Source organism: Halovivax cerinus, from assembly GCF_024498195.1.
In the GTDB taxonomy this organism is placed as follows: Archaea; Halobacteriota; Halobacteria; order Halobacteriales; family Natrialbaceae; genus Halovivax; species Halovivax cerinus.
The window spans coordinates 1,770,170-1,827,840 of record NZ_CP101824.1; the positions used below are offsets into that span (position 1 = coordinate 1,770,170).

A 57,671-nucleotide genomic window follows, 5' to 3' on the forward strand; every position below is an offset into this window, starting at 1 on the left:
AGCCACAGCAGGACGGTGTCCGCTCTAGTGCTGCTTGGGCGACCAACCCATCGGGATAGTCCGCTTCGCACCACTCGACGTAGTAGTACACGTCGTTCTCCCCACAGCAGGTGTAGTCCCGAAGTAGCGCTTCCGTGCCGGCCGGAATGGTCGTCCCGCCGTCGTCGCCGCAGCCCTCGAGCAGTAGTGTGTCCTCGACGGTGACGGCGCACGCTTCGGGCTGCCAGCGCGGCTCACAGGCCGCGTTAGCGGAGGCGGTCGCTCCCGTGAGCCCCGTCGCTCCGACGCCAGCGGCGCCGACACGTCCGAGGACGTGCCGGCGGGAGACCTCTCCCCGTTCACTATCGGCGGTGCCTGTTGGTAACATCACGAAATCTAGGCTCCACAATCAACACTATAAAACCTCGGATCATATGTCTCTCCTACGACGCGGGTGACACCAATTGCGACTCAGACGGTCGCCGAATCGGTTCGCTCGACGAATCATCGAAGGTGACGTCTAAATTGAGAGTAGCGTCGATATCGTGCTTCTAGATCACCGCGATGGGACAGGCGTCGGTACAATGGTGTGTGACCGTCCGACCGTCTCCGGCCGTTTTTCAGCCTGAAGCTCTTCGAGTCGGGATTCCGTCTCGTCCGGTACCCTGACCGAGGCGCTCACATCTCTAGTTGGACTCTCTACTGCGTAAACTACTCTCCTCAGGATGGGTCGGCCTGGGCGTCACCACGATTAATGGTGTGCCCGGCAAAGGTCGCTCATGGAACGTGAGTACAGTCCCACCGAGTTGATGGATCGCGACTCGCGGTCGAACCGGTACTACCGGAACGCGGTCGAGCGCCACTGGGACCCCGCCGAGATCGGTCTGGAGACCGATCTCGAGAACCTGTGCGCCTACGCCGACGACGGCGACGACTTCGACCGGGCTGACCTGGACGCGCTCGTCACCGGCATCGCCAAGTTCGGGGCGGGCGAGGACGCCGTGACTGAGGATCTGGCGCCGCTCGGCGTCGTCCTCGACGATATCGACGACCAGCTGTTCCTCACCACGCAGCTCTACGAAGAGGCGAAGCACGCCGACTTCTTCGATCGGTACTGGCGGACGGTCGTCTGGGGCGTCGAGGACCACCTCGGCTGGGAGCGGACGAGTCCGCGGGCCGAGCGGTGGTTCGACGACGCCTACCTCGAACTGTTCGAGCGGAATCGACGGGCCATGGACCGGCTCCTCGAGGACGATACGCCCGAGAACCGCGCGTTCGCGTACTGTCACTATCACCTCACGGTCGAGGGCATCCTGGCCCAGACCGGCTACTACGGCATGAGTCGCTCCTTCGGCGGCGAGTTCGACGACCTGCCACAGCTTCCCGGCCTCGTAGAGGGGTTCGACCGTATTCGAAGCGACGAGGGGCGTCACGTCGGCTTCGGGATGAATCAGCTCAAGTCGCTCGTCGACGCTGGCCAGATCGCGCCGTCTCTGATCGAGGAGGTCGTCGCCGACCTCCTTCCGCTGGTCCAGAGAATCACCGAAGACGATCGCTTCGCCCCAGAGGGGGACCCCGTCGGGCTCCAGCCGGGCGAACTCGCCACGTACGCGATGGAGAAACACGGACACCGTCTCACGCAGATCGCCGACGCGTCAGCGGACGTTCCCGAGGTCGACGACCTCGTCTCGATCGACAGACCCGATTGATCGGGCGCGTCGCCGGTCGCCGAACGGACGAATCCCTGCGCCTGATTCCGTCCGGTCTCCCGTCGAGTTCGTGCCCAATCGTCACTCGCGTGCCCACCAGTGTCTCAAATCGTACATAAATCGAAATAATTTTGGTAAATTACTCCTATAGCTGGTGAAAATGAATAGACGAACCGTTTTGCAGGTAGTCGGTGCGGCGACGCTCGCGCTCCTCGGGAGTTGCCTCGACCGGGCGGATCGGGGTCGGCAGTATCAGTCGCTGCTCGATCTCGCGACGGGGAACTCGCGCACCGACGGCCCTCGAACGCCGAACGGCGGGTCGCTCGCACCGACCGATTCGGCGGGGGCCGCTGACTCGCCCGACGGCGGGAGTGGCTCGCCCGACGACTCTTCGGACGGTTCCGGCGGTTCGAACGATCGACCGTCGGCTGGCGACCTCGGATTCGACGCGGAGGCGTTCAAGCGGTCGGTACGCAGTGACGACATCGAACGCGGCGACGCGACGGCCGACGGCGGAACGCTCGTCGTCTCGTTCCGCTCGACGGCCGACCACGGCGGGGAACCGACCGATGAGTTGACGCTCGTCCTCGAAGCGCTGAGCGCAGCCGTCGACGATCCCGATGGGTTCGCCCGCTCCGTCGACCGGATCGAACTCGTCGTTTCGTCTCCCGACGGTGCGAGGCGGCGAACGATCGATCTGGATCCCACGTGGGTCCTCGCCCACCGCAGGGGCGATCTCACGATGGCGGCGTACCTCGACCGTCTTCGGGGGAAAGGCGGCCGCTAGGTGGCAATTGTTGCCAGTAGCGAGAAACGGGCGTGTCCCGTCCGTTTCCGGGCGCGTGTCAGTAGTATTTTCACCTAGAACCCGAACGGTTCGATATGGTATTCGACTCGCTCGTCGACGGGGGACACGAGCAGGTATCGTACTTCTCGGACCCGGAGACGGGATTGCAGGCGATCGTCGCGGTCCACAACACGACGCTCGGACCGGGTCTGGGTGGCACGCGGATCCTCGATTACGAGACCGAAGCCGACGCCCTGACCGATGTGTTGCGACTCTCGGGGGCGATGACGAAGAAGGCCGCCGCCGCCGATCTCGACCTCGGCGGGGCGAAGGCGGTCGTCGTCGGCGACCCGGAGGAGATCAAGACCAGGGAGTTGCTGAAAGCCTACGGCCGCGCCGTCGACTGCATGGGCGGGCGCTACATCACGTCGGTCGACGTCAACTCCTCCGTCGCGGACATGGAGGTCGTCGCGACGGAGACCGACCACGTCGTCGGCCGCGAGGACGGCCTCGGCGATCCGTCGCCGATCACGGCGACCGGTGTCCTGTCCGGCCTGAAGGCTGCAGTCACGTACGAGTACGGGACCGATTCGCTCGATGGGGTCGATGTCGTCGTCCAGGGGCTCGGAAAGGTCGGCTCGGCACTCGCGAGCGATCTCGTCGACCGCGGTGCGTCCGTCACCGTCTCCGACGTGGATCAGGACAACGTCGAGCGGTTCGTCGCCGACCACGACGTCGAGGTGGTCGCCCCGGACGACGTCTACGACGAACCCTGCGACGTCTTCGCGCCGTGTGCGATCGGCGGCGTCATCAACGACGAGACGATTCCGCGCCTCGACTGCGATATCGTCGCCGGCGCGGCGAACAACCCGCTCGCTGACCGTCGACACACCGCCGAACTGGCGGACCGCGGCATCTGGTACGCGCCCGACTACGTCATCAACGCCGGCGGACTCATCACCGTCGCCGAGGAGTACCGCGGCGGGACGCGCGACGCCGCGTTCGAGAAGGCTACCGCCATCGGTGACCGCCTCGCCCGGATGATGGAACGGGCAGATGACGAGGGAACGACGGTGCTGGACGCCGCAGACGCGTTCGCCCGCGAGCGAATCGAGAACGCCGACCGGACGACGCCCGCCCGGTTCGACTGATCGACGGTCGGCGGTGCCGAGTGCGTTCCCGGACCGCAAATTGGCGGACTCATTGCTCCCTGGGCGTGCTGTTCGGTAGTGCTGCGGTGACGGCACGCCGAAGTCGACTGCTGGTATTTCGTGCGCCGAGCCGTCGATACTCCCTCTGAGTGACGTACGAGCGGACGTAGTTCCGGCCGAGCGTCGGTCGGTCTTCCTCGTGAAGAGAGAGAGCCCGACGTCAGGATGAAAAACGGGACGGCGAACCGGTCGACTGCGTTCGTCGCGACGTAACCGGCGTTGCCGGCCACGCCCTCGCCGCGAAACACTTCGGCGTGGAGGACGATGAAGCCGATCGCGACGGCCCGGACGACGCCGATACGCGCGATCCGCTCGCTCATTGCCGTGTCACGGTCACAGAAATCCGATACGACGTTCCAGTTCGACCGTCCGTTCCACCGATCGAACCAGCCAGATCGGTCGGGGACCGTTCGTTCTACGAGTGTCCCCGGGACCCGTCACTCACGTCTGTTCTCACGACTACCGGCACCGATCAGTCGTTCGATGAACGTCCGTTCGGAGGGGCGCTCGGCGAGGAGCATCGACCCCTCGACGTCGTCCAGGATCGAGAGGTGCAACGAATCGGTGACGAGGCGGGAGAGCAACCCGCGCTCGCTGGCCCCGATGATGACCATCGCTCGATCGTGAGCCGCATCGCAGATCGCTCGTTCGATGTCACCGGACGCGTCGACGACGAGATTCGGCTCTTCGAGGTCGTAGTCGTCGGCCAGTTTGTGGAGGAATCGCTCGCCTGCCTCGCGTTCTGCCGGCCCGTCGACGACGTGTAGCAGGGTAACCTCGATGTCTGCGGTGGTCTGCAGTATTCCGGCGATCTCGGCGCCGAGATCCGCGTTCGGTCCGCCTGCCGTCGGGAGGAGGATCTCGTCGGGTTCGAGCCCACGATCTCTGACGATCAGGAAGTCGGTCGGCAACTGGTTGGTGAGTTCGTCGAGCGGCCGTTCGGCTCGTGCCGACGACCAGACCGTATCACGGCCCCAGCCCATGAGAACGAGGTCGGGACTCAGCCGGTTTGCCGTGTCGAACACGTCTTCGAAGGACCGGGGCGTGACGACGGTCGACGTCTGGAACTCGACGTCGTGGTGTTCACCCATCGGTTCGAAGGTCTCTAGTTGGCGCTCGGACGCGTCGACGATTCGGTCGTGCTGCTCGGGGTCGCCGTGGAAGGAACCTCGTTCGGGTGCCTGCACGAAGTGGACCACGTGGACGGCACCGGTCTTTCGTGACCCGGCGAGGGTACACGCCAGTTTGACCAGGTCCCGTTCGGTTCGGGGGTTCGAAATCGGGACGAGTACGCGGTAGGAATCCGTGTCCCTGACGATCTCTTCGATCGTGTCCACGACCGGGACGTACGTCCGACCGGCGAGGCCACCGGCGAGCCACTCTCGCACCGAGAGCTTTCTCGCGTCCTCGAACCGACCGGATTCGAGGCGGTGCTCGCTCGTTTGATAATAATTGACGACCGTGAGAAGTACGACGCCGCCGATGGTGTTCCCGAGCAACACCGGGAGTACGAAGTCGGTCATTCCCGGGATGAACGCGATCTGGTCGGTGACTAACATCGCGAAAATGACCTCCGTGAAGGAGACGACGACGTGGAAGAGATTCCCGAGGGGGATCGTCAGGAAGGCGATGTAGATGAGGACGACGCGAGAGATCGTATCGCGGGCCGCGAAGTCGACCCAGACGAGGCCGGCGACGACGAGGCCGGCGAACGCACCCTTGAAGAACAGGTCCCACCGGGCGGTTGCGACCCCGTCTTGGGCGAACGTGACCGCTGCGTCGACCGCTGCCCCCTCGAAGACGCCGCCGTAGGCGAGTACGATGGCGCCGATCGCCCCGCCCGCGAAGTTACCGAGGAGGACGATCAGCCAGTGGCGAAGGAGCGAGGGGACGGATGCCAGCCGCTCCAGCGTCAGCAGGACCGGTGGAAGGGTGTTCTCCGTGTAGAGCTGGTAGCCGCCGATGATGATGTAGATGAATCCGAGCGGGTACAGCAGGACGCGTGCGATCCCGCCGTCGGCCTGTGGGTAGAGCGACGCGTAGACGAGAAACGTAATCGAGATCGCGAGTCCGCCGGCTACGGCGCTGAAGAAGAGTTCGCGCGTTCCAGAGGTGATCTCGTGGTCCGCGTCGGCGATGATCCGCTGGAACAGTTCGTCGGAGGAGAACCGCTCGGGGACGACTTCCCCACTCGTCGGGACGTCTGTCTCCGAGCGCTCGCTGGATTCGCGCGTGTCCGCCGAGCCGTCGGACGCAGGCATTGGCGACCCTTTCGTACCGTGTCCTAAAACCGTTTAGTCTTCGAACCGGTGTGCCACGTACCGCCGGCGACGACGGCCCGTCCTATCGGGTCGCCGACCGATACTGGACGCGAGCGCCGGATCGCGGACGACGGGTGGTCCGGCCTAGCGACGCGACGAATCGGGACTCGATTCGGCGTCACCGTCGTATCGATCGTCGCTCCGCCGGGGCTCGACGTCGATCGTGTCCGCGTACGCCTCTAGATCAGCGTTCGTTCGACGCTGTGATTCGTCGTACGACGCGCCCAGCGCCACGATGAACCCGACGATCGACGTAACGACAGCGATCGAGCCGATAGCCACGACACCGCCCGCGAAGACCGCTCCGGAGAGGACTTGCGCCGAAGTCAGCAGCGAGATGGCGGTGACGGCGGCGACGAGGGCGAGGATGCGACCGAATCGGTACATCCGCCGGTTCGCCCGCTCTGCCCCGTCGACGTCGATCAGTTCGTTCAGGACGCCGTCGTAGTCGGTGGTCGACGCCGACCCCAGCGAGTGTATCGATTGTGAGACCCAGAGGCCGGCGGTGAAGCCGAGCAGTGCGACGAACGCGGCGGCGCCGAACTGGCCGTCGACGAGCAATCCGAGCAACACTGCGTTGGCGAAGGCGATGACCATGAGTCCGTGGACCAGCAGTGATCGGTTGCCGAAATCCTCGAGAACGGACACGTGAGCGAGCTTCATGGGACGCGTTCACGTTTTCGGGCAATACAACTGTCCCAGGCCTGTGCCACTCCGTGATGCGGCCCCGTCGATCGATCGGGTCTGGTGGGGTTCTACTGTAGCTCCGCGTGCCAATTCTCACACCACTCGCACGCGTCCCACGTGGGTTCCGACGGTGGTTCGAGCGAACGTGGTGGTCGGCCATGGGAACCGTCGGGCGAGTCACCACTCAGATGCGATATCGTCGTGCGTCGTCTGCGATACGATATCGCCGGACGTTCGTCACCCTGATCCGCTGCCGTCTGGCGTGTCCATCACTTGACTGTGCCGCGGGACTGCCGACCGAATCCGTGCGTCGGAACTCGGATTCACTCCGTCGACCGTCCGGCGTCTGTCGGGATCGGTCCGTTCTCGGCGGAGCACCGGTGGACGCTCGCACAGCGCCGCGCCACGGGATCGGACGATGCGTCGAGTACAGCGACCATCGGCACCGTGGACCGTCACGGTACGGACACGGTCTCGCGGTCGTGACGTCGTCGAACACCCGAACAGATGTATTTCCGTCTCGCCTGCGTACGTCCATGCCATGGTTTCATCGACCCGCCGACGGTTCCTGGAGGGTGCGACCGTCGGCACGTCGGCCGGTCTCGTCGGTTGCCTGGGATGGTCGGCTCCGGGCCCGGCGGCAGGTGACGCGACGACTTCTCACCTCCCGGCGTCGGTCGGCCTTCGGACGGTCGTCTCCGGTCTGGACGCGCCGATCGCCGTCTCGTTTCTCCCTGATTCGGACCGACGGTACGTCGCAGAGCGCGACGGTCGAGTGCTCCTCCACGGACCGGAGGGGGTCAGGGACGATCCCGTCCTCGACCTCCGCGAGACGACCGATACCGATGGAGAGAAAGGGGTACTCGGCCTCGCGTTGGCTCCCTCGTTCGCGGAGTCGCGACGGTTGTTCGTCCGCTACAGCGGTCCGCTACGGGACGGGATGCCCGACGACTACAGCCACACGTTCGTCCTGTCGGAGTTCCCGGTGACCGACGACGGGACGCGGGCGCGTCGCGACGAGGAGCGGCGTCTTCTGGAGATTCCTGAACCGCGCGACCTCCACAACGGGGGTGACATCGCGTTCGGTCCGGACGGCTATCTCTACGTCACCGTCGGGGATAGCGGTGCGTCCACCGATGCGAGCTGGCACGACCGACGCGGAGGCGCCCCTGGACAGGCGGTTACGGACGACCTGCTCGGGAGCGTCCTTCGCATCGACGTAGACGGGGCGACGGCCGGCGATGTCTCGTCTGACGCCGGAGGTGGATCGGGCGCAGACGGAGCCAGCGACTTCGACGGAAGGGGTGACCGTCACGGTGGAGGCGACCACGCTGATCGGTCGCATGGCCACCGCAGCGGGGACTACGCCATTCCGGAGGACAACCCGCTCGTCGGTCGGGAGGGGTTCGACGAACACTACGCCTGGGGCTTTCGGAATCCGTGGCGCCTCTCGTTCGACGGCGAGGACCTGTACGTCGCCGACGTCGGCCAGGCGAGCTACGAGGAGGTCAACCTCGTCGAGAAGGGTGGCAACTACGGCTGGAACGTGACGGAAGGAACGCACTGTTTCAAGGCGGACGACTACCCGGACGCGACGCCCGAGCGCGTTCGCGGCGGTGAACCCCTCCTCGACCCGATCATCGAGTACCCACACGAAGGCGGGCCGGTGAGCGGCGTCGCGGTCGTGGGCGGCTACGTCTATCGCGGATCCACGATTCCGGAACTGGACGGACACTTCGTCTTCGGCGATTTCATCCCGAAGGGTCGGGTATTCGTCGCCACTCGCCCGGAGGACGGCGAGGGCCTCTGGGAGACCACTGCGATCGACCTCGCGACGCCGGAGAAACTGACGCGAGCCCTCTCGTTCGGCCGTGACGGGGAGGGCGCGGTGTACGTCCTCGGTACCGGTTCCGAGGGCGGCGGCCTCTTTCGTCTGGAGCCAGACGAGTAATCTCGGTCCCGACGGCCGCTCCTGGTAGTTCCGGACGACGTAGATGAGTGCCCCCGGAATCGAGAGCAGGGCGACCACCCAGAACAGCGTCACGCGGTGGCCGAAAACGGTGTATAACTCGTTCAGTGATCCCGTTTCCAGCCCGTACGTGGTGAGCACGACGCCTCCCGCGCCGACGCCGGGCACGCCGCCGAGGGCGCGCTTTAGGTGCTGGAGTCGCGTCTCACCGAGACCCAGCACGCTACCGATCGTCGACGAAAAACGGGTAGCGAGGCCGCCAGCGTGATAGCGACGGCACGCCACTCCCCACGGTGGCGACGACCGGCGCGGCGACCGGGATCGCCGGGAGCGCGATACTCAGCCCGACGATACCGACGCCCATCAGGAGGCTATGCCGGAGCGTGCGGGCGACGACGAGCAGCAATCGCGTCAGCGCGAACCCGAGGACGACGATTCCGGCTTCCAGTACCGATACCTCGATTGGTCCAGCACCGATTCTGATGCCGAGGGTCTCCGTGAACATGCCGGCGACGAGAACGCTCAACCCCGTCGTGACGAGGTACGTACCGCACTTTCCCTTGGGACGGCGCCGTCGTCCGATCACGGCGCCCAGCCCGATACCGAGGCGTGACGGCACTGGGAAAACGGTATCGAGCGGGCGACGTCCCTGAACGGGCACCGACAGCGGGTCACCGGATCGGCGAACACCGGTCGGCCCGTTCGGGCCTCGACGATCGAAGCCGATCGAACGCGATCGGAACCCGGGCCGTATTCCGTGGTGAATCCCTGTCCAGTGCTTTTCGTTTCACGCCCCGTATTCGAGCGGCGTTGAATCGATCGACGCGGACTATTCCACCCTCGAAATCACTTCTGAACGCCTCGAAATCGGTTCTGAACGTCGGCGTCGCTCGTGATCGGCCTCTCTGGGTGCTCGAGACGTCTGCCCATGCACCTGCGCCAGCGCTAATTATTGAAATTCAGGATACAAAAAGATTAATTGAGGATAGAATACACCGTACTAATTGTGATACACGTGAGCGACTCAGCGCGACGACGGGGATACTGCACTGCGGTCGAGAGTGGAATCGACGCCGCCCGGGGGTGGGCGTGATGGGACGATTTTCCAGGCGCCAGTTGCTGCAGCTCGGTGCCGGCGCGTCCATCGCCGGTGCCGTCCCGTCCGCTGCGCTCGGTCGGGGCCCTGACGATGGATCCGTTCAGGATCACGAGGGGCCGGAACTGGACAAGTGGGTCCAGCCGATGCCGCGGCTGGATATTCGTGAACCCGACGGCTGGCTGAACGGTGCTCCCTATCACGAGGTCACACAGCAGCAGTTCACGACGTCCCTTCACCCCGATCTGCCGGAGACGACGCTGTGGGGATACGACGGCCAGTTCCCCGGTCCCATCATCGCCGGCCGCCGCGGCCGCCCGCTCGCGTTCGAGATGGACAACAGCGAGTTGCCCGACGAGCACCTCTTCACGATCGACGAGCGGATCAAGGGGACGACGACCGAGAACTACCCGACGCACGACGGTCCCGTCCCGTCGGTCAGAAACTCGGTCCACTTCCACGGACTAAACGTCCCGTCGTCGGACGACGGGCAGGCCGACATGTGGATCTCGCCCGACGGCGTGACCGGGCCCCGTCGTACCACGGACGTCCAGGTCATGCCGAACGAACAACCGCGTCTGACGACGACGTATCACGATCACACTCGCGGCATCTCGCGGCTCAACAACTACGCGGGGCTCGTCGGGCCGTACTACATCCGCGAGCGAAACGACGCCGAACGCCAGCTCCCACAGGGCGAGTACGACGTCACCCTCGTTCTCGTCGATCGCTCGTTCAACGAGGACGGCTCACTCTACTACCCCAACGAGTTCGTCGCGATGCACGGCGGCGAGAAGGCGCTCGTCAACGGGGCCGTCTGGCCGTACATGGAGGTCGAACCGCGCCGGTACCGGTTCCGACTCCTCAACCCGTCGAACGGCCGCACCTGGGGGTTGCGCCTGCGAAACGACACCGAGGGCGAGAGCGAACTCCCCGAGATGAAACAGTACTCGGCCGGCCACGGCTACCTCGAGGACGTCGTGGGAATCGGACCGTACGGCGACGTCGGTACCCTGCTCGTCTCCCCGTTCGAACGCGCCGAGTTCGTCGTCGACTTCTCGGACTTCGCCGGCCAGACGTTCACGGTCACCAACCACGCCCTCTTCCCGTACCCACACGGCGAACACCACAACCCGAGTTCCGAGGGTAGCCGGACGCCGAATCGCGACCCCGGTACCGAGAGCCCGGCGCCGGATCTCGACGAAGTCATGCAGTTCCGCGTCACCGAGGAGTCCGTCTCCGACCCGTCCACCCCGACGGAGGAGATCGACTTCCCGACCACGCCGCGGCCGGACCCGGAGGAGACGGTTACCGAACGCGAGGTGACGATGCAGATGGAGATGATAGACGACGGGACCATGGTCCACCGACTCAACGGTCGCGCCACCTTCGATCCGATCGAGTTCGAACCCGAACTCGACACCACCGAGACGTGGATCATCAAGAACGACTCGCTGATGTCGCACCCGCTGCACCTGCACCTGGTCCGATTCTGGGTCGAAGGCAAGAAGGACCTCGGCAGACCCGAGTACAACGACCCGCGACCGGCCGAACGTAGCGAGAAGGACACCGTGATGATACTGCCGGGCAAGGAGTACAAACTCACCGTCGACTTCGGCGACTATCCGGGTATCTTCCCGTTCCACTGCCACAACTTGGAACACGAGGACCACGAGATGATGCGCCCGATGGAGGTCGTCGAGACCGAGGCGTCACTGCACGAGGACGAGTCGGCCGAGGAGTGAGCGACACGTCGCGTGACCGCAGCAACGCACTCGACCGATCCGTAGACGTCACGGCCACCGAGATCGAGACCTTCACCGTCAGGGAACCGTCCGTCGAGGATGTCTTCGTCAAACACACCGAAGCCCAGAAGCGGTGCGCTCGATTCATCCACTCCGTGGGGTCTTTCGACGAATCGAATCGCATCCACAGTGATCGTTCGCTCACCGTCGATGCAATTCTCTGGAGTGGTCTGGTCGACAGCTCAACTGGTTCGACACCACTCGTCGTCGAGGATCGTTCGTTTCGACGGTGCTTTGAACGATACTAACCGAGCCAGCCCTAATTCATACGTATACTGATCATCGTCGTACAGACGATGCTGCTAGAACGTGACGACAGTGTGGACGGTGAAAGCGTAGGGCGAGATACGGTGTTCTGTACGTAGTATGTCTTCAGGAAAGTCAAAGGGCGTAGACGAGATTTTCTGTCGGTCCTGTGGAGAACCTATCAAGAAGCGAGCGGAACTGTGCCCCCACTGTGGCGTTCGAAACGAGCACGGAGGTGGCTCGTCTCCGCGTGGGGCAGTATCGAGTCCACCGTCGACACCTCACGACCCATCGCAGTACGAGACGACCGTCTCTGAAACGTGGTGGTACGGAGTGGCTGGTGGAACTGCGTTGTGGGTATTCGTTTTTATTTTGGCCGCCGCGGTGGGTGATAGTCTGGGCGCGTTCGGTGGATTCTTGATCTTCGTCGCCTGGATAGGGTTACCAGCCGCCGCATACTTCGATATGCAATATATACGTGCGAACGGGAAGTGGAATCCAAATACCGTTCTCTGGATCATCCTGCTCGCACTGTGGTTGGTTAACATCGTTGCCGGCGCAGTGTACCTCTACCGCCGACACGAGGTGCTTGGCCAACCGTAGACGAGTCTCTATAGCGTCGGGGGGTACCTCCTTCGGTGGCACGACTGTTCCGTACGCCACAACGGAGACACATCGGTCAGCACTCGTGGGTCCGGCAACGAGCGGTACGCCGTATTGGGTTTATATTCCACACACACACACACACTTCATCTATCGCTCGTTGTAGAACACGGACCTGACGGGGTGTCCGCCGACCAGTTGTCTTCGCACGCAGTGAATTCTAATCGCGGGGGCCGTACCCGCTCGCGGTACTCTCCCGACCGGTAGAGATGGGGCTTCCCGGATGTGAACCACGCCGAGACGTTCCTGCTCGGCCTTCGGCCTGCGCGGGCTGCGACTCGTCTACTTCAAATCCGATCGAGAGCATGTTTGTGACGAACGGCTCGCTCCGCTCGCCGTTTTGTTCGTCACAAACATGCCGCCTCCCGGATATATACCAAGAGTTCAAATGCCTACCGATTCTAAATTAGAGTATGCCAAGGTTGCCACCCAAGATCGAAACACTCCACACCCGGATTGAGAGTTCGGAGACACTGTCACCAGAGGATAAAGACGCCCTCCTCAAATTCTCCTCAGAGCTCGGGGTTCACAACTACTCCGAAGGTCGGTGGACAAAGCTCCTCCAGCACTGCACGATGATGGCTGGTGATTCGTCCAAATACTCCTCAGATGAACTACCTGAGCCAGATTTAGTAGACATCATCGGAGATTCGGAGACGGAGAAAGACGCCGCGAAGAAATACGTCAGTTGGATCAACGCGACCTACGATAGTGAAGAATCGAAGCGTGACCATCGAGTCGCGCTTCGAGTGTTTGGTGGGCACCTATCAGCAGGGGATTACGAGGAAGAGAAACCATCGAGCGTCGAGTGGATCTCAGCCGACCTCCCTAGAGACTACGATCCAAAACCAGACCCGACGAAGATGTGGTGGTGGGACGACCACATAGTTCCCGTTCTGAACAACGCTAAGTACGCACGCAATAAGGCGGCGGTCGCTGTAGACTGGGATGCTGGCCCACGATCGGGGGAGTTCCGTGGGCTCACTGTCGGTGACGTTAGTGATCACAAGTACGGGATGGAGATCACCGTGGATGGGAAGCAGGGCCGCCGCTCGGTTGTACTTATCTCATCAGTTCCATACCTCAAACGCTGGTTAGAGGTTCATCCGCGGGGTAACGAGCCTGACGCGCCGCTTTGGTCGGACTTGGATACTGGGCGGGAGGTGAGTTACAACATGAAGTTGAAGATGCTCCGGGCACCCGTCAAACGAGCCGTCGATAATGGCGATCTCAGGAAACCGTCGAAGATGGAATTCACTCGGATGCGGAAGTCTTCCGCCAGTTATCTCGCGCGAAAGAACGTGTCACAGAACCATATTGAGAACCATCACGGGTGGGTCAAAAATAGCGATGAAGCTCGACGATACATCGATGTGTTCCGAGAGGACACTGCTCGTGAAGTTGCCCGAGCGCACGGTGTAGATGTTTCGGAGGATGAAATCGAGTCGATCGGACCAGTACAGTGTCCTCGATGTCAACGCGAAACACCCAGGGGCGAAGTCCAGTGTATGTGGTGTGGTCAGGCGTTGAGTCAAAAAGGTGTCGAGAGGCTCGAAGAACGGAGAGAACGCCTGTTCGACTCTGCCCTTGAAGCAGAAGGCGACATGAAAGAACGTGTCAAGAGCATCCAAAGCGAGATCGAAGAGCTCCGTTCACTAGGACTTGAAATATAATAATATATTAATTCAATGTAATCATTTACTTCAGGAACCAATTCTGTTCGCGCTTGTATCACAACCCTGGTATGAATCTCCGTCTGTTCGTTTTCGATGTGCAGTCTCTCACAAACGAACTAATTCAGTAAATCTAGAATCGGCATACGGCGGTGGGGTAATATTTCATGAGATTTCGATAGTTAACTGACTCACCTAAATTCGATAGATGGCATTTCCGGCTATGATTTCGGAGGGTCCACAAGCCACCAAACTTCCATGGTAAGGGAACTGGTAGTATGGCGTGGCCAGACTACTGAAGCTAAGATAGGTTACCCTGGTTTCGGACCAACGAGAATCATAGTGTTTCATAGCGCGAGGACGGTATCGGGATCGTTGACGTTATTCAATAAGTCAGGTCTCATGGGTCGAGATACCAAGCACCTCAGATCAACCGGCGTCGAAATCAAACCCTCTCAGATGACATGAAGCGTGCCGAACGCGATATCGTTTCTGATCAGATCACTCGATGAAACACGTCTACTACTGAGGCTCTCTCAAGAGATTTTCAGATATCAGCAACCAATGCGAGTGAGTATGCTTACGTCTCCATCAGAGAAACTACGCGTGGGTGTCGTAATCCTGAATCTTGGACTGTCCGTCGAGTTGTGACTCTTGATCCAATTCGGCTCGGAGCTCAGCAGGTATTTCATCGAGATCGAGAACGTCACCGAAATATTGTCGCCCGAGTTCCCGAACGTGATTCCGGTTCTCGACGTTATCGAGATAGTTCTTTTCGTCAACGCCGGGAGTTTTCGTCCCACCCTCTTCTGACACGAATTTGATCTGATCTCGGTTTTCGTGTAGTGCTCTCTTATATAGTGTCTTCCAGAATTGCCGAAAATTCTGGATGGTCGGGAATGATCCATCGTCTAATCGAATATCGGCGATCTTACATAACTCCTCCAGCCAATTGTTCAAGGTGGAAGCTCGTCGGGACCCAGAGGAAGATTGGGGACTGGGGATTAGTTTTCCATTCCCACCAGTCGACTCGATGTAGTCAACGTAGAGTTCAAGCAACCTAGCACCAGTCATTATCGGGACTTTGTCGGGTCCTTCGTTCCGTCTCAGATTCTTTCGCTCGTCGAACTGGACGTAGGGATCATCACCGAAGTGAAGCTGCGTTCTAACATCGAGTTTTTCGACCTCACTTGACCGAGGGCCGACGGCGATTAAAAAGACGAGGAGCACCTTCATCCAGAGCCGCCATTGATCCAAATCGTAGTCCCTCACAGGACAATCCCTAATGGCATTTAACGTATTCCACAGAGCCTTCAGTTGTGCTTCAGTTACAGGCTGCGGCTCATTTTCACTCCGATACCACTCAAACTCATCTAATGCTTCTGTGACCGGATTGAGATTGATGGGGTATCTATTTTTCACTATATTATAGTATTCTTCGAAGTAGAAAGGATAATTCCCCATCGTGCTGTCTGCCAGATTACGATCCATGTACTCGATGATGGTGATCGTATGCTGAATATTCTCCACGCGTTCCTTCTCAGAATTGTAGACACCAAGGTCTAGTAACTCTATACCGAGACCTTCCTCTCTGATCGCCTCGTACACTTTGTTCATCACCGACCTAACGGAATCAATGGTTTTCTCGCTCCACCCTCGTCGATCCTGAGCACTATTGACGTAGTATTCAAGAGACTGAATGGTTTCTTCATCATTGGTGGGCCATTTCCCCGTATTGCGAACACCAAACCCCTGTTCTCGAAGAAATTCGAGAAGAGTCTGGCCGTACAATTCTTTGGACTTGTTGTTCAGACCTTCCGCAGAATACCGGGTGTGCGCGGTAATGTACTCCCAGGAGGGCTCGTGGTCGCGCGGTAGTCCATCTAACTGAAATTGCTCGTGAAGGACCGCCGGCAACTGTTCTTCGAGTGTTTTCTGGTCGATACGTGATCTCATTCTGAGCAGTCACCTCGTGCTCGATCCAATTCTTCTAAAATGCGTTCGGCGTCGTAGGCGAACGGGAGATCACTCGCTGCGAGTGCCTCCAAATCATCTCGTAAGTCCTCTGCCGTGTCGATGGCCGACTGGTATGGGTCGGTCGCCTCAGAACTCATGCCGATCCCGGACACCTCTGTTTGGCCAGTTGTAGCTCAATATCATATCGGTTCTAATTTTGAGTGTATAGCAGTTTGAATCACTGTAAGTTAAAACCTTGGAGCCACAAGAGAAGGATAACAATATGCCGAACAACTCTGACGATGAAAGGGAGACTATTGGTAATTTAGAGGAAAGTAGCAACTCGGGCTCTGTATACCCTGATGATGGCGATATGAGCGTAGACGATACGTCATATGCAGAGCCAGATGAAATCCCTGAGAGAGAACTCGATACCGCGAAAATCAGCGACTTCTTCGAAAAGAAAGGGGCTGTCGAAATCCTCGCTCACCTCGCTGACGGCCCCAAGCGATTCAATGAGATCGATGGTGCCCTCGTAGTAAGTCATGGGACAGTTTCCAGTCGTCTCACTGAGGGTGCCAGAATTGGCCTCTGGAAGGAGTATTTCTACTACCCCGACGACGGTGGGAAAATCAAACTGTATCAACTCAACACTGAAGCGGAAGAATTTGCCGAGCTAGCGCAAAAAGAAGACATTGTCGAAACAATGAAACGCAAACGCCAAGCCACCCAACAACATGACCAGGCAGTCTCGAACTTTCAGGAGGAGATCGCATCAGGCGACTCCGAGGAGTAGTTCACCAGTCTGCTGGGTCTACAGTGCAAAGGATCACTTCCTACATCACTCCGTTCTACCTTACCTAGCAATTGGCAGACGAGATCGTCCCGCCCTCAATTGGTCGGATCTCACCATTGGTCCCTCCTTGTGGGAAACTAAGTGTACTCCTTGATTCTTGTCTCTATGGACTCACACGTCGGTGTTGATTGGGCAAGCGGATCATGGGTCGTTGTCTTGCTTTCACTTTTCACAGCGAGGTGGTGTCAAGTCAGGGCTCGCATTCGTAGACGGGGCCGAAAGAGGGGCCTGTTGTCTGAGGAAGTTGCCATGCAAGATGCGCGGCCCTTGATTACGATTACTGGTCGTTTGCAGCGGGTGTCCCTGTTGCATTGAGTGCGGAATTGAGCTCGAAAAGCTCCTGCACGACTGGACTATCGGCAACTCGGTATCGGGTTGGTGATGTCTCTGGAACTTCCTCGATTAATTCGACGTCGATGAGCACAGGTAGATGTGAAGTGATCGTCTCTTGGGCGAGGCCGGCGTGCTCTGCGAACTCGTCAACGTCGAATTCGCGCGACGGAGGATAGTCGAGTAACGCGTCAATGAGGAGCGGGACGTTGTCGTGCTGGAAGAGGTAGAGGATCCCGCTGGGGTGCTGGTACCGAATGTTTGCCTTATCTCCGGGGTCTTCGACCATTGTTCTGAAGATATGTTGCCTGCGTGATTAAAGTTACTAGTGTAGTAACACTAATTCGCGTGTTGCTGGACCAGTGTCAGGCCATCTGTAGCTGGCCTCTGGGGACATACAATCGGAACCAAACCCTCACTCTTCTAAAGCAGGTCCACTCCTCTATCACGTTTCCTCTACTTCCGATCAAGATTATATTCTGCGCAAGATCCGCTTTTTCTGCTCTTCGAACTCTGATCTCGTGAGTATGTTATCGTCTTTCAACCCTTCGAGCTCTCGTAGCAACTCCAAGGTTGAGTGGGCGTTGGACCGATCGAACGTCTGACTGCCTTGTTCCTCCCTGCTTCCGGTATCGTCGAGGGCAACGATATTCTCCTTCTCAGGCTCTTGGCCGATTGGGAGTATGTGTTTACGGGAGTGTGAGGAGTAGTCTTCTTTCGAGCACATTGGTAGCCACCGTTCACAGCTCAGGCAGAGTCGTCTGTAGGCGTTCCCAGGTCGGCAACTTTGCTCGATTCGCTTATCGAGTACCGGGACCACGTTCGTCAGATTACAGTATCGGCACTGGTCTTGCATACTAATCGAACCGAATGAAGCTCGGACCGCGGCCAGATCAATGTATTGTCGTGGGGGATGACTTTCGGAGAGGTTGGATCACTACGGCCGTCGAAGCCGAAAATCGATACAGAGATCCCCTGCCGAGTTGCGCACAGATTTTTATCACGATGTTCCGATTGGTGCGCACATGGACGACGGAACGAAACCCACCGAAGAATACGACGATACGGTCTCCGTCCGTTTACTCCCCGAGAGTGGCGGTACGGAAGACATTCCGTGTTCTTCGTACACAGAGGCGATCCGGGTCGTGAGAGCAGAGCAAGAGGCGGTCCCAGCCGCTAAAATCGTCGATCGGGACGGTGAAGTGGTGTTCACATCTGCCGATATGGATATCGACGATTGGGAAGTCGAGTGGAAACAGGCAAAACGCCGGCTGTCGGTTGATGTCGAAGTGTACGATTGCCCCTACGACAGTGTCGCCTGTTTCGCCGACGATCTTTGTGTCCAGTGTAAGATGGACAAAGTCCAGAATCAGTACTGACAGTGTGAGTGGGGCTAAGCCAGAATGGCGGTGATAGTCCGTCAATTATCGTCGTCCAACAGACCTATTGGCGTAATTCTGAGATCAAGCATCTCGGGGGACATATCACAACCAGAGTTCGAGGAAGCTAGCTTCCTGCCTCACTAGCGTCTCATGATATTGTTTATATTAGCCTCGAACCACCAATAGCCCAAGCAGTTGTCAAAGCTGAAAGTCAAAACCGATATTTGATTGTCCGGGAGAAAGTATTAGTTCCCCTCCCTCGCAGTCAAAGTTAGTGAACGAAGCCGAATTCACCGACGAGGTTAGACAGAAACTTGCTGACCTCTATGGTTCCGAGCGTATTGGTGTGGGTCATTCACTCGCAAATACGAGACTCAGACCTGATTTAATCATTTACGAAACTCCAGAGAGGGGTAGTATTTTTATAGTTGTTGAGGTGAAAATAGGGAACGAGAGCAACGAACGTTTCCGGAGCGGGCGCCAGCAACTGATTGAGTATCTTCAGAACACCGAGGCACAGTATGGAGCTGTGCTGACGCCCACTATTGATCATATTTTCAGTTATGGGTCTTCTGACGAAGAACCAACAATTCTCTCTTCATTTCCTGGCACGCAGGCCAACAACGGAAGCCGGCCGCTGGACTCCGCAGTCGAAGCTAGATTCTTACTACGTCAGCTATTGGATGACCTCGAAGTTCACGACCCATACAACTATGGATCCGAACTGAAATCCGACATATTTTTAGCGCTTCTTTATCAGTTGATCGCCGAAAGAGAGGGGATCCAAATTGACGTTTCCAGCGAACTTGAAGACCAATTAGAGGAACTTCAGAATCCCCTCAAATCATATTTCACGACGCTAGAAGACATCGACATTGCACCGAGTGATATAGAGACAATCAGAGCAACAATCAATTACTTCGGGAGTTTCGAACTTTCCCAGACTTCCGCAGATGTGGCGTCTGGCTTTTTTGACGAGCTCGTAGGACGGACAGAGCTTGGGCCTGAACAACTTTCGCGGAAAGTCGCTCGCCCAATGGTTGATTTCGCAGAGGTTGAATCAAATGATCGAGTACTTGACCCCGCTAGCGGTTTCGGAGTTCTCTGCCGTGAAGCCGCTAGTCGAGGAGCGAGTGTTACCGGTGTAGAAATTAGCGAGAGTGCGACGATAGTCGCTGTTTTCCTCAACGAACTTGGAAAGCAGAGTAGTTCTGTGGAGACTGTCTGTGCTGACTTCTTTGATTGGAGCTCAAACGACCAAACAGCATCCGATTCTAGCCAAACGCGATTGGGGTCCCATGGTTCAGGTTCTAACTCAGATAATACTGGTAGTTCTGGTGGGAGTGAATTGTTTGAGCATATCGTACTGAATCCGCCAATTGGTGACCGGATTTCTGCTGACCGTATTCCTGAACTCCACAGTTCAAGAAGTCGAATTCGGATTGAAGAGGGATTTATTGCGCGCGCATTATCGCTGCTTAAAGAGGGCGGCACACTAGTCGCTCTGGTTCCCGAATACATTCTTGCAGGGGATCAATCAAGAAATCTCCGAAATTATCTTCTTCACCAAGCCACAGTAGAAGCCATCATCACGTTTGGTGGAGGTGTTTTCTCTGATGTCAGCTTTAGGGGGGCTGTTATTCGAATCCGTAAATCACGGTCTCCGTCACATCAAGCGATTGCTACGGTGGATGTCTCTTCCGATTCAGACCAAAATGGACCAAATGACATCTCTACTGCAATCAAGATGGTTGATGATGATCGTGCCGACGTCATCCAAATTAACCCCCAAGAGATTCGGACACTTCTCCCGTCTCAAATACAGGGTGAACGAGATGTTCTGGATGAGCTATACAGTCAGTACGACGCAGTCACCAAGTTGGAGGAGGTCGCGGCTATTGAGTCCGGGACAACGAGAGAGCCAGAGCAAAATGACACCGGCCTTCCATATCTTGACACAACCCGTGAGGTCGACATCGGGGATTTATCTCTCCGATCACCCGATGACGTATCCACGGTTGCTACCCCAACAGACGTTCTAATATCGGTCAAAGGCGGAGATACTAATGTCCGTCGAGTTGAACGCGACGTCATTCCCTCCTCAAGGTGGGCTGTAGTCAAGTTTGATTCTGACCAGCGGGCTGGCCAGTATCAGTCATTTTTCGAATCTGAACTGGGGAATAAAATCCTAGAGGCAAATCGAACCGGGAGCGCGATTAGGTATATTACAATAAGTGCATTGCGCGATCTTCCCGTACCGGATTTCTCTACGGGGGTGTGAACAGATGGTGTTCGACACTTACACACCGAGTCAATTACTCGATGAACAAATCGAAGACACCCAGGAAGTCGCAGAGACGATTATCATCGATGAATTGGAGGAGGGGCCAATCCGGGAAGACTTTGAGAATGCTTTCGCGTCTGCAGTAGAACTAACCCATGCTTCAACTAGTAATAATTCTGTGGGCCAAGCACTATATTCGAATATAAAACAAATAATAGGTGCGAGTATTCGGCATCAAGGATTCTATGATATGTTGGAATACGAACTTGACCAACATAATGACAACGTTGTCAATCTTGTCAGGTGGTTCCGATTGTACGCGAGTGTCTATCTAGAGGAACGGATCAAATTTGAGCAAGAGTTCGTCCTACATCCATTTAAGAAGTACCGTGATGATCAAGAACATCCTGGGGAAGAAGGCCCAACAGCCACACCAGGCCAACCCGATCCTCTGCTCACTAGCATGCTGAATTTAATTTGGAAAGTGATAGAACAGATTTTGGATTTGTGGCTGCGGATCCTAGAAATGGGTGAGTTCCAGAAATTAGCTAAAGAGGGAGAATTGCTTGGTGAGGAAGACTATGATGTCGGGTTTGTTGATGTGATCCATGATGACCAAAAAGAGGGTAGGATTAAGACCTACTCACAGGCGGAGCTCGGATACCGGACGAAGTTCAAGGCACCTCTGGATTTCTTCCCCTCGGAAGGGGACATCGTTAAAGTATACCCCTCTGAGAATCCGCGCAATGAGCCGGCTGACGGTGTCCAGCTGTACGATCCATGAGTGTACATATTGTTCCTCATGGACGGGCAACAGAGCATATCCACCGGGGTCTCCGAGCATTTGGAAGTGTTGAAACGATATACCTTCTCACAAGTGACGCCTTCCTAAGTACAGGAGAGGAACTGTCGTCGGATCTTGATCAGTTCGGTTATGAGGTCCATCGGCGAACAATTGATGCCTTTGACCTTCGTGATGTAGTAGATACAATTGTGAACATCGCAAAGGAGAATCCGGGCAAAGAGATGTACATCAATATAACGGGAGGTACCAATCTCGTTGCTGGAGGCTCGACGTCGTCTGCCTTCTTTATCGGTGCCACACCATACTATGTACTGGAACCCCAGAATGGCGAAGAATCTATTGATGATCTCGTGATGCGGCTTCCAACGCCAAAACAACCCCTCACCTTTGAGATTGACGGACTCCAACGAGAGGTGTTGACAATTGTTGGTCGGTGGGATCAACAAGGCCGTACGGGAGTAATTTACCGGGATATCGGGGAGGAACTTGGGGAAACCCCTCAAAAAATCAGCTACCACGTTAATCGACTGGTTGACCATGGACTCCTTGAAACAGAAAATGAAGGTCGCAGCAAACAGGTATACTTGACAGATATGGGGAGATTATATCTTTCTTGGACAGCTTGACCTGTCTATTCCATACTAATCACCAATACGTCCGGGATTGTGCCTGCTGGCAATAGGACTCCAGTAACTTTACACCGAGTGCTATACCACCGCCGACACTTGTTTCGATTGGCCCTGCAATCTCGACAGAGAACGTTTTAACGAGCGTGATCGACTCCAAGGGTCCAACAGAAAGCAGAGTGTCGAACACCATAGTCCACAGTTCTTCACAGAAGTAAATGAGGGCGCTTCCTAATAGAAAATTTTCACCTTTTCCCTCCATCTACCAATTCTTCTTCGAAGGATTGGTTGGCTATAGGTTTGAACTTTGGAGTCTATTTGTGGACTCCAAAGTTAAGGTGGTCGAGGTCTATATCTGTATATAAAGAGGCTACCTCGAAATGGGTAATTCTGCAAACTCCAAAGTTCGTGCGAAAGTATGGGTGACACCCGACCAAGTTGAGGCACTCCGATCAATATGCTACGTGACTGGCGCGGAATACCTCCAACAGCGCAACGAGGCGATCATCGCGTTCATGTACGATACTGGGCTCCGCGTTGGAGAATTGGTTCAGGTTGACAAGACATTGCTTCGGAACGGAAACTCGGAACTCTATCTCCCGACAGACATCCAGAAGGATTACCCGAACGAAAACTCGCCTCCACCAGTGACCCTCTCTCTATCGAAGGACTCGGCGCGATTGCTTTCGGCATATCTCAACTCCCGATGGAAAGACCCGCACGCACTCTATCCGTCTCGATCCTCAGATCGAATTTCTGAACAGGGCGTTCGAAATATGCTTCACAAAATCGCAGAGGAAGCAGAGGTTCGTCCATACAAGATTGATGGCACCCGAGGTAACGCCACTGACGTGACGCCGCACGCACTCCGACATGGCGTTGCCTACAGAATGATGAACGAAGAAGACGAAAACACGCTCTACGACGTCCGAAATAGATTACGTCACCGAAGTATTCAGACCACTGAACGGATCTACGACCATATGCTGAAGGTCTGACTTAGACCAGGGAAGGTAGGAGTATGTTTGCAATCTCTCAGGGTTTTCGATTGGAACGATTCACTCGAATATGAAGCCACGCAAAGTGGAGATCCAGCGGAACAAACCTATTTACTCGATGATCCGTGAAGTTCAGGCAAATGGTCCCTGATCAAATTCTCATCTCCCTAGTATACGACATCGGGACTGGTGTCGTTGACCGACTTCGTGATAGTCGTGCCTGCCAGCAAGCTGTAGAGCGCGCAGCTGAATCGACAGCCGCCGAAGTTGACGGCATCACCAAAGCAGATCTGCTTGATATATTCGGGGCTGAACTTGACGGGGACGCGCTTGCAACCATCGACGTTTCAGCCACTCGTTCGGATCTCACACACGCTCTAGAGGTACGAGCCAACACTCCCAGAGACATCTCTTATGAGGCTGTTCTCGATTCGTTCCTCCAAGCCGTCGAGTCGAACTTGATTGAAACCGGTCAGCCCGACGTCGTCTCACGTATCCTCTATGAGTACACGATGGAGACGAACGCGTTGACAGAAACGATCGCAACCGAAATACAACACCATCACGAACGCTACCACCACGATCTTGAGGCGCTTAGTCGGTGGAGTGACCGACTGGCCCCCGACCCGTCGAGCTACCGACTTCCCGGGACTGACACACGGGTTGATCTCCCAGGGACCGATGCTATCAACTCCGCTGTTGAATCTGGGGCGAACATCTTAGTCACGGGACCAGCGGGTGTCGGGAAATCTGGCGTATTGGCCGAACGCTATCATGAAAAGACAGCGGAGAATCCAGTCTACTTTCTCGACGCCCGGGAGTTTGGTCAATTCGACTCGATTACCGCTGTAGAGCGCGAGTTGGGCATACAAACCAGTCTCCGTGAAGTATTCGGTGAACTCGCCACCCAGTACGACCGGTGTACGCTCCTAGTTGATCAGCTCGACAATGTTCGACCTGAGCCAGTTGCGACCGTCTTCCGAAATCTTTTGCTGGACCTAGCCGAGGTTGACGGACTCACAGTCATTTGTGCCTGCCGACGATGGGATCTCGAACAGCCAGCCTATGAACGCTTAGGAGAGGCGGACACGTTCCAGACAGTGACACTAGAGCATCTCGCCGAATCACGAGTCCAGTCCCTCCTTACGGACATCGGTATTGATAGCGCTGAACAGACAAAGGAAGTCGTAGAATTATGTCAGAGCTTACTGAATCTCTCGCTCCTGGCGGACGTACACGCCTCAGAGGATGATTTCGATACGAATGTGCTTTCCTCGCAGGTAGCACTCTGGGACGCTTATCGCGCCTCACTTGACCGGGAAGGAAGTCGAACTAGTGGAGCTGTCCCCCAGAGCTGGGGGGAAAGTCCTGTCGAACGCGCGGTCGTCCACGCCAGATCGTCGCTACGGGACGGCACAACTACCTTCACGGTAGACGACCGGAACCTAGGCGACCAGCGCCTAGTCAGCCGTGGAGCAATTAGCGAAGACTGGAAGCGACGCTATCAGTTCCGACATGACCAACTCCAGTCGTACTTCTACGCGTGGGACGCCAACGAACGCGGCTGGAGCGTCGAGCAAATCCTCGCGGACGGCGTTGACGAACGCATCGCTGCCGATGTCTTCGACTGGTTGTTACAGTTCTATAGCGAAGACCCAGCTCGGTGTACATCGTTCGTCCGTGATGGTCTCGGATCGGACTCGCCGCTCGGATTCTACGCTCGCTACGTCCTTGCTGCATCAGCCCGCGATCTCGGCCCGAACCGCTTGCCCAAAGAAACAGTCGCAGCCATTGTCGATACTCTCCAAACAGATGAGGCACTCGCCCGTGAATTCTACCGTGAACTTGCCTCACCGGACTGGGCGCGCTACCTTGTCGACGAGCGTCGACTGGTTGACTCCGGACAGTTTGCCGCCAACTATATCACAGGGCTTGCTGACGAACATCCTGACCTCTTCATTGAAGCACTCGCTGTTGACAAATCACCATCTCAAAGCCACCTTAGAACGTACCTTTCAGTTATCGAAACGCTAGACGAGCAACACCTCGTGGCGTTCACGAACTACTTCGTTGAACAACTCCCGTCCATAGAACCCGACACGGTTCAGCGGTTAGAACGGGACCTACGCAGTTTGGTCGAAGAGCTGCTGACGGTCGATCGTGCCGATGCTGCGCAAGAATTGATGGCGATCTTGACTGAACCGACCGGGCGGGAAGCAGAAGAGCGGGAGCTCGCAGGCCACACTACTGTCGACGTGACTATCGGGAGCCGGGTGAGGCCACAGGCACTGCAGTCACTATTCGACGAGCTAGGTGAGGCACTGATCGAAACCTGCGGCGCATCTCTCGTGTCCATCTTGAATAACCACTTACAGAGGTGCTTGGACCACTTGGCGACGGACTACGCTGGCGATATAGCTCCTGAGCGAGCATTACGCAGACAGCCATCGCTGGTGTCGACGAATCCGACTCGTATTGAGGTCGTCCTACTTGGAGCACTAGAGTCATCGCTTGAACACCTCCTTACGACCGATCCAACCGCCGCGCGCGAATACCTTCGGGAGTACCGATCGAAGGGCGGTGTGTTCAGGCGAACCGCACTGGCCGTACTCGCGTCCGCCCCTTACAAGGCCAAAGACCAAGTCCGAGAAGTCTTGACAGAACCATCGAACCTCGATGATGATGTCATTGCGACCGAGTTCATCACACTCCTCGGCGAAGGGTTCGCCGTATTGTCTGCTGACGAACAGGCGACTCTATTGGACCGAATCTTGGCCGGACCCAACGAGGACGCGATTCGAGAGATAGTTAGTGAGCATTCCGATATCGAATCCGATGATGAACTGGACCGTGTGGTCCACGTCCGCGCTGAGCGCTGGCAGCTCCGCCGACTCTACCAAGTCCGTGACGAGATCGCAGACCCCTATCGATCCAAGGTCAAACAACTAATCGAGCGCCACGGCGACATCGAGTATAGTCCGGGATCGGGCTATCATGTACCGATGTCGATTGGAGACGAACAAGACGAAACGACACTGGACGTTGCCGGCCTCGACGCCCAGGCGTTTGTCACAGCATGTATCGAACACGCCAGACAGTACCAGCCCGAAACCGAACAAGATACCTTCACGACCGGGCCGCGGAATCGACTCGAAGAGGCGCTTTACGACCGCATTCGTGACACACCAGATACGCACCTTGCTTTCTTCCCACAACTGGTCGAAACGGGAGATGAGGTGTTCGTCGAGAGGGCCGTCGCAGCACTCCGGTCACTTATTACGAACGTGGACTACGAGGACACGACGATCAATGACTGGCAACCGGTGGTTGAAGGACTGGTCGCGTTTTGCGCCTCCGATTCGCTCGACACAGCCTGGCCGCGAGACTGTCGACAAAGTGTGGCAGAACTCCTCCACACAATCATCGGTCACGAACGCAGCACACTCCCCGTTGTTGAGCATCAAACCGACTTGGCAACCGTGCTTGCAGCGCTCCTTGACGACCCAGACCCCGACGGGCCAACCGACACTTGGAACAACCCCATCGGAAACGAACGCACTGTGTACGTTACCGGGGTTCGCTCAACGGGTGTCGTCGCTACCTCGCACTTCCTTCGCGTACTCGACAAAGAGCCAGATAGCCAGGATCATCAAGCCCTGTGGGACCGACTCGCGGAACTCCGATCGGATCCCGCGCGTCCGGTTCGTTTTGCCTTCGGAAAACGACTCACAGGCCTGTACGCTCTGGACGAGTCGTTCGTTACGTCTCACCTCGATACGCTACTCCCAGAAGGCGAGGATCGGGAGGCACTCTCACGGTTCACGGCGGTCTGGGAAGGGTATCTCGCAACCCAGCGACTCCATCCCGACCTGTTCGCAGCTTTTCGACCGAAGTATAACCACGCCATCGACATCCACAAACGGTCCGTTGAGGACGAAATCGAGGGTCAAGAAACCAGTGATGATGGAGAATCTGACGCTGAATCAGAGTCGCCCTTAAATGACCTCTACGGCGATTTGGGACCGAGGCCGACTCAAGCAACCTACGATGCACGTGCCTTCGAACCACTTTGTGCGCATCTCGCATGCGCATACGCTGGTTCCAGCCTTGACTTAACTGACGGTCTCATCCAAGCTGTTTTGACCATCGATCCCTCTGACCTATCGGCAGAGGATCCACCCTCCGCAGATCGTGTGTTCGCTAATACGTTCTCCGATCTTCTAGCGAACGCCGGAACCCCTGAATCTGAAAAACAGTACTGGGAGCAGACAACGGCGTTCTGGACCGATCGCTTGGAAGAGACGAACAACACTGTCCCGACCGCTCTTGGCCAGTATGCGGATGTCTTGACGAACGCACCACCAACTGCGTCGCTTGACGACGTAGTCGAACTACTCGTTAATACCGCACCAACAATGACAGATTCACTCCGTTTCCGGCGTGTTTTAGAATTCTTAGCTACTGAAGTCGAAGATGGAGGCGAAACGGCAGCCTGTGATGCGATGACTGTCTTAGACGCACTAGTTGATCACGCCGAACAGTCCTACCGTTTCACCGCCCCTGACAAGCGCTGGACCGTCGTCACTGAAGCAGCAGCAGCCGGTGATGAACGAGCGCTCCGAAATGCAGAACAGTTCTTCCAGCAAGGAGAATCAGAGTATGAGCGAGTCATCGAACGCCACAAGACCGACTCTGGGTCTGTCTAGCTGGGCCCGAAATCGCTACGTCCCCCAGTTACAAATTCCCTTCCTCACCAGACCGTTTCACACTCGTGAGAGTGACGCGTTCTACCGATATACCGCTCACCCATCGGAGCCACGACGAACCGGCCCAAGTCGCGTGATCTTCCCGTCCTCAACAAGCCGTTCAAGTCCGTCTCGCCTCGGGAATCCGAAGGTCCCCGTTTCGACAGTTCGCCCAGGGGCAACGCAGCGAAAGTACTTCCCGTACGGGTCTTCCGCAAGAATCCGGCGTTGACACCCAGCCAAGTCGAACATACCAAGATCATACGCGCCGTCTCGCTGAGAAATATATGCCGCACCGCTCCGATACCCGAGGTGATCCCGGGCTACGAACTCCCCCATTGACTCCACCGGGAACGCGTAATTCTTGAACGTTAATGGGTCACCCACTGCCAACGTGTCATTCAACGGATCGTACTCACCGAACCGGAACGGGCGCTCTAATTCCGGAAAGAGTGCCTCTCGGGCATCGCGCATCTGATCTCGGTGGTCGGTATGGAACACCCAGTGAATCACGAATCCCAGACGCAACGCCTCCCGCGTTTTCTCGCGGTACGGTTGATCAGAGCCAGCAACGAATTCGATCCACCAATTCAACCTGTCGCCAAGCACAAAACAATCCGGGACGCGATCAGCAACCGTTCTTTCGAACCGATACTCCCCTGGAAACCACGGCTCCCGTTCAGCCTTCCGTCGACGATCCAACTCTACTTTCGGCCACAAATGCTTCTCCGATTCCTTCCCCGCCGTTCGAAACCGATCGACATCACCCCAAATCTCGAATGAAGTCATGCCTCACTCACCTGCTGACCCTGATACTGTCATCTCTTGTGGGCCGACTCAGCAATGCGGCCGTTCGATCCGTACCCAGCGGCACTGTATCGTTGACCCGCACCCCAGCAACCCGATCACGAGCCGCCGCTTGCGACCGGCCACGCAGTATATTCACGTCCGGCCTATACACCGCGACTACCGGTGCTACATGAATCATAGCCTCGCTGTCACCCGACTCATGCCCAGCGGCCGCACTCTCTGCCGACGAACAGCATCGCCACCCCGAACCCCATCCGACTCCACCATATCACCGTCATCACCTGTGCCATCAGCATCACCTGCACCGGGCTGGCTCTGTGCTGACTGCGGCGACGAAATTGGGTGGACCTCATCCAAATCCTCACCCGCTTCCAGATCTTCATCGTTACCATTACCGTCAGCTTCGTCCGACCTCGTCATGCGAACTCACCTTCCCACACATCGCAAGGCATCGGCTGGTCATCATCGCAAGCAGCCGTCCACGCCTGTAACACACGAACGAACACCCCACGAATAGCACACGGTTGTGATGCTAACAGTACTGGCCACGATGATTCGGTTGCCTGCTCACTGTGCGTGCCGATGCGGCCATCCATCACGAGTTCCCGCACGCCGGCCGTGAAGTACTCTGTCGACTCGTACCGACACTCAGTGCATTTCACGTGCTCTATCTGGAAGGCTGGCTGATCGATCGACCGGAAAGCGGACGCAACGAAAGAAGCGCCTTCCCGCAGGTTTTCACCGCAGCCTTCACATATCACGGCTCCTTCTCCGATCACAACATATTGCATTTGTAATACATTTCAATTAATCGATTGTCGATGGGTTTCTGCGTCGTTTGTATTGAGTTGGTTATGGACTCTTTCACAACCCTGTGGATCACCCGATCCGGGTGCTCCAACCACTCGGGCGCATTCTGTGACCGCTGTACCCTATAGGACCGGGGTTCCACACCACATGGATACTATTTGTAGTCACTTATAGGTTACTGCATATAGTAACCATTACTGTATACAGTATTAACATAACCATGCACAGTAACAGCTAATATATGATGACAAAGCTAATCGGCAGGTATGGGTGATGACCAGTATCGTGGTCTCCTCACCGAACGTGAGCGAGAAATACTCAAAGGGGACGCCGATGTCTCCGATAACTACCGTTATAGAGTCGTTAGTCGAGTCCGTACGAAGATTGAAAATGTAGATGAAGATATTTCGATTTTGGCTGAAAACCAGGAAGATCTTCTTGAGGAGTTGCGCGAAGCAGTCTGTGAAAATACAAATTGATGCCGTTCTACTTCATTCTGGCACCTAATTACTACCACCAGGATACCGTGGTTCTCAAGTTATTTCATACAGCTCTGTAAGGTTCCGAGCGAAATTGTATCCATGGCCAGACTACTAACAAGACCAGTTATATGGTTTGTCTACAGGGCCTTCATCATCCTGTACATTTCGCGCCCTCCGTCTGTTTGCCACTCATACTCGATGTCGTACTCGATAGACGTCCAAAAGTTCACAGCGGGGGAGTCACAAGCGACATCAGCGCTGACTCTTTCTTGCCCGTGATACGTGGCGAACTCTTCTGCATTTTCACACAGCCTGGCCGCAATCCCCTCCTCACGACGGTCTGGTGAAACAGCAACCAGACGAATCTGGGCTTCATCATCATCCAGCACGCGAGATTCACACCAAACCATCAACGCGCCGACCAACGATTCATTGTCTTCAACATAGAATAACCGACGGTCGTCTCGGCTGAATGCCCTCGAAAGTGTCGTCCGGTACGTGAACCGGTGTAGCTCCTGTTTTATAACCTTTGAATTGAAAAACTCGTTGATGCGCGTGACATCTTCCTCTTCAGTTGCATGCTTGATCGTTATTGGTTCAGATGTTGGCTTCTTCATGCCTCACCGCCTCCATGCATACTTTTGCGCGGTCGAATCTTTACCATCTGTACTGTCTCCTCCTCATCGTCGACATACACCGCCTCGCCGGTGTTGTTGATGTTCCGAACGTAGGTTTTCAGACTACCGCTCATGTAATCCTGGCTGAGTTTATTCAGTGACTTGATATCCTCCTGTGTTGTAATTTTGTGACAAAGGATTACGTCACACTGGGAAAGGACGTCGCTATCAATCGCAGATGGTTGTTGGCTGGCCACTACAATCGACAGTCCCGGTTGGCGGCCCTCTTTCACCCATCGAATGATGGTGTCTTTTGCCAATGATGACTGCCCACTCGGCACAAAATTGTGTGCCTCGTCGATGAACAGCCACACCTTGGGAATGTCGATGCCAAGATTAAGCTCTTCGCGCCGGCGCGCAGCTTGACGACGCCGGAACAACTCCTTGCCGAGTACCTCCACGACGAGGTTTCGAAGCCCGTATTTCCCGGGTTCAATCACACTCATATCTAACACATTGATGCGATTTTCGTCGACAGTGTGGAAGATATCCTGATATGAATTAGCAAAGATTCCCCAGTCACCCGCCATCTCTAAACGATTCAGCAGTGCTTCACGTGTACGCTCACCCGCGTCACCGTCCATTTCTACTTTCTTGATGATGTCGCCCAGATAGAACGCCCCATCTTCGTTGTCGTCATTGAGCTCACGGACAGCGCGATATAGCGCGATTCCCATCGGCTTGTTGATATTCAGATCGAACAGGTCACACCACCCATCAGGAGACATGTCTGATGGATTTAATAATAATGGATTGATGTCGATACCTCGGCTTTCCAGTTCGCGGCGAACATCCGGGTCAAACCGTTCTTCTGGGTCACCAGGCACCAGCAAGTTTACCGGGAACGCTTCTTCGGACATCCCCCAGTCCCAGACGAGATCGCGCTGTTCGTCGTTTTCTTCGGCCATCGTCCAGTAAATCCCCATTGGATCGATCACGAGCGGAACGACGTCATCACCCTCGGTGTGGATTTCTTCGACGATGTCGCCCATAGTGTAGCTTTTCCCGGTACCGCGTTTCCCGCAGGCCAAGATTGATCGGGCGCTGGAAGCGTCGATGTACGTGTCTGTACCATCTTCTATCTCTTCACCGATGAATAATTTCATTTTGAATCACTATTGTTGCTAATTTCGATAAGGGGCACCACGGATTCGTGATAAGAGAATCCGCCATGTACCCCCCATTCTGTGTTTTTCAATTCCCGGGTCAGGTACGGATAGGCCAACCCGGTCGCCGTGTCTCGGTCTGCGTCCTGTTCGGTCATGCCGTGTGCTAAGTCTTTATCGCCTTCGACAAAGCGAGCGTGGTCTTTCCAGTCCTCACATACAACAGGCGGGTCATCTGGGAGATGGTCGCGCCATAGAATGCCGTGGTCGGCCGTAACGAAAATTCGGAAGTCATCTGTGATTCCCGCTGCGACATCGGCCAATTCATTGAGATCGGTAGCCAAGCTATCCCGAACGGCATCGTGATTAGGTTTCTCCTTTCGGTTGTGTGAGTCCTGATCGAATCCCATCCGGGTAATCTGCACGTACGTCTTCTCATGGAGTGGTTGGTCTTCCTGAAGTTGAGTGAGACCCTGATCGAAATCATTGATTCGGTATACACTTTTTCCCATCGCAGAATGCAGCTCTGTTGAGAGGTCTTCCTGACCGCGTTTCCAGTATGTAAACCCATAGGTGTTGTAGAATTCCTTGTCTGTCAGGGCCGCATAAACGGACATTTTATCGCCTCCATAGATGATGCGTCTAAACCCGGGCTCTGTTGTCGTTATGCCATCTACAATTACTGGCTGGACATCAAAATCAAGTGAGCGAACGGAATCGTATGAGAGACCGTCTACAATGACCAGTACAACGAGGCTTTCAGTACTGACGGTGTTGAGGATGTACTCTTTTAGATTTGACTGACGGAGCAAACCCTGCCGAATCCGGTCGTGGTGTTCACGATTATCCCACTCAACTACCTCGTCGAGTACTGGGGTGATAGGATCGGCCGTACAGTCGATGCGGGGATAATCTGGATGGCGGTCATCGGCGTCAAGAATGACATCCTGTTCAAATAAGAAGTCAGGATCATACAGGTCGCGGTGGAATTCCTGCTGTGAACGGTAGATGGCGAATTCATTTAGATAGAAGCTGGCGAGCGGGGGTAATACTGAAATGATTGGTGTGTCGCGTGCACGTTCTGCAATAGTATCGAATGTTGCCATCCTTATCGACGACCTCGTCGTTGCGTGATCTTGATATCTATTTGATTAAGTTTGAATAACTGCTCCATCCGGTCCAACAGCTCGTCAACCTCAATATTATCCCCGTCATCATGATACTCCATCAACAACTCTTTGAAATCCGCACCGCGGTTGTTCTCCACGCGACGGAGGAGATCCTGCACCACATCATCATCCGGTTGGGATTGTGAACGGAATTTACGTGCTTGATCAGCCAACTCATTCGCCTTCGTGATTAGGTCGTTACCTTCCTCGGCCAGGTCTGTATCGTCACCAATATCCTCGAAATCGAACCGTGAGAGCGACGTCCGGAGGCTTCGATGTGTCGCCTGTACCTGCTCAATCTCCTCTGCGACCCGGTCTGGATCAGCGTCGGTGTCAGCTTCGACACCAACAATCTGCGCGTACTCAATCTCATTACGCGCGTTCTCGAGCTTACCCTCAGCGTTGTCCAGGACCTGACTCCTGTATTCACTCTTGAAGTCCTCAAGCAAATGGCGACGCGACTCGTCAGGCTGCTTCACGTCGAAGGTCGCCGATCGTAGACCAACAGTCCCTCCCTCGGTGGCCTCATCGAGAATGGTTTTAAGTTTTTCACGCTTCGCATCGAACACGTCTCGCCGCTGTTCCCGTCGTTGCTGGTATGATTCCTCAATATGGCTGAGTCGCTCTTGGAACGCTTCCCGGTTCATCAAGGCATCCAGCGGATTCTCTACGAGCCGCTCGGCGATCTGTGCGATGAAGGCCTCAATATCATCCTCCTCATCCAACGCCTCATCAAACGTCCGCGAATAGTCTTTGATGTCCTGCTTGACGTTCGCAGACTTGTCGGTGAAAGTGCGCCACCGTTTCAATTCATCCCCGTAACTTTCCAGTTCATCAATCTCACTATCGATGCTGTCGAGGCGGTCTCGTGCGTCCGCGACTTCTTGATGTAGATTGCTTGCTGCTTTGACTGTCGGAGAATTGTGCTTACGCCGTGCGTCTTCCAGTGTCTCAATCAGTTCAGACAGATCACTCTTGACACCGCGGAACTCTGCGAGCAACTCTGAACGAGCGTCATTTAGACCACCGACGAACTGAACACCACCGGCCACTTCCTTCTCCAAATGGTCCGGGATTAAACTACGCCGCTTTCGCTCGGCCTTAGTCTTGACATCATCGCACTCGGACTGATGATGCGAATGTAGGAGTTCACCAACTTCTTTGAGCCGCTCGATTCCATATTTCGCCTCAACATGCATCGCCTCTAGTTTTTCACTAGCGTCTGGATTCGTTTGCTCCAGTTCTGCTTCAAGCCCGTCAAGCTTCTCAGGCACGCCACTCGGCACTCGGTCTGGGTCTAACTCCTCGATTGTGTTCACGAGTCTGCGAGCGTCCGCGAGAGCGCTTTCAACGTCACCAATGGAGACATCAGCCTCCTGGATTATCAGCGCATCCGCAGTTTCGTTCAGACCGACAATGCCGCGAGCTTGCATGAACTGGTTGATCACATCGATCTCTTCATCGCGGTATCCTTTCTCAAGTGCCATGTCCTCAACCTGTGTCAGAGGCAATTTATCCTCACTACCGGTTTCCAACCGGTCAAAGATCTCTTTCTCGAATGGATGCAACTCAGCGCGGACTTCGTAATCATCCGCACCATCATTCACCACGGTGAGGAGGTCATTGTAGTGTTTACGAATACGGCCGTCGAATGGTGAGGTCTTTCGCAGACCGAACCGTTCTGCAACATTCTCTTTAGGTTCTCGAAGCGTATCAGAACCTCGACGTTTTGAGATTGTGTCGAGAGATGCGAGGAAGTCTGCATAATCCTGCATCATGTCCTTGTACTGCGTGCTAGTGATCACGGTGTGATAGTCTGGGTACAGGTTTTCCATTGCACTCGTGAACAGTCCCTTGACCGCACGCTTTCCGGAACGACGCAGTGTGACGGGTGCATTGTTGATGAGTGTCTCATCGAACATCGCCTTCAGTGCCTGGTCAAGGAGACTCTGCTGGAAAGACTCAACCCGATTTTCCTGCTGCGCATCTAATTCGGTGCTTGGGTCTTCGAGATACTGAACGAGCGCTAACATGAGGAAGGGCGTAACTGCATTGGGATCCATTGCATCCCGGAGGAAATCAAGCCCCTGCGGTAGCTCATCGAACGATTCCCGCCCATCAAGGACGAAGGTAAACTCCCGGTCTGACTCCTTTCTGATATGGGTTTTGTTGTTTTGGCTGTCACTGCTCTCCCATGTGAGCACGAAGTTGAACGCGAGCTCGGGGTCGCCAAAGTAGTCCCCAAGTGACCCGTGTTCTCCGATGATCTCGTTTTGTTTTGTGTTATCACTTACGGCCACATTCAACCGTCGTTTCGGAAACCGCGTATCGAATGTGCCCTCGAATTGGTCCTTGTAGACGGTCTGCTGGATCTCGTTAAGGGGGGAACCGCCGTTGGTCCAGCCGTCAAGAGTGCCCCGTTTCGCCTCGAAAATGCCCTCATTCAATAACTTGTTTGCTAGCGCATCAACGGCGTATTCAGCGCTTCCATGGCCGACGCTATATTCACGCCAGAAATCACGGATAAGCTGTTGCACAACGTCTTCTGGTCCGTCTCGTTTAGTGACGTCGATTAGCGTGTATCCGTCGGCGATTACCTTGATGACCTCACCGTGAATCTTCTTGGAGAGTGCATTCTGGGCATCGTTGAGTCCGTATTCGTCGACAACCTTATCTGGGATCCCCTCAACCGGGAAGACAGCACACAGTTTCAGGAAGGTTTCTTTGGCAGCCGTGTCTGCGGCCGAATGATCTAACGCATCTCCGATTGCTGACTGGATTTTGGTGCTGGACCCCTGATACCGAACATTGCCCTCGAAGAAGGCTTCTGCAAAGTTCAAGGCGGTAAAGGTTTCCTGTGTGTTCAGGTACTGCTTGAGTGCTAGGCGGAAAATGTCAATAACGGTACGAGGGCCATTACTGAGATCGTTTCGAGAGCAGACTTCACCAGTGGCTGTGAGAGCGTGATTGCTGATGACATCGTATTGTCGGTTGGAGAAGCCGAAACGGTCAGCGTAGCGACTCCAGAGCTCCGCGGGGAATTCACGACCATAGACCGTCTGAAGATTCAGAACGAGGTTATCTCGTTGGAGACGGTTCAGAATGTCTTCGGCCCGAGAGTCGAACGTGCTCTTCGTCTTCTCGGGCATGGAGATGAACAGGCCGAATTCATCTCTGATTTGAGCGCCTGAGTGGAGTCCGAACACCAGCTGCCGGAAGCGCGACTCAGCGTCTTTCTGGTTGTCAGCACTATTGAGATACTCTTGGAATTCGTCACCGACGACGACCAGGGCGTCAAACCCAGCGTCACGCGCAAGCTCGGTGCACTCATCGAAGAAGTCAATGAGTGTGTCCGCATTGATACTGAGGTCCAGATTGTTCTCCTGTTCCATCTCCTCAAACATCTGGACTAGCTTGTCAAAATCTAGGTCGTGCTGATCCTGCTTCTGTTTGGCTACCGTCTGAAGTTCCTGTTGAAGGAAACGTTCATGAATGTCGTCGACATCATCGACGTATCCTGGTGCCTTGTTCTCAAACTCGTATCGCATCCACCCATATGTGGCTCGCATGATGGCTGCGAACGAGTCCATCGTAAACGGCGGCACCGCAATTACATCCTGTTCACTCAGTGTGTTCCAGATACTTACCGCGGTACTGGTTTTCCCGTACCCATATGGGCCGTAGAGATAACCTTTGGCCGGGGAGTCTTGTTCAGCGACTTTCTCGTAAATTTCCTCCTCGAAGTCACTGGTGTCGCCGAGTGAAACGTGTGTGTTGGCGTACCGCCGGTACTCTTCTTCCACGGTCTCCGGTTCGGTTTCGAGGCTGCGTGCTTCGAAGGTGGAAATAATCCCCTCGCTCTTGCGAACGAGGTCGAACAAGTCATCGACGTTCTCAGTCAGGGTTTGTGTGCTCATTGTTGGATCGGGGATGGTGCAGTATCAAGGTCCAAGCCAAGGTCTGCCCAGTTGGACGCGATCTCGGAGTAGTGTTCTTCTGCCGGACTTAATTCGACGCGAGGATACACTTCCTCGGCAGGGCGTTCGGTCACATAGACGATCGTTGCCAAGCCGTTGATACTGGCGTGGTTGCGGAGTTTTCGTGTTGCGCGACGATCAGGGTTACCGTGGTCGTAGATGGTGGTGGGTGTGTTTGCATTGTCTGGAAGGGCTTGGTAGTAGGCCCAGTCGGAATCCTGCTGAAGAACCCAACACAGGAACGTTTTTCCGGCGTGTTGTGGGCCGTGCAGGTTGATGAACTTTGCATCATCTTCGCGGTGATCCTTGATAGCTGTCAGTGCCGCTTCCTGCGCATCAGTGAGCAGCTCACCACTGGCGGCTTGTTTGAGTGTGTTCATGCGTGTGAGGATTGTGGCATTAGGCGAGGTCATTGATTTCCACCGGGTCTGTCAGTCTGACCCTGAGTTGGTAATCTGATTGAATTGAGAGCCGTGCGTCCATTGACGCGACATGCTCAATAACATCTGTAACACTCTCTTCTTGGAGCAGCAGGATGGTGCAGACCGAGTCGATAGCGTCTCCTGTTAATTCCAGCAGATCGCCGTAGCCGATGGTTTCTGAAACAATATCCGTCCGGTAAAGGTGGTCAATAGTGGCCAAGACGACCTCCTTTTGAGCGAACGAACGAAGGGTGACTTCACCATCTTGGTAAACTGAAGGATCCAACAGTTCAATGAATCGTCGATAGTTGGTGAGGCTGGTATTACTGAGTGGGCCGTGGTCATTAAGAGCTTCATCAGGTGCGCCGTCAGCCTCTTCCATCACTGCCTCAACAACTTCCTGCTTGACATTGGTGAAGTCGGCCGGTGCACGACGGCGGAATTCGTCACAAATGTGGTAATACGACCACGAGATGGCGCGGTCTGGGCTAGGATCTCGGTGATAGGCAGTAGCGTATGTGAAATGTAGCAGTTCGTAGAAAAGTTGTTCGTTGTATAGAAGGACTTCAACAACATCCCGGCCATAATCTGTGAGTTTCTGCCGGTTTTGATCGTTAACGAGGCCCAGTTTGGACAGAGTCGTTTCCATGTTCTTGGTGTTAACCAGATCGATCCCTGTTTCCTGATAGACATCATCCATCACGCCATTGAGTGAGGAGTAGGTACGCCTGTCGACGAAATCCAGGTAGTGCTTGATGACCTCGGGCCGATCTGAGGCACCTTCGATATGGAGCTTTGCCATGGCTAGATGCTGACCTTCTTTTTATTGGGTGATGTGACTTTCTTCAGACGGCGTCGATACGTAGACTTTTCATCCATAGCCTCTAGAATCTCTTCACGAGTCATATCTTCGACTTTATTAGTCATATCTTGGATGACAATGAGATTGTGCATGACCCGATTCCAGCGGGAGGAACTGAGCTGTGACATTTCCTCACAGAACGGACACTCATGGCCGGTTTCTGCCTTGAGGTGCGGTAGTTCATCTTTAGTTAGCACTTTTCCGCTGCGGTTTTTCCGATGTGAGGCGTTGTACCGGCTCTTGAAAGGGAAGAACACGTTTCCGTACCCGCTGGAACGCATCCAACTGGTGGTGTCGAAACTATCGACACCAGCATGATACAGGAGTGGGATGCTCGTTGGCCCACCGACCCCGAATGCGTGAACGCTGAGTCCGGCCTCATGCGCCTGTTGTACTGCCCATTCAAGATGATAATAGGCTTCGGTGGTGAGCATGTTGACACCGTTGCTAACACCGCTTGTGCCGAAGCTCCCGAAGCCCACATGCTGGAGCCCATCAAGTGAGGCGTATTTATTCAGGCAGTGTTGAAGTTGATCCTGTGTGTGACCCTGAACGACCGCGAGGGCGCGCGACTGAAGCGCATCAGGCATCTGCCTGTAGAACAACGCAGAGATATCCGCGGTTTGCTTTACCTTCTGTTCGACAACATCTGGCGAGTCCTGTGAGACAGGAACATTATCAGGGAGGACGTAGCGATGCCCCCAGTGGTTGTCGGCGTAGAAGTCGTGCAGATATGCTTGTAAATCGTCAAATGTATTATTACCAACCTGAACTTCGTAGCCACCGGAATCGAACATGATGTTGATGCCGAGGTGGTCATTCAGATTTCGAATAGTTTGATGTGCTTCCTCGCCACCTGAAATAGGAGTAAACATGATATTTTCCAGCGGCTCAAGTGACCCATAGCCATCTTCCAGTTTGGAGAAGGTCTTTCGCATTGAGCTTGGTGAGACGCTCAGGGCAGCGTAAAAAGTGAATGTCATCGTTCAGATGGAATCCGTGATAGATCGTCTGCTCTGCTTTGGCGACTCTCAGGAATGTCATCCGTTAGTTCACCGTAGTCAACTGTGACGTCGGTGGTGATGCCGCCACGCGTGTTGAACTGGCCAGTGACTCGCATCCACCGTGGGCTGGACACTTCCACCAGATCCGTGAGAATTTGGTTGACAGCTGGTTCGTGGTAGATTTCGACGTTTCGATACGATCCGAGGTAAAGCTTGAGCGATTTGAGTTCTACGATGACTTCATCGGGCACATATTCGATGATGATTGTACCAAAGTCTGGTTGTGATGGCTTCTCAGGGCAGAGACACGTGAATTCTGGTGCGACAACCTCAATACGTGTGTTCCGTTTAGGATACTCATTCGAGATTGCGCTCAAATGGGTTGGGTCAATTTCGTCGTTCATATTAGCGTTGTTGTCTGTTTGTTAGCCGGTGGTGCAGCTTCCTGGTGAGTAACGTAGTCTCACTCATTCAGTTCTGGATTATTCTTAGACTAAACCGGTATCCTGTTGGGAATGTCGGAGTTCGTGAAGGCGCACACATTCCAGTTCAATGGAAGGATACTAACGGGCCATTTATAATTCCATTGGCCAGTAATCACTATTGACGCTCTGAATCAAGATTCAAAATTGATTTTAATTAGATATGGAATAAAAAGTTAGAATTTAGAAGCCTGATGGTTCCTGTATAACTACAGCAATAGATACAATCCCTCCGAGACGACCTGCGGCCGTTCGTCGAAACTGTCTTTTCGTAGAGTGATTAGCATCACAACTGCAGTCAGACGGCTCTCTGTACAACAATCAGAGGATGCCCGAAATATGCTTCTCCGTCGTAAAGCGTTCGCATGGCGGGGAATGCAAGCGTAAGCTTCGTACCGTAAATTTTGAGAATGCGTGCTCAGATTTGCCGTTTTAAATATTAAACAAGTTTGTTCAGCACTATGCACCCACTGCTGACTCTCTACTCAACCAAGTACTCCGATCATTTAGAAATAGACCTTATAAACCCAAATGACTCGTAATGACTAATGTTATCGAGTCAGTCATCTTTGACCGTTTCCTGTCATGGTCTGGTCTCGCGGATTTGAATCTCGAAATATGTATGAGGTTTGGCTACACACCAGAGAGCCATGTGTGCAGAATCCTTGACGGATGATCGACGTGAAGACGTTTTGGATGGGTTTGAGGCACCCGAATCAGATGCAAATCAGGTGTATACATTTAATTCATCGGAGTTGACTGCTCTTTGTCCCTTTGATTTTGGCGGTCCGGATTACTACGAATTCACCCTTCGGTACATTCCAGATAAAATGTGTGTTGAGAGCAAGAGCCTAAAACAGTATCTTGAGTCTTTCCGAGATGTGGAGATTACGGGTGAAGAAATTGGGGCGGAGATGTACGATGCATTTGACCAACTGTTGGATCCGAAATCCATATACCTCCGTCTTGAACAGGCCCGTCGTGGCGGTATCGAAGAAACTGTCGAGTACGGCGATCGGTCATTATCACCGAATTAGACCTCAGAAAGAGCGGTTCATTCTCAAGCTGACTACAAGCATATGATAATTAAATGACCGTTATCGCCATTGCTATAGAATTTTCCTATGGTAGTTTGGGCGAGTATGAACTGTTTCAATAGTCCCTAGTTGTCAACTGAAGCTATATTTCAATACTTACTGGGTAAGGTACTTTGACGGTGTCTTTGCCTAGTGAGAGTGCTTTGTATGTTTCCCCAAATCGGTCCTGTACGATCATCGTCGTTGAACGATCTTTCATACGGAAGATGCCATAATGGGTGTAGGTATCCGTGTTTAATGCTTGGAGATCAACAGGAGGGGAATCATCTAATGATCCGATCTCAGTTACTTTCCCCTCATCAATGGTCGGTTCCTGACTTTTTAGAAATTTGAGTTGATATACTTTCTCCCCAGATTTACCGTCTCTTTGCTTTTCATCAGGAGATCTTTTCGAGTCAATATCACTCAAAGACAAACCACTCTCATGTTGATCATCTCGTTCACTCATTCCTCATCACCCATTCTATCGTTTAGTATATTAATAGTCTTGGACATCGAGCACTACATATAGTTGGAAGGTTTCGCGCCGGAACTCTGTTACACTCAGTCCTGCAGATTCCGTTATCCGCTGGCCGAAGATAGATAATTCCTCATAATAATTATTTCTGCTCCAACTGAAGCACTAATGCGGTCCAGTTGAAAGCGAGTTGTACTAGGTTGGGTTACTCACCAAACGGGGTGTGCAACTCTATCGAATTAGTCCTACAAAGCCAACTGGCGATTGCAGCGGCGGGTCCGATAATGAAAGAATGAATGAAGATCTACTGCCAAGGTATAAAGGGTTGGAAGGGATTTTACTGAATACAGACAGCACGACACTTTTAAATTGCTTTTGGTTATTAACTTGAAAAATAGAAGGTATCTGGAGAATAATGGTCTCAATCCATACCGTTCCATGACCAACTATCCCTCTGAATCCTCACTGGTGGTGAACGCCACCCAACAGCAGTTGTCGCAAAGCCCGTTCACTGCTGGGGTCGCAATAGCACCTTCTCAGCGCGAAGAGGCAGAAGGCGGCTACGATATTGCGTTCGAAACTGCCAGCCGACTTGAACTCCAGTACAAGGCTGTCTACAGCGAGATTGGTGACAGGATGTTTCGGCGTGGACTCACTTTGGACGCTGCGAAATTCCCATTCGACGGATCACAAGCGAAATCCCTCCTCGCTCGGCAAACGGGTCCAGGTACAGCTTTTTACGCGCTACCGGTTGTTACTGATGTCTCCGGCCTCGGTGACGTTCTCGGTGCAACCGTATTTCTTGATGTGGTCGGTTTGTGGAACCTGCCCAAAGCTCCGGGAGATTTACAGGAGTACACGGCGTTTTGGGTACCCGTTAACAACGGTACGCCGACATTCTCCGAGGTGTATCTTAAAGATGGTGGGGTGTCACGTTATTCCAGGCCCCGAGCGTATGACCGTGTCGAGGGGCAGTATCTCTACACTTGGTCAGAAATCAAACGGCTGACGGGTGCAACCATGATTGGAGTACCCATTCGTACCGATGGTGAAACACAAACAACGGCAGGGTATCTGGACCTAGTATCATTCGAACGTCAGCTATTGCACTCTAAACTCCGTGAGTTGACTCTTGACGACCCAAGATCGGAAGAAACCGAGGAATGGGATCTCATCTCCGCTGTAAGTAGTGAGATCGGTCTGCGGAACATCCAGGTTGGCGAAACGGTAGCTCAGACCAGGCCAGAAAGGACCGAACTCCCGTCAGAAGTGCGGGAACTGCTTAACAACCATCGATATCTGCTGGATCCGAAGTTCGACATTGAACGGCAACAAAAAGCAGTGGAAGCCGCGCTCGTCAGCGGGTCGGACGAGGAAGGGATAGAAATTGATTATGCGGGTCTGGACCCGCGTCAGGGATCACGGCATCGCCAATATCGGTTCCTCACCTCGGGCGAACAGACTGACGAGGTGCTTACAGTTCCGATCGGATTCGCGTAAGAACGTGGCCTAATAGGAAGTTCCGATCTACTGTAACCAGTATTTCTAAATAGGTGACGGATGTTAGTCGGTGTAGATATCTATGTTCGCTCTACTCTGCTGCTTCCTCTACCTGCAGCAGCTGATCCTCTTCCAACTTTAGAAGGCTCGCAGACTTCTTCACCAGATAATCCCTGTAGTCTATAATATTCTCGGGTGTCCAATCATCATACTCCTCAACGACACGACGAGTTAAATCAAAGTTCGTTGCCTCGCGGTCTTCAGCTACCGATGCTAAGGTACTGTCACTCCCCATGTAGTGAGCCGCCTTCGTTGGGAATGACTTTTGCTGAACCGTTTCGTGGACCTCCTGCTCCAAGGGTATCAAATTACCTAGGCTGTGTCTCAACTTAGCAGCCTCTTCAGCAGAGAAGTTTTCCCGCCAATACTGCTCGTTCTCCATCGCAGTAGTGAATTTCTTAGGTAGAATGTGCTCACGGTGCAGTTCCTGGCCAGGCTCAATCTCACTGGTCTTCATATCTGGAGTGAACCGGTACTCGATGGCGAGGAGAAGTGGTCGATGCCAGCTAGCTTCGTAAACGTCGGAGCCCAGATTGTTCCGCACCTTCTGAGCAATGTTTTTGCTGCTGCGGTCCTCCTCGATGTACTCCCAGACCTCATTGAGACTTCCACCATCCTTAATCAGGCTCAAGAGATCGTAAGACGGATTCTTGATTTTTGCGCTGGTATGACCTCCGACCCAATAGGAGTAGTACATAGCGACCAAGGCATCCACCAAGCCCTCGTAATCCTCGAACCCTTGCTTCTTTGCTGTGGTGAGCAAGGTTTTCCAGTACTGAGTGTGCTTCAGATTTGAGAGCATGAACATCTCCCGCGACTGGTCATTTTCCACACTCAGGAACTCCTCCGCGTACCTATCGATGTCCCTGGCCAGTTCCACGACAGATGTCTCCCCTTGCAGCGTTGAATCGAACTCCTCTTTCAACTCCTCGTAGATGGATGATTCTGCCCGTGTTTCCTGAAGATAGAGACGGTAGCTGGATAGGAGGTTGTCCAACCGACTGTAGTTATCGTCGAACTTGCTGGAGAGCTTTTTCCAGGACTCCGTCACCGTCTTTCGCTGTTCATCGTTCGAGGTGAGACTGAGAAGGTAGCTCTTGGTCAGGTCGGATACAGTGAGATCCTTCCCTCGCGTATTCGCCGTCTGGAATAACCGGATAGCATACGAAAGATCCGATGTCTCAATCTGTATGATCTCAACCTCCAGTTCAACAAAGTCGTAGAAGTCCCTCAGTTCCTCTGGATCCTCGAACTTGTCCTTCAAGGCGTTCTTGGTGTACTTCGCCGCGTCCGTGTAGTTGTTGTCCTCACTCAGGTCGACACCAGATAGGATAGTGGTCTCAAACTCGTCCTGATGCTTCTCACCTGTCCGTAACCTGTACGTAGAGTCATCACCTGAAGAGTCCTCCAACCGGCGTTCTATCGTACCCATTTGAGACGCCAGTTCTTCACTATAGAAGTCACGGAGGACAGCATAGAAGATCACCAATGTAGTGATCCGCTGCTGACCGTCCAGGACATCCAGTCTCTTCTCACCGTTGTCTACCAGAATTACTGTCCCCAAGAAATACGAGTCATCACCGTTATTCTCTGCGTTCCAGGCCTCGTAAAGGTCATCCCAGAGCTGATCGATATGTCTTTTCTCCCAGCTGTACGGTCGCTGGTACTCCGGAATCTTGTACAGGGTCTTCCTGCCCTCGAAAAGATCACAGATATCCGCCGGTTCTGCGTCGAATTGGCTAGCCATGAGAAACAGTCGGAGTAACTTCAAATAAAATCTATGCTACAGGTGTCACGCGGCTACCCCGAAAAATCCGGAAGAAATTCGATGGGGGAGAGGGGTTGTTGTCACGGAGACATGACAAAAGGGGATGTTCACACCTCCCCCCTTCCCAGAAAACTCGTTGAACACAGAGGGATTTCTCGAAAACCAAGAGGGCCCAACCCCCGCTATTGTAAGAGAGTATCCAGTACCGTTATCCGATGTGCCAACGATCTTTACAATAATGTCAGATCAGCTTTCCCTGAAGGAACTCCGCCAGTATACCTTCGCAACCAACGAACGAATCGCAGAACAGGAATCAGGCTATGAATTAGAGGAGGAACCAGACGAGTTCACTGCCTTCTACCACCGGGACCGTGGCGGGAAAGAAGAGTATGTCCTAGTTCAGGATGTGACCGAAATCACCGAGGAATCGAAATGGAGCCCGCTCCTTGAAGACGGGTTCGAACGAGTCGCCTACCTCCTTGAAGGCTCAAACTCCATCCCTGTTGGCGAAACCGAAAACGGGGAAATCTTCGAACTCGTCGATGGCGGCGTGGATGGACTCGCTGTCTCTGACCGCGTTCAAATCCAGTTGTGCCAAGAATAGAGTCAGAACGTACGGCTGGAATGCTCCTTGTTCCACCTAATACGTCTTGCCAGCCATACCAGAGGCCTACAGACTGAATACCCATATCAGTGTCTCGTAGCCCTCTGAGAAACGTTATTCGATTGGTGGCACAATTCATGCGGTAGGCCGTCTAGGTTTGGAAACATGGATAGCGAAACGCTCGCAGGAATCGCTAAACAGTACCCGTGGGCTAGTTGGGCTGTGTGGGACGACGTATTCCCCGATCGTGACTGCGTTGAGAAGCGGCCCGAGGGTTTGATCGAATTCGTCCATGACCGTGCCGAGGTGCTGACTCCAGATGTCGTCCTTATGGGGTTGAACCGATCTGATGATCTCCCTGTTCCGTGCTCGAACTTCCATGCACCAACCCGGAAACACTATGATTACCGACTGAAGGAATTCATCCAAGACGGTGGACTGGACCGACTCCAGGGGGCGTACATAACCGACCTTGTGGACGAAGTTGACCCGGACAGCCAGAATGTCAAGGTAAGCGACGACGATGCCGCGGTGCTGCTGGAACAGTTGCGCTTGCTCGGAGAATCCGAGTACCACGTTGTGTGTTTCGGGAACCAGCCGTTCGACGGACTGGTTGATTACTTCGATGCTGAAGTGACCTCCTACTCAACAGATATCAAGCGAGCCACAATCGAGATTGACGGACTAACACTCTACCTCTACCGTGTCTGGTTCTACGGGCTTTACCGCGCAAATCAGGACAAGGTGGATAGGCTCAAGAACCAACTGCACGAATTGAACGAACGGATCGCCTGAACGGACGCGACGACGCTTTCTCGCTGGTTCCCTTTCGTCTCCTCGTACCGGGCAGTTCAGGCCCATATCCGAACTTGAGACATGCGACTGCGCCACTTGTCCACGTGCCTAGATCGCATTAATCCGTTCTGTACGAGGCGGGTAAAGCACGGGCATGGGAGCTGACTGAGCCAGTCCAAGTGTCCGGAATCTATGAGGAAGAAACCGTATGGAAAGATCTCATCCGCACGAACGTACTGTTCAATTTCGTCCAACAGTTCAAGCATATCGGCGTACTCAACGCGGATACATGCAGTCATAACGGGAGATCAGCGAGTATGACCCTGCTGCGAACCCGTGGGTGTTACGAGAAGATCAGAAAGACTTGGGTGAGGTGGTCTGGTCGGTGAAGTCAAGGAATTGCTGGACTTTCCGGTCAATTCGTTTTAATGAATGTAGCAATTCGATCTGGTGAAAGACCAATTTCTGACAGAATGACGATATTGAAAATAATTGCGAGATTCTCTGATCGTCGGTACAGCGCAAAGGACGAGTTCTGAGTTCCTTCAAGCAAAGAGTCTATACTCGAATGAGCTTCTGAAACCCAGTCTACTACTTGGTCTGGTACCTTGGAGGCCGTGTCGGAGTGACGTTCAAATATCTCCTCCAATTGTACGTCAAACGACTTTTCTGTTTCCTCGCCGAGGAGCGCCTTTATTGTATCATAGTCTGCCTGTGGCTCCTCAAAGCCAGTGTGATCAAGGGACGGGCCACCGGGTTGATTTGCGCATATTCGGGTACGATAGTAGGCTTCTAGGGTCGCACGTCGAAGAAGGTACATTGTAATAAGGTCAGGGTCGTCATAGATTGTTTTAAAATATATGTTGAGTACCGGCGCTAACTCTTCAAATGACTTTATCCATGTATCTAAGACCGACTCAAATTCCTCTTCTATATCTGGTAATAAGAAGAGCAACTCCTGTGGATGTGAATTTTCAGAAACCGTGTCTTCAGCAGAGCTATTCGTTAGGATCTCCACTGAGGCTTCAGGTTGCTCGCCGCCTGATTCATAGTACCCCGTAATCTCGATCGGTTGAACCGGTTCTTGAAGCCCTAATGCGAGGAATAACTGTATTTTTCGTAGTACTGTTTGTGTTCGGTTTAGCGAAATCGTGTCCTCACTCCATCTTGGACCAACCTCTATCGATGTAGTCTCTGAAAATTTCACTGTTGTGCTTCTCCCACGCTCAACTGTGATTCCTGGATCGAAGTGAACCGTGAGATCATCAGAAACAACGGTTTCAGAATCTGGGTACGTGTACTGCGCGCTAACAACTGGCTCTGAAGCCTGTTTTTCAACTGTGCCGTTCGTCTCTTGCTCCCCTGCGTCTGGATCGAGATCAAGGTTGAGGCCGCTCCGTGAGAACCACCGATGAAGCGCCTCGAGCTGCATCCCAACTGATTCGAATTGGATCTCATCGTGAAAATGCTCACCAAGCAGTGCCCTCGTAACTAAGAACGTCTCTGGACGGATTACTTCTGAACCGTTTACAACTCGCTTAAACGTCCGCTGGCATGTATCGAGCGTAACGCGATCCCCGTCATCGGTAATCCCAAGGATTCGGTCGACAACTGGTGGTTCACCATCTTCACTTATCTTAAACGCATCCGACGCGTGGTGGGTAAGGGAATCGAAAACATCCAATTCAAGCCCATCCGTTGGATGATAGGAGAGCACACCGCCGACGACCCTTTCATCACGATTCCCGGGAAGCCACCAATGGCCGCGTAAGTCACGCTGGTCGTGCATCTAACTCATCCTCATGCTGACGGCCGTGATGTCGTCGATCGGCAGTTGAAAAAGAAACGGCATTCTGTGTATGGCCACTCGCAATAGCACGGGATTTCGCAGATTTAGAACTTACAGTCACTACAGGGCCTGTAGCACGCGCCTCGAACCGGTCTCGAAGGATCTGGACCTCTGCAAGCTCTGCCTTACACTCAGATTGGCGCTGATCACGCAGCTCCGCAGCTGTTTCAGCGTCAAATTGATCAAAGGAACTTTTTACATCGCAGTAGTAATTCGTGACCACAGTTTTGACTTGTGAGAGACGATCACGGACAAGCCCCTCCGCAGTCGCCTCAATTTGTGACAACACCGCTCTTTCTCCCACGTTTGAAAGGTCACGACGAGCACGTCTCATTTCCTCGTCTACCTCGTTATCACTCAACACCTGTGAGAATCGCACTGCAAGCGGATATAACTCTCCTTCTCCAAGCAACTGAAGCATCTCATCGGACAGTACTTCTGTGAGTTCGGCCGCAATACACGCTTGAAGAAACTCGCGTGGCGTGTCCATGTGACGGTCGTACCACGAACGCTGGGCTGCGTTGTATAGAACTCGAGGGCTCTTTTTTCGCAAGTACTCACCTCGTTCACCAGCGTCTGGACTCATGGTTCTTACCTAAGGCTTAGATACCGACACTCAAAAGTGTAGTCCTCCATCGACACATAGCCCCATTCGGTCGTTATACGAAGCAGCACCACTGCATATCCCTGTTTTAGTATCGCACCAGGCTAATGATTATTCTCTCCCCCCTCACGAGAACTGTACTTCCCCGTCAGTGATGAGGGAGATAGACTCTTCAACAGACGGGGATTTCTCAGGTACGTCGTCTGCTACCTCTGCATACCAGTCACTGAGCCTCTCAATGCCTCCATCGGTCGTAACCAAGAGTTTTTCACGGGGAAATGTGCTCTCTAGAGAATATCCTTTTATACGCTCGTGAGCCTCCTCTAGAAGATTAATGAACGTGATGAATCTACGATCGTCGGGTTTTGGAAGCGGATCAAAGAATTCCTCAATAGAGTACCGATGCTGAACACCTCCGTCCTTTTCATTCGGTGCTTTCAGGAGTACTTCCGCTTCCTCAGCAGAGAATTCTGCTGTGACTGTCCCGAGAACTCTGCACTCGCCATCGTCAGTGAGTAGTCCAGTGTCATCAGAATACTGCGTAATATAATCGGGGGCCAGTATAATATCAGTCACGTCAACCTCCTTCTCAACCACAATTGGGCTGTACCCTGCAGCGTTCCCCTCACTCGGAGTGTAATTATTGAGGACTGTTGCCGGCACTGAGAATGACTGCTGGGACGGATCATCGATTGCCGCAGCCAGTACATGCGGAACATCATATCGTTCGCTCAGACCGCGGTACAGACGCAATTGCTCATCAGTCACTGCGCATTCCTCGCTCACAACGGCAAGCGAAACCGATTGAGACAATCCATATAACGTCCATGCACACCGGCACGCCTCATCATCCCATCCCGTCTCAACAACCTGTTCTCGTCGAACCTTCAGCTCTGAGGGATCGTCGTGAGGACCATCACCGCTGACAATCTGAGCGAACAGCGATTCCTCACGACCCATCGCACGAACATTACCACCCTTCCATTCCTGCAGATCTCCCCACAGAGTTGAGATAGTATCTATCGAGAATTCACCAGCAAGAGCAGACGAGATCTGTCGCTGTTGCTCATCATCAAGACGCTTGAACTCCTGATTTGGAGCAAACCCGTATACAACGGAATCTTGATCGAAGAGATCGACAACCGCACTGCCAGGCAACCTATGTTCACCAGTCTCGTGCATACTCAAGAGAGTGCCGTCGAAATCCGTATGTAGTAACTCCAGCCGACACGTTATAAACTTGCATCACTGGTACTCCGTTTCGAACTCTTGTCAGGGCCCGCTGCTTATCCACTGGAACGATACTATCCGTACTACGAAACTGATCGGGGATTTGGGAAATCCTGAAGAGGCCGAGTTTATTTTTGCGACCTTGTTTGACGGCGTAACGAGCGCGGTTGACGATGTACTGTTCGCGGAGGGTGGTGGCCGGAGACGTAGTTGTGGGCTTCATCGACAACGATGAGGAGAGAAGTATCTTTGACGTTGGAGATCGCGTGGGGGTCGCTGAGAATGAGCTAGGTTCAGAGGGCAGTGTCGTCTACGTCGTCTTCTTCTTCGTCGTAGGCGTTGACGACGCTTCGGTTCTGTTCTTCATTGTGTGTTTCCCAGCTTGTGCGCCATTCCGACGTCGCATTGAGGCTGTCCGCGCCGTGTTCGGTGTGGCGGTGCCGGATGCGTGTCAGTACGGGGGTGTTCATTGCGTCGCCGGAGATGACTGCTTGGCCGGGGGTGAGGCCGGGGAGTTCGTCGAGGACGTCTTGGCCGGCGCTTTCGACGGATTGCTGGATGGCTTGTTGGTCGTTCGGGTTCTGGATCTGCATGATGACTTGGGTACCGCATTGGGAGAGAACGTCGGCGTCGAGTTTCGAGGGGCGTTGAGAGATGATGCCGACACCGAAGCCGAACTTGCGGCCTTCGGAGAGGATTGTTCGGAGAATGCCGAGTGACCGTGCGTTGCCGTCGGGGGCGAAGCGGTGGCCTTCTTCGAGGAGTGTGAACAGCGGGAAGTCGAGTCGGTCATCGTCGCCCCGCATCGCTTCCTCGCGGGCTTCGTACAGTTTTCGGAGGAGTGCGGCGGCAAGCATCTGCTGATCGTCTTTCGACAGTTGGTTGAGTTTGAGTACAGTCACTTGGCCCGGTGCGACGAGGTCCGTCAAATCCTCACGGGCGGCGCGAACGAATAGGTCACGGCCGAGTGCGCGTTGAATCCGCCACTCCAGTGCTTCTGCAGTGTCACTCTGCTCGCCGTCCTCCTCATAGCATGTCCGGACGAGGTCGTGAGCGCTGATGTCGTTTGTTTCCTGTTGGAGTTTGCGCCAGGCTTTCTGGAGGATGTATTTCATTTTGTCACTCGGGCCATCCAAGAGTGCGAGGAGATCGCCGTAGTTGAGGTCGGGGATGGCAATTGTGATCTCGTCCGGTTGGACGATGTTGACCTCCGGGGTGTAGTCACCGTCGCTAAATACGTCCTCGTACTTTGATTTCCGCATATCTTCGAGTGTGTCATATTCGCCGTGCGGGTCGAAGACGAGCATGGCGGCGCGGGAGGACGGCCGCATCATTTCTTCCATAATGACGCTCGCGGTGTAGGATTTCCCGCTGCCTGTCGACGCGAGGATGGCGAGGTGGGTTGAGGCGAATTCGTCAATGGGGAGGAAGACGTTCGCGTCGCGTGCTGGCCGATTGAGCAGCCAGCCGACGTGGGCGAGTCCGGCGTCACTTTCCCAGTCTGCGTTTGGAAGGACAGCTTCGAGGAAGGCGTTGTTGGCAAGGTAGACGCGTGATCCGGGGTCAGGGAGTGATCGCGGGTTGGTGAACGTCCCCATGTCGTCGTTGAAGTACCCGATGATGCGTGCGGTCACGCTGTTTAGTTCGACATCGCCAGTGGGGACGCCGAGGGCGTCGGCGACGGCGTCGGAATCGACGCCCGGGTTGGCGAGGAAGTCACCAGGGAGGCCGCGTTCCTGTTCGGTGTTTGTGACGCGGGCGAGAACGTTGTGGTGTTCGCCTTCGACGGTCGTGTTGTACACGATGAACTCGCCCGTCCGGACGTCGATGTCGTTCGGGGCGATGAACTGAAACTCGTCGGCGGAATCGCCGGGTTGTTCGACGGTCCCGACGACCGTGTCCGATGCGGCAGGTACATTTCGATTCTGCGGCGGGTCGGGCAGGTCGTTGCTCATCTGACCACCCCGCGGTCGCTGCTCGTTTCCCAGCGGACTTTCTGCTCGATGACGTCCAGGAGCTCCTCGTCAGCGGCGGTCCCGTCGCGGAGCTGGTCGAGGAGAGCAAGCGTCACCTCGGCCCCGAATTGGTCGGCTGTGGAGATAAGCCGGTCGTAGTACTGTAGCCGGAGATCGCCGTCGGGGAAGTGGAACTGCTCGAAGCCTGCTCGCGGGAGCTTGCGGATCGAGTCATCTATTTCGAGTGTCCACGGCGGCATTTCTTGCGAGACATCCGTGAAGTTCGACCCGTTTGAGGCGGGTTCAAGGGTTGCGTAGCCGAGAAACGCGACACCGAGGAGTGTGCGTTTCTCGTCGACGTATCCTGGGACGAACAGTTCTTGATCCGGGTTCGAGAGGCGAGGGCCGGCGCGGCCTTGGTCAGGGTCGACGAGCCGTGAATCGTAGACCACGCCGATAAGGGCGTACTCGGTCCCACGAATTGTCGTGGTTGTGTACACTGGCTGCCCGAATTTGTAGTCCTGTTTCTCAGGCGGACGTTCGCGCTCACGTTCGCGGTACACTTCGACGACATAGTCCATTTGCGAGTGCGACTCGGCAACTGTTCCAAGAGTGAGGTCGTTTGCAGTGATCACCGGTGCATCGTCGGTTGAGGTTGTCTGTGTCATGATGACTTAATTTGGTGTCTGTGTCAGCGGCGTCGTCGCTGTTTACTCAGAGTTTTCGCGTCCCACTCGATGGGGAGACCTTCTTCTTCTTCGGCGAAGTTCTGAACGAGCGCGAGAAACCGGCGCTCAGCGTCTGTGTTCAGGACAGCGTTTGCGTCCGCTTGCTGGAGGACCTCCGGATAGCCGCGACCGACGCCAGTCTCGGCCCGCACAACATCAATCACGTCGTCGACGAGTCCCTCGCGGAGAATCCAGCCGGGGAACTCCAGATAGTCCATTGCGTTCCCGTCAGGGATGTCGAGGTACGTGAACAGGACGTCCGTGGCGAACTCGTGAGTGGCTCCCCGGTAGCTGGCTTCCATCGCGTCGACGGTGCCGTCTTGCCGGTGGATGAATAGCTGTGATCGGTCACCCCAGTTGGTCGTGAACGCATCGAGGATGCGGGAGTCTGCGACGAACGGTTCATTGTGCAGGCGGTCTCTGTACGTTCGGCGAAGAAGTTTGGCGATGTTGGTCCGCGTGCTTCCAGCCGAGTACCCAACGACTGGGACGCCGTGATGTTCGCTCGCTGCGAGTACGCGGGCCATCGTGCGGCGATAGTGCCCGTCGCGCACGTCGGGAGCGTACGTGTTGGCGAACGTGGGGACGAGCGGCCCATCGTACAGAACGACCGGTGGTGGGTTGAGTTCCGCGAAGCGCTCGATGCACTCGATGACTGTCTTTCCTTCGTCGCGGTAGCGTTCGTGCCCTGGTGCTTGCCCGTCCGGGTACCGGAGCCCGTCCTCGCTGTCAGAGGCTGTGGTGACTGCGCGTGGTCCGAGGACCCGCGTGTTGACACCTTCGTCGTAGTTGCCGTCCTCGTGGTGATGGTTTGCCATCCACGCGACTTGCACGAGGCCGAGCGGAACGGTGAATTCACTCGTCGGACCGAGTTCCGACCCGTCGGCTGCAATTGTCGTCACGCCTTCCAAGACGTCTTTCGCGTACTCGTTGACGGCCTCGTGATTGTCCCACGACGCTGATCGCTCAAACGGAACGACTGGGGCACCGTTGTCGTTCCATTCGCGGGTTGGGAGCGCACCGGGATAGCGGCCGGGACCGAGTTCCGCCTGAAGCGGATCTGCTTCGTAGTCTTTGAGCGCGTCCCGCAACGCGTCTTGGTACTTCGCCACTGTGTCGGACTCGTCGCGTGCGAACTCTCGAATCTCACTGGTATGTTCACGGAGCCCATCGAGCGCGCTTTCTGGGTAGAACGGCATTACTCGGACACCACCTGGGACACCTCCCGGTCTTCGTCTTTGTTCAGTTCGACTGTCCGCTCGGTCATTGATTCGAACGTCCGGTCGTGACTCACGACGAAGAGTTGATTCAACTCGTCCAAGTCTTCGAGTTGCGCCACGAGGTTCTGTTTCTTCTGTTGGTCGAGGTTCGCAGTCGGCTCATCGAGGAAGGCGACGCCGACGGACGCGATCTGTTCGAGAACGGCAAGGCGGACAGACAGCGCTGCGGCCATTTTCTCACCGCCGGAGAGCGTGTCGAACGGCTTGTTCTGTCCGCGGACGCGTACGCGCAAGTTGTATGTTTTGTCCCAGACGAGCGTCTCAGTCGGGTTCCCGCGGAGCTGCTGATAGATCATGTTCGCACGGTCACCGATCTCGCTCGTGACGAGATCGCGGAGATCCTCAGCGCCTTGCTGGAGACTGTTGCGAACCCACCGTGCGAACTCTTGGTCACGCCGCACTTCTTCGATCTCAGTTTCCAGCGACTGTTTGCGCTCCTGTTTTTCTTTGAGGTCGTCCAGTTCGTCGTGGGCGTCCTGCAGGTCCGACTTTCTATCCTCCAGTTTACCCTCAGCTTTCGAACGGTCGGTACGCAACTCTCGGAGCTCACTCTCGATGGTAGTGAGACGCTCGGGATCGAACTCGGACTGGAGGCCCTCGAACATCTCTTCGACATCATCACGTTCCTCCCGCAAGGACTCCAGCTCTTCCTGCTCCGCTTCGACTTTTTCTTGGCGTTCAGGGAGTTCGGCCGCGTCGTCTTCTTTCCGGATGTACGTCTCGTGGGCGTCTTCAGTCTCTTCGATAACCGCGCCCGCATCGCTGATCTCAGTGTCGAGATCATCGAAATCGGCGAGATCGTCTTGAACGCGCTGATATTCAAGCAGACGCTCGCCTAAAGTGCGACGCGCATCTCGGAGAGCGGCCTCAGTTTCATCGACGTCTGTGGCTTTGGCCTTGGCAGTATGGTACTCATCGACAACGCCGTCGAGTTCATTGCGTTCAGTTTTCTTTTCCGGAAGATTGTCGAGAGCGTCAGTGAGATTCTCACGCTCCATATCGAGTTCCTCCCGCTTTGAACGGAGATCACTAATTTCCGTAATGATACCATCGAGTTGGTCTTCTAGTTGCGGGATCTGGTTAACTACTTCTTTGGCCTTCCTTGCGGACTCGATGTCATCATCAAGAGCTTCGATTTCCGATTCGACCGTCGGAATTTCTGTGTTCGTGATTTCCTCGATACGGTCTTCGTTCTCTTCGAGCACGCTCTCGCGGTGCTCGGCGGTAACAGGCTGATCGCAGGTTGGACACGAAACTTCCGACGCCTCACCCAACTCAATCGCGCGGAGCTCCTCGTTCTGCTCGCGGCACGTCTGATGTTCGTTTTTCAGTGATTTCTTCTTGGCAACGAGCTCTTGTCGTTGCTCCTGGAACTCAGTGAGTCGGTTTGCTTCCTCACGCCGACCCTTCGCTTCCTCGATTTCCTCACGAAGTTCCTCTGCGTTGGTCTCTAGACCGTCGATTTCATCAGCGATGTCATCGAGTCGTTCATCGATTTCCTCGACACGCTCCTGTTTTTCATACAGATTTTCGATTTCCGCTTCGAGGGATTCGTACCGCTCTTTCTTTGGCTCCAGTTCCGCGACGCGGTTATGCGCTGCTTCAGCCTCGTGTTTGTCCTCCTTCAGCCGTGAGATCTCGTCGCGTACCCGGTCAATATCTCCGCTGAGTTCTGTGAGACGAGAGTTTAGGTCATCGCGCTTCTCACGTTTCTCTTCCAGTTTATCGAGTCGCTTTTGGGCCTCCAGATACCGTTCGTGGTCGTCCTTGACCTCTTCAAGACGTTCTTTCGCTTTCTGCGCCTTCTCACGCCTATCTTTGGCGTTTGAGAGTGTTGTCTTCTGTGCGGGTATCTTGTCCTCTTCGAACCGGGTCAGTTCCTGCCGAGCATCATCGAGATCAGCCTGCAGTGATTCGAGATCGTCCTTTTCTTCTCCGAGATCGTCAATTTCGTCAGTCAGTGACGCGATTTTCTCTTTCAGCTCCTCAACTTGATCCTCGTAGTTAGTTACGTCCCGCTTGGCCTCTGGAAGGTCTTCGAGTCGTTCCTCCAGACGTGTGATATCGTCCTCCAGTTCTCCGATCTCGTCCTCGAATTCGTCTTCCAGTCCACTGAGGGAGGAGTACGCCTCACGGTACCGCTCAATATCGAAGAGGGGATCGAACGTATCGATCCGGTCCGTCTCAGTCTGAGTAAAGTCAGAAATGAAGTCGGTCTGAGGCACACCGACGCTGCGTTCCCAGATCTCCGAGAGATCGTCTGGGGTATCAACACCGAGCCGCGTGCAAACCCACTCCTTGACTTCGCCGGCAGTATCAAGGCTAAGAAGATCTCCGTTTTCGTCGAGGACTTCATAGGTACCGCCGCCAGCTTGCCGACGGACGGTATATATCCCGCCAGTTTCCCGTACTGTAAACGTGACCTCAATTCGGCCAGAGGACTCGCCGTCCCGAACCAAGCGTTCTTGATTCTGAAAGGGATGCGTGTCGAAGAGAGCGTACCCGATGGCTTCCTGAATGGTGCTCTTTCCGGAGCCGTTATCTCCGAGGATCGCAGTGACACCGGAACCGATTGTGATCGTCGTCTCGTCCGCGTAGCTCTTGATGTTCTTCAGCGTGACCTGGTCGATTTGGAGGCTCATTCCACCACCTCCTCGTCATCTTCCGCACCCGCTCCATCCGGGAAGAGTTCACGACGTCGTTCTCGGAGGTATTCTGCGACCCCCGCTGTGGACTGGCTGTCCTCGTTGACGAGATTCTCCGTGCGGTCCAGCGTTTCTGCAACGGCGTTCGTCTCGCCATTATATCTGGACTCCCCAGCGATAGTCGTGAACACACGCTCCTGGAGCGCGTCCGTGTTGACGGTACCATCGGGATTGAACGCCTCATCCCGCTCAAGATCCCCGAGAAGTTCCTGCACCGCTTTCCGTTCGGTGTGGTTTGTCGGTTGCGTGTACAACGCGTCGAGTTCCTTTTCGACGATGTCAGTCAGCGTCTCAACGTCGAAGGTCGCGTGATCAAGCAGAAGTGTCCCCTCCAAACGGAGATTGATGAGTGGAGAGCGTCGCCCATCATTGCCGTCGCGGTAGATACTACGTTGGCAGGTGCCTTCGACATCAGACCGTGCGTCAGCGACTTCGTCTTCGAAGTCACCGCGGAGGTCTTCGAACGTCCGGTACCCGGAGACATCGAAATCAAGCGTGACGTAGGGACGGCGTTTCGACAAGTGGTGCTCAGCGGTTCCGGTCTCTGTATCGTAGATGTAGTACCCATGCTCGTCGCTCCACCTGCCTTCCTGAATGTCGAAAGCTTCGAGGCTTCCAGGGTTGTGAGCGGCATCTCCGCTCTCGTACTGCTTGTGGATGTGTCCGAGCGCGATGTAATCGACAAGATCTTCGATGTCGGTGAGTGCAGAGCGTGCGACGTTCGCACCTAGATCCGGGACGGCGTCATCAACACCGAAGTGTGCGAGAAGAATCGACACGTCGGGTTCATCCTCGGTATCGTTCACAGTCCTGATACCGTCCGCGACGGCAGGGAGATCCCGTTCGATGTACGCGCCGCGGTACTGAAGTCCGAAACACCGGACTAGATTGCCGTCCCGTTTTAGGTCGACGTATCCGCCACCGCCCTTACGTGGATCATCTGCATCTGTCTGGACGAATGAGGCCTGGTCGCCAGTGAGGTCCGCGGAGAGAAGGGTGATGATTCCACGATTATTCAGGTACTGCAGCCACGTGAGTGAGCGCCGTCGACTCATATTCTGGTCGTGATTCCCCGGCGAAACGATAATTGGCTTATCGACATTTTCGAGG

45 protein-coding genes (1 of these 45 cut by a window edge) are annotated in these 57,671 nt (G+C 54.8%); 18 read left to right on the forward strand and 27 right to left on the reverse strand.

Annotation, left to right across the window (positions count from 1 at the left end; translation table 11 throughout):
* Positions 1-758: 758 nt before the first annotated feature.
* The 3 genes from NO366_RS08210 to NO366_RS08220 all read left to right on the forward strand — a co-directional run bounded on the left by NO366_RS08210 (position 759) and on the right by NO366_RS08220 (position 3,626).
* Entirely contained in the window at positions 759-1,688 is a 930-nt protein-coding gene (locus NO366_RS08210) for a ferritin family protein (protein WP_256533841.1), read from the forward strand.
* A gap of 160 nt (positions 1,689-1,848) precedes the next feature.
* On the forward strand, positions 1,849-2,475 hold the full coding sequence (locus tag NO366_RS08215) for a DUF8159 domain-containing protein (protein ID WP_256533842.1): 627 nt from the start codon (positions 1,849-1,851) through the stop codon (positions 2,473-2,475).
* Between the two features lie 95 nt (positions 2,476-2,570).
* On the forward strand, positions 2,571-3,626 hold the full coding sequence (locus tag NO366_RS08220; protein ID WP_256533843.1) for a Leu/Phe/Val dehydrogenase: 1,056 nt from the start codon (positions 2,571-2,573) through the stop codon (positions 3,624-3,626).
* 497 nt (positions 3,627-4,123) lie between these two features.
* On the opposite strand, the gene NO366_RS08225 is transcribed toward NO366_RS08220, so the two are convergent.
* Entirely contained in the window at positions 4,124-5,947 is a 1,824-nt protein-coding gene (locus NO366_RS08225) for a formate/nitrite transporter family protein (RefSeq protein ID WP_256533844.1), read from the reverse strand.
* Positions 5,948-6,091: 144 nt separating this feature from the next.
* The gene (locus tag NO366_RS08230; RefSeq protein WP_256533845.1) at positions 6,092-6,670 is read right to left on the reverse strand and encodes a hypothetical protein; all 579 of its coding nucleotides are present in this window, start codon (positions 6,668-6,670) and stop codon (positions 6,092-6,094) included.
* Between the two features lie 565 nt (positions 6,671-7,235).
* On the opposite strand from NO366_RS08230, the gene NO366_RS08235 reads away from it, so the two are divergent.
* Positions 7,236-8,645, forward strand: a complete 1,410-nt coding sequence (locus tag NO366_RS08235; protein ID WP_256533846.1) for a PQQ-dependent sugar dehydrogenase — start codon at positions 7,236-7,238, stop codon at positions 8,643-8,645.
* Positions 8,646-8,886: 241 nt separating this feature from the next.
* Here the strand turns inward: NO366_RS08235 and NO366_RS08240 are convergent, their stop codons facing one another.
* Complete coding sequence (locus NO366_RS08240; protein ID WP_256533847.1) at positions 8,887-9,282, reverse strand: hypothetical protein; 396 nt, start codon at positions 9,280-9,282, stop codon at positions 8,887-8,889.
* A 473-nt stretch (positions 9,283-9,755) separates the two neighbouring features.
* On the opposite strand from NO366_RS08240, the gene NO366_RS08245 reads away from it, so the two are divergent.
* Both NO366_RS08245 and NO366_RS08250 read left to right on the forward strand, forming a co-directional pair.
* Complete coding sequence (locus NO366_RS08245; RefSeq protein ID WP_256533848.1) at positions 9,756-11,504, forward strand: multicopper oxidase family protein; 1,749 nt, start codon at positions 9,756-9,758, stop codon at positions 11,502-11,504.
* Between the two features lie 1,382 nt (positions 11,505-12,886).
* Positions 12,887-14,146 carry a site-specific integrase gene (locus NO366_RS08250; protein ID WP_256533849.1) on the forward strand — a complete coding sequence of 420 codons (1,260 nt, stop codon included), beginning with the start codon at positions 12,887-12,889 and terminating at the stop codon, positions 14,144-14,146.
* 600 nt (positions 14,147-14,746) lie between these two features.
* On the opposite strand, the gene NO366_RS08255 is transcribed toward NO366_RS08250, so the two are convergent.
* The gene (locus tag NO366_RS08255) at positions 14,747-16,102 is read right to left on the reverse strand and encodes a hypothetical protein (protein WP_256533850.1); all 1,356 of its coding nucleotides are present in this window, start codon (positions 16,100-16,102) and stop codon (positions 14,747-14,749) included.
* Between the two features lie 256 nt (positions 16,103-16,358).
* Here NO366_RS08255 and NO366_RS08260 point away from each other — a divergent pair, with 256 nt between their 5' ends.
* A complete protein-coding gene (locus NO366_RS08260) occupies positions 16,359-16,898 on the forward strand; it encodes a hypothetical protein (RefSeq protein WP_256533851.1) in 540 nt (179 codons plus the stop codon).
* 337 nt (positions 16,899-17,235) lie between these two features.
* Here the strand turns inward: NO366_RS08260 and NO366_RS08265 are convergent, their stop codons facing one another.
* Both NO366_RS08265 and NO366_RS08270 read right to left on the reverse strand, forming a co-directional pair.
* On the reverse strand, positions 17,236-17,577 hold the full coding sequence (locus NO366_RS08265) for a winged helix-turn-helix domain-containing protein (protein ID WP_256533852.1): 342 nt from the start codon (positions 17,575-17,577) through the stop codon (positions 17,236-17,238).
* 183 nt (positions 17,578-17,760) lie between these two features.
* Positions 17,761-18,015 (reverse strand): hypothetical protein, encoded by a 255-nt coding sequence (locus tag NO366_RS08270; RefSeq protein ID WP_256533853.1) that lies wholly within the window; start codon positions 18,013-18,015, stop codon positions 17,761-17,763.
* A gap of 298 nt (positions 18,016-18,313) precedes the next feature.
* Between NO366_RS08270 and NO366_RS08275 the strand changes: the two genes are divergently transcribed.
* From NO366_RS08275 to NO366_RS08300, 6 genes are all read left to right on the forward strand, one after another.
* Entirely contained in the window at positions 18,314-18,667 is a 354-nt protein-coding gene (locus tag NO366_RS08275; RefSeq protein ID WP_256533854.1) for a hypothetical protein, read from the forward strand.
* 277 nt (positions 18,668-18,944) lie between these two features.
* A complete protein-coding gene (locus tag NO366_RS08280) occupies positions 18,945-20,951 on the forward strand; it encodes an N-6 DNA methylase (RefSeq protein WP_256533855.1) in 2,007 nt (668 codons plus the stop codon).
* Between the two features lie 4 nt (positions 20,952-20,955).
* Positions 20,956-21,738 (forward strand): hypothetical protein, encoded by a 783-nt coding sequence (locus tag NO366_RS08285; protein WP_256533856.1) that lies wholly within the window; start codon positions 20,956-20,958, stop codon positions 21,736-21,738.
* On the forward strand, positions 21,735-22,385 hold the full coding sequence (locus tag NO366_RS08290; protein ID WP_256533857.1) for an HFX_2341 family transcriptional regulator domain-containing protein: 651 nt from the start codon (positions 21,735-21,737) through the stop codon (positions 22,383-22,385). The genes NO366_RS08285 and NO366_RS08290 overlap by 4 nt, the downstream gene beginning before the upstream one ends.
* A gap of 380 nt (positions 22,386-22,765) precedes the next feature.
* A complete protein-coding gene (locus NO366_RS08295) occupies positions 22,766-23,383 on the forward strand; it encodes a tyrosine-type recombinase/integrase (protein WP_256533858.1) in 618 nt (205 codons plus the stop codon).
* A gap of 140 nt (positions 23,384-23,523) precedes the next feature.
* Entirely contained in the window at positions 23,524-28,089 is a 4,566-nt protein-coding gene (locus NO366_RS08300; RefSeq protein WP_256533859.1) for an NACHT domain-containing protein, read from the forward strand.
* Between the two features lie 96 nt (positions 28,090-28,185).
* On the opposite strand, the gene NO366_RS08305 is transcribed toward NO366_RS08300, so the two are convergent.
* From NO366_RS08305 to NO366_RS18730, 3 genes are all read right to left on the reverse strand, one after another.
* Positions 28,186-28,917, reverse strand: coding sequence for a hypothetical protein (locus tag NO366_RS08305; protein ID WP_256533860.1), 732 nt, complete (start codon positions 28,915-28,917; stop codon positions 28,186-28,188).
* A gap of 7 nt (positions 28,918-28,924) precedes the next feature.
* A complete protein-coding gene (locus NO366_RS18725) occupies positions 28,925-29,116 on the reverse strand; it encodes a DUF8168 family protein (RefSeq protein WP_484496875.1) in 192 nt (63 codons plus the stop codon).
* A 238-nt stretch (positions 29,117-29,354) separates the two neighbouring features.
* Positions 29,355-29,729, reverse strand: coding sequence for a DUF8112 family protein (locus tag NO366_RS18730; protein ID WP_484496876.1), 375 nt, complete (start codon positions 29,727-29,729; stop codon positions 29,355-29,357).
* A gap of 285 nt (positions 29,730-30,014) precedes the next feature.
* On the opposite strand from NO366_RS18730, the gene NO366_RS08310 reads away from it, so the two are divergent.
* Entirely contained in the window at positions 30,015-30,227 is a 213-nt protein-coding gene (locus NO366_RS08310) for a hypothetical protein (RefSeq protein ID WP_256533861.1), read from the forward strand.
* Positions 30,228-30,367: 140 nt separating this feature from the next.
* Here the strand turns inward: NO366_RS08310 and NO366_RS08315 are convergent, their stop codons facing one another.
* Genes NO366_RS08315 through queF (NO366_RS08350) form a run of 8 tightly spaced genes read right to left on the reverse strand, consistent with a single transcriptional unit; the run spans position 30,368 to position 39,851 of the window.
* A complete protein-coding gene (locus NO366_RS08315; RefSeq protein WP_256533862.1) occupies positions 30,368-30,847 on the reverse strand; it encodes a GNAT family N-acetyltransferase in 480 nt (159 codons plus the stop codon).
* Entirely contained in the window at positions 30,844-32,013 is a 1,170-nt protein-coding gene (locus NO366_RS08320; RefSeq protein ID WP_256533863.1) for an ATP-binding protein, read from the reverse strand. The genes NO366_RS08315 and NO366_RS08320 overlap by 4 nt, the downstream gene beginning before the upstream one ends.
* A complete protein-coding gene (locus tag NO366_RS08325; protein WP_256533864.1) occupies positions 32,010-33,119 on the reverse strand; it encodes a hypothetical protein in 1,110 nt (369 codons plus the stop codon). The genes NO366_RS08320 and NO366_RS08325 overlap by 4 nt, the downstream gene beginning before the upstream one ends.
* A 2-nt stretch (positions 33,120-33,121) precedes the next feature.
* Positions 33,122-37,099, reverse strand: a complete 3,978-nt coding sequence (locus NO366_RS08330) for a hypothetical protein (RefSeq protein ID WP_256533865.1) — start codon at positions 37,097-37,099, stop codon at positions 33,122-33,124.
* Positions 37,096-37,539 (reverse strand): hypothetical protein, encoded by a 444-nt coding sequence (locus NO366_RS08335; protein WP_256533866.1) that lies wholly within the window; start codon positions 37,537-37,539, stop codon positions 37,096-37,098. The genes NO366_RS08330 and NO366_RS08335 overlap by 4 nt, the downstream gene beginning before the upstream one ends.
* A 19-nt stretch (positions 37,540-37,558) precedes the next feature.
* On the reverse strand, positions 37,559-38,383 hold the full coding sequence (locus NO366_RS08340; RefSeq protein WP_256533867.1) for a hypothetical protein: 825 nt from the start codon (positions 38,381-38,383) through the stop codon (positions 37,559-37,561).
* A gap of 2 nt (positions 38,384-38,385) precedes the next feature.
* On the reverse strand, positions 38,386-39,381 hold the full coding sequence (locus NO366_RS08345; RefSeq protein ID WP_256533868.1) for a tRNA guanosine transglycosylase family protein: 996 nt from the start codon (positions 39,379-39,381) through the stop codon (positions 38,386-38,388).
* Positions 39,382-39,422: 41 nt separating this feature from the next.
* Positions 39,423-39,851, reverse strand: coding sequence for a preQ(1) synthase (gene queF, locus NO366_RS08350; RefSeq protein ID WP_256533869.1), 429 nt, complete (start codon positions 39,849-39,851; stop codon positions 39,423-39,425).
* A 728-nt stretch (positions 39,852-40,579) separates the two neighbouring features.
* Between queF (NO366_RS08350) and queF (NO366_RS08355) the strand changes: the two genes are divergently transcribed.
* On the forward strand, positions 40,580-40,966 hold the full coding sequence (gene queF / locus NO366_RS08355; protein ID WP_256533870.1) for a preQ(1) synthase: 387 nt from the start codon (positions 40,580-40,582) through the stop codon (positions 40,964-40,966).
* Positions 40,967-41,108: 142 nt separating this feature from the next.
* Here queF (NO366_RS08355) and NO366_RS08360 read toward each other — a convergent pair whose 3' ends face one another.
* Positions 41,109-41,474, reverse strand: coding sequence for a hypothetical protein (locus NO366_RS08360; RefSeq protein ID WP_256533871.1), 366 nt, complete (start codon positions 41,472-41,474; stop codon positions 41,109-41,111).
* Positions 41,475-41,921: 447 nt separating this feature from the next.
* Between NO366_RS08360 and NO366_RS08365 the strand changes: the two genes are divergently transcribed.
* The gene (locus NO366_RS08365; protein WP_256533872.1) at positions 41,922-42,983 is read left to right on the forward strand and encodes a hypothetical protein; all 1,062 of its coding nucleotides are present in this window, start codon (positions 41,922-41,924) and stop codon (positions 42,981-42,983) included.
* A gap of 91 nt (positions 42,984-43,074) precedes the next feature.
* Here the strand turns inward: NO366_RS08365 and NO366_RS08370 are convergent, their stop codons facing one another.
* Positions 43,075-44,790 carry a DUF262 domain-containing protein gene (locus tag NO366_RS08370; protein WP_256533873.1) on the reverse strand — a complete coding sequence of 572 codons (1,716 nt, stop codon included), beginning with the start codon at positions 44,788-44,790 and terminating at the stop codon, positions 43,075-43,077.
* A gap of 259 nt (positions 44,791-45,049) precedes the next feature.
* On the opposite strand from NO366_RS08370, the gene NO366_RS08375 reads away from it, so the two are divergent.
* Both NO366_RS08375 and NO366_RS08380 read left to right on the forward strand, forming a co-directional pair.
* Positions 45,050-45,415, forward strand: a complete 366-nt coding sequence (locus tag NO366_RS08375) for a hypothetical protein (protein WP_256533874.1) — start codon at positions 45,050-45,052, stop codon at positions 45,413-45,415.
* A gap of 165 nt (positions 45,416-45,580) precedes the next feature.
* Entirely contained in the window at positions 45,581-46,210 is a 630-nt protein-coding gene (locus NO366_RS08380) for a hypothetical protein (RefSeq protein WP_256533875.1), read from the forward strand.
* 415 nt (positions 46,211-46,625) lie between these two features.
* Here the strand turns inward: NO366_RS08380 and NO366_RS08385 are convergent, their stop codons facing one another.
* From NO366_RS08385 to NO366_RS08420, 8 genes are all read right to left on the reverse strand, one after another.
* Positions 46,626-47,999, reverse strand: a complete 1,374-nt coding sequence (locus NO366_RS08385; RefSeq protein WP_256533876.1) for an ApeA N-terminal domain 1-containing protein — start codon at positions 47,997-47,999, stop codon at positions 46,626-46,628.
* Positions 47,983-48,549, reverse strand: coding sequence for a hypothetical protein (locus NO366_RS08390; protein WP_256533877.1), 567 nt, complete (start codon positions 48,547-48,549; stop codon positions 47,983-47,985). Before NO366_RS08390 ends, NO366_RS08385 begins: the two co-directional genes overlap by 17 nt.
* Positions 48,550-48,789: 240 nt before the next feature.
* Positions 48,790-49,845, reverse strand: a complete 1,056-nt coding sequence (locus NO366_RS08395) for a hypothetical protein (RefSeq protein ID WP_256533878.1) — start codon at positions 49,843-49,845, stop codon at positions 48,790-48,792.
* Positions 49,846-50,186: 341 nt separating this feature from the next.
* Complete coding sequence (locus NO366_RS08400; protein WP_256533879.1) at positions 50,187-51,848, reverse strand: helicase HerA domain-containing protein; 1,662 nt, start codon at positions 51,846-51,848, stop codon at positions 50,187-50,189.
* Complete coding sequence (locus NO366_RS08405; RefSeq protein WP_256533880.1) at positions 51,845-52,516, reverse strand: DUF8166 family protein; 672 nt, start codon at positions 52,514-52,516, stop codon at positions 51,845-51,847. Before NO366_RS08405 ends, NO366_RS08400 begins: the two co-directional genes overlap by 4 nt.
* Positions 52,517-52,539: 23 nt before the next feature.
* The gene (locus NO366_RS08410) at positions 52,540-53,775 is read right to left on the reverse strand and encodes a DNA double-strand break repair nuclease NurA (protein WP_256533881.1); all 1,236 of its coding nucleotides are present in this window, start codon (positions 53,773-53,775) and stop codon (positions 52,540-52,542) included.
* Positions 53,775-56,498, reverse strand: coding sequence for an AAA family ATPase (locus tag NO366_RS08415; protein WP_256533882.1), 2,724 nt, complete (start codon positions 56,496-56,498; stop codon positions 53,775-53,777). Before NO366_RS08415 ends, NO366_RS08410 begins: the two co-directional genes overlap by 1 nt.
* Positions 56,495-57,671: the 3' portion of a metallophosphoesterase family protein gene (locus NO366_RS08420; RefSeq protein ID WP_256533883.1), read on the reverse strand. Its footprint extends 200 nt past the window's final position; only the last 1,177 of its 1,377 coding nucleotides appear in the window; its start codon lies off the right edge, out of view; the stop codon is at positions 56,495-56,497. The genes NO366_RS08415 and NO366_RS08420 overlap by 4 nt, the downstream gene beginning before the upstream one ends.

Coding starts and splice junctions, on each gene's coding strand:
- NO366_RS08285 (WP_256533856.1), top strand. CDS start 20,956: ATGGTGTTCGACACTTACACACCGAGTCAATTACTCGATGAACAAATC.
- NO366_RS08365 (WP_256533872.1), top strand. CDS start 41,922: ATGACCAACTATCCCTCTGAATCCTCACTGGTGGTGAACGCCACCCAA.
- NO366_RS08375 (WP_256533874.1), top strand. CDS start 45,050: ATGTCAGATCAGCTTTCCCTGAAGGAACTCCGCCAGTATACCTTCGCA.
- NO366_RS08380 (WP_256533875.1), top strand. CDS start 45,581: ATGGATAGCGAAACGCTCGCAGGAATCGCTAAACAGTACCCGTGGGCT.
- queF (WP_256533870.1), top strand. CDS start 40,580: ATGTGTGCAGAATCCTTGACGGATGATCGACGTGAAGACGTTTTGGAT.
- NO366_RS18725 (WP_484496875.1), bottom strand. CDS start 29,116: ATGATTCATGTAGCACCGGTAGTCGCGGTGTATAGGCCGGACGTGAAT.
- NO366_RS08310 (WP_256533861.1), top strand. CDS start 30,015: ATGGGTGATGACCAGTATCGTGGTCTCCTCACCGAACGTGAGCGAGAA.
- NO366_RS08290 (WP_256533857.1), top strand. CDS start 21,735: ATGAGTGTACATATTGTTCCTCATGGACGGGCAACAGAGCATATCCAC.
- NO366_RS08370 (WP_256533873.1), bottom strand. CDS start 44,790: ATGGCTAGCCAATTCGACGCAGAACCGGCGGATATCTGTGATCTTTTC.
- NO366_RS08410 (WP_256533881.1), bottom strand. CDS start 53,775: ATGCCGTTCTACCCAGAAAGCGCGCTCGATGGGCTCCGTGAACATACC.
- NO366_RS08385 (WP_256533876.1), bottom strand. CDS start 47,999: ATGCACGACCAGCGTGACTTACGCGGCCATTGGTGGCTTCCCGGGAAT.
- NO366_RS08300 (WP_256533859.1), top strand. CDS start 23,524: ATGGTCCCTGATCAAATTCTCATCTCCCTAGTATACGACATCGGGACT.
- NO366_RS08295 (WP_256533858.1), top strand. CDS start 22,766: ATGGGTAATTCTGCAAACTCCAAAGTTCGTGCGAAAGTATGGGTGACA.
- NO366_RS08275 (WP_256533854.1), top strand. CDS start 18,314: ATGGACGACGGAACGAAACCCACCGAAGAATACGACGATACGGTCTCC.
- NO366_RS08315 (WP_256533862.1), bottom strand. CDS start 30,847: ATGAAGAAGCCAACATCTGAACCAATAACGATCAAGCATGCAACTGAA.
- NO366_RS08400 (WP_256533879.1), bottom strand. CDS start 51,848: ATGAGCAACGACCTGCCCGACCCGCCGCAGAATCGAAATGTACCTGCC.
- NO366_RS08390 (WP_256533877.1), bottom strand. CDS start 48,549: ATGGACACGCCACGCGAGTTTCTTCAAGCGTGTATTGCGGCCGAACTC.
- NO366_RS08235 (WP_256533846.1), top strand. CDS start 7,236: ATGGTTTCATCGACCCGCCGACGGTTCCTGGAGGGTGCGACCGTCGGC.
- NO366_RS08255 (WP_256533850.1), bottom strand. CDS start 16,102: ATGAGATCACGTATCGACCAGAAAACACTCGAAGAACAGTTGCCGGCG.
- NO366_RS08250 (WP_256533849.1), top strand. CDS start 12,887: ATGCCAAGGTTGCCACCCAAGATCGAAACACTCCACACCCGGATTGAG.
- NO366_RS08215 (WP_256533842.1), top strand. CDS start 1,849: ATGAATAGACGAACCGTTTTGCAGGTAGTCGGTGCGGCGACGCTCGCG.
- NO366_RS08210 (WP_256533841.1), top strand. CDS start 759: ATGGAACGTGAGTACAGTCCCACCGAGTTGATGGATCGCGACTCGCGG.
- NO366_RS08220 (WP_256533843.1), top strand. CDS start 2,571: ATGGTATTCGACTCGCTCGTCGACGGGGGACACGAGCAGGTATCGTAC.
- NO366_RS08345 (WP_256533868.1), bottom strand. CDS start 39,381: ATGCGAAAGACCTTCTCCAAACTGGAAGATGGCTATGGGTCACTTGAG.
- queF (WP_256533869.1), bottom strand. CDS start 39,851: ATGAACGACGAAATTGACCCAACCCATTTGAGCGCAATCTCGAATGAG.
- NO366_RS08320 (WP_256533863.1), bottom strand. CDS start 32,013: ATGAAATTATTCATCGGTGAAGAGATAGAAGATGGTACAGACACGTAC.
- NO366_RS08335 (WP_256533866.1), bottom strand. CDS start 37,539: ATGAACACACTCAAACAAGCCGCCAGTGGTGAGCTGCTCACTGATGCG.
- NO366_RS08415 (WP_256533882.1), bottom strand. CDS start 56,498: ATGAGCCTCCAAATCGACCAGGTCACGCTGAAGAACATCAAGAGCTAC.
- NO366_RS08265 (WP_256533852.1), bottom strand. CDS start 17,577: ATGGTCGAAGACCCCGGAGATAAGGCAAACATTCGGTACCAGCACCCC.
- NO366_RS08245 (WP_256533848.1), top strand. CDS start 9,756: ATGGGACGATTTTCCAGGCGCCAGTTGCTGCAGCTCGGTGCCGGCGCG.
- NO366_RS08270 (WP_256533853.1), bottom strand. CDS start 18,015: ATGTGCTCGAAAGAAGACTACTCCTCACACTCCCGTAAACACATACTC.
- NO366_RS08340 (WP_256533867.1), bottom strand. CDS start 38,383: ATGGCAAAGCTCCATATCGAAGGTGCCTCAGATCGGCCCGAGGTCATC.
- NO366_RS08330 (WP_256533865.1), bottom strand. CDS start 37,099: ATGAGCACACAAACCCTGACTGAGAACGTCGATGACTTGTTCGACCTC.
- NO366_RS18730 (WP_484496876.1), bottom strand. CDS start 29,729: ATGCAATATGTTGTGATCGGAGAAGGAGCCGTGATATGTGAAGGCTGC.
- NO366_RS08325 (WP_256533864.1), bottom strand. CDS start 33,119: ATGGCAACATTCGATACTATTGCAGAACGTGCACGCGACACACCAATC.
- NO366_RS08405 (WP_256533880.1), bottom strand. CDS start 52,516: ATGACACAGACAACCTCAACCGACGATGCACCGGTGATCACTGCAAAC.
- NO366_RS08230 (WP_256533845.1), bottom strand. CDS start 6,670: ATGAAGCTCGCTCACGTGTCCGTTCTCGAGGATTTCGGCAACCGATCA.
- NO366_RS08225 (WP_256533844.1), bottom strand. CDS start 5,947: ATGCCTGCGTCCGACGGCTCGGCGGACACGCGCGAATCCAGCGAGCGC.
- NO366_RS08360 (WP_256533871.1), bottom strand. CDS start 41,474: ATGAGTGAACGAGATGATCAACATGAGAGTGGTTTGTCTTTGAGTGAT.
- NO366_RS08395 (WP_256533878.1), bottom strand. CDS start 49,845: ATGCACGAGACTGGTGAACATAGGTTGCCTGGCAGTGCGGTTGTCGAT.
- NO366_RS08305 (WP_256533860.1), bottom strand. CDS start 28,917: ATGACTTCATTCGAGATTTGGGGTGATGTCGATCGGTTTCGAACGGCG.